The 57,671-nt window shown below is 70.2% G+C and carries 50 protein-coding genes, 3 tRNA genes and 1 riboswitch (1 of these 54 running past the window's edge); of the genes, 21 read left to right on the top strand and 32 right to left on the bottom strand.

Annotated features, from left to right (window positions below; all coding sequences use genetic code 11):
* The 3 genes from ABZ194_RS14565 to ABZ194_RS14555 all read right to left on the bottom strand — a co-directional run.
* Positions 1-104 carry the start of a vitamin B12-dependent ribonucleotide reductase gene (locus ABZ194_RS14565; RefSeq protein ID WP_355596151.1) on the bottom strand. Its footprint begins 2,728 nt before the window's first position, so the window shows 104 of its 2,832 coding nt (coding positions 1-104); the start codon lies at positions 102-104; the stop codon falls past the left edge of the window.
* Positions 105-189: 85 nt separating this feature from the next.
* Positions 190-651 carry a transcriptional regulator NrdR gene (nrdR, locus tag ABZ194_RS14560; RefSeq protein ID WP_355596149.1) on the bottom strand — a complete coding sequence of 154 codons (462 nt, stop codon included), beginning with the start codon at positions 649-651 and terminating at the stop codon, positions 190-192.
* A gap of 320 nt (positions 652-971) precedes the next feature.
* The gene (locus ABZ194_RS14555; protein WP_355596147.1) at positions 972-1,241 is read right to left on the bottom strand and encodes a LysM peptidoglycan-binding domain-containing protein; all 270 of its coding nucleotides are present in this window, start codon (positions 1,239-1,241) and stop codon (positions 972-974) included.
* Positions 1,242-1,574: 333 nt separating this feature from the next.
* On the opposite strand from ABZ194_RS14555, the gene lexA reads away from it, so the two are divergent.
* Complete coding sequence (lexA, locus tag ABZ194_RS14550; RefSeq protein ID WP_355596145.1) at positions 1,575-2,282, top strand: transcriptional repressor LexA; 708 nt, start codon at positions 1,575-1,577, stop codon at positions 2,280-2,282.
* A gap of 92 nt (positions 2,283-2,374) precedes the next feature.
* Here lexA and leuS read toward each other — a convergent pair whose 3' ends face one another.
* Positions 2,375-4,843 carry a leucine--tRNA ligase gene (leuS, locus tag ABZ194_RS14545; RefSeq protein ID WP_355596282.1) on the bottom strand — a complete coding sequence of 823 codons (2,469 nt, stop codon included), beginning with the start codon at positions 4,841-4,843 and terminating at the stop codon, positions 2,375-2,377.
* 558 nt (positions 4,844-5,401) lie between these two features.
* Here leuS and ABZ194_RS14540 point away from each other — a divergent pair.
* Positions 5,402-7,393, top strand: a complete 1,992-nt coding sequence (locus ABZ194_RS14540) for a hypothetical protein (RefSeq protein ID WP_355596143.1) — start codon at positions 5,402-5,404, stop codon at positions 7,391-7,393.
* Between the two features lie 10 nt (positions 7,394-7,403).
* On the opposite strand, the gene ABZ194_RS14535 is transcribed toward ABZ194_RS14540, so the two are convergent.
* Both ABZ194_RS14535 and ABZ194_RS14530 read right to left on the bottom strand, forming a co-directional pair.
* A complete protein-coding gene (locus tag ABZ194_RS14535; protein ID WP_355596141.1) occupies positions 7,404-8,681 on the bottom strand; it encodes a cytochrome P450 in 1,278 nt (425 codons plus the stop codon).
* 328 nt (positions 8,682-9,009) lie between these two features.
* Entirely contained in the window at positions 9,010-10,584 is a 1,575-nt protein-coding gene (locus ABZ194_RS14530; protein WP_355596139.1) for a GMC family oxidoreductase N-terminal domain-containing protein, read from the bottom strand.
* A gap of 174 nt (positions 10,585-10,758) precedes the next feature.
* Between ABZ194_RS14530 and ABZ194_RS14525 the strand changes: the two genes are divergently transcribed.
* Complete coding sequence (locus ABZ194_RS14525) at positions 10,759-12,294, top strand: long-chain fatty acid--CoA ligase (protein ID WP_355596137.1); 1,536 nt, start codon at positions 10,759-10,761, stop codon at positions 12,292-12,294.
* Between the two features lie 136 nt (positions 12,295-12,430).
* Here ABZ194_RS14525 and ABZ194_RS14520 read toward each other — a convergent pair whose 3' ends face one another.
* From ABZ194_RS14520 to ABZ194_RS14510, 3 genes are all read right to left on the bottom strand, one after another.
* Positions 12,431-13,690 carry a cyclopropane-fatty-acyl-phospholipid synthase family protein gene (locus ABZ194_RS14520; protein ID WP_355596135.1) on the bottom strand — a complete coding sequence of 420 codons (1,260 nt, stop codon included), beginning with the start codon at positions 13,688-13,690 and terminating at the stop codon, positions 12,431-12,433.
* A 12-nt stretch (positions 13,691-13,702) separates the two neighbouring features.
* On the bottom strand, positions 13,703-15,061 hold the full coding sequence (locus ABZ194_RS14515) for an FAD-binding oxidoreductase (RefSeq protein ID WP_355596280.1): 1,359 nt from the start codon (positions 15,059-15,061) through the stop codon (positions 13,703-13,705).
* Between the two features lie 275 nt (positions 15,062-15,336).
* On the bottom strand, positions 15,337-16,938 hold the full coding sequence (locus tag ABZ194_RS14510; protein ID WP_355596133.1) for a serine/threonine-protein kinase: 1,602 nt from the start codon (positions 16,936-16,938) through the stop codon (positions 15,337-15,339).
* A 200-nt stretch (positions 16,939-17,138) separates the two neighbouring features.
* Here ABZ194_RS14510 and ABZ194_RS14505 point away from each other — a divergent pair, with 200 nt between their 5' ends.
* Positions 17,139-18,272 carry a CaiB/BaiF CoA-transferase family protein gene (locus ABZ194_RS14505; RefSeq protein WP_355596131.1) on the top strand — a complete coding sequence of 378 codons (1,134 nt, stop codon included), beginning with the start codon at positions 17,139-17,141 and terminating at the stop codon, positions 18,270-18,272.
* A 16-nt stretch (positions 18,273-18,288) separates the two neighbouring features.
* Here the strand turns inward: ABZ194_RS14505 and ABZ194_RS14500 are convergent, their stop codons facing one another.
* Complete coding sequence (locus tag ABZ194_RS14500; RefSeq protein WP_355596129.1) at positions 18,289-18,756, bottom strand: GyrI-like domain-containing protein; 468 nt, start codon at positions 18,754-18,756, stop codon at positions 18,289-18,291.
* A 136-nt stretch (positions 18,757-18,892) separates the two neighbouring features.
* Between ABZ194_RS14500 and ABZ194_RS14495 the strand changes: the two genes are divergently transcribed.
* Positions 18,893-20,332: a GuaB1 family IMP dehydrogenase-related protein gene (locus ABZ194_RS14495; protein WP_355596127.1), complete on the top strand. Its 1,440-nt coding sequence runs from the start codon at positions 18,893-18,895 to the stop codon at positions 20,330-20,332.
* Between the two features lie 227 nt (positions 20,333-20,559).
* Here ABZ194_RS14495 and ABZ194_RS14490 read toward each other — a convergent pair whose 3' ends face one another.
* Positions 20,560-20,703, bottom strand: a complete 144-nt coding sequence (locus tag ABZ194_RS14490) for a hypothetical protein (protein WP_355596125.1) — start codon at positions 20,701-20,703, stop codon at positions 20,560-20,562.
* Between the two features lie 246 nt (positions 20,704-20,949).
* Here ABZ194_RS14490 and ABZ194_RS14485 point away from each other — a divergent pair, with 246 nt between their 5' ends.
* The 4 genes from ABZ194_RS14485 (at position 20,950) to ABZ194_RS14470 (ending at position 24,009) form a co-directional block, all read left to right on the top strand.
* Positions 20,950-21,534, top strand: coding sequence for a general stress protein (locus tag ABZ194_RS14485; protein WP_355596123.1), 585 nt, complete (start codon positions 20,950-20,952; stop codon positions 21,532-21,534).
* Positions 21,535-21,937: 403 nt separating this feature from the next.
* Positions 21,938-22,312, top strand: a complete 375-nt coding sequence (locus ABZ194_RS14480) for an FKBP-type peptidyl-prolyl cis-trans isomerase (protein WP_355596121.1) — start codon at positions 21,938-21,940, stop codon at positions 22,310-22,312.
* Positions 22,313-22,496: 184 nt separating this feature from the next.
* A complete protein-coding gene (locus ABZ194_RS14475) occupies positions 22,497-22,991 on the top strand; it encodes a transposase (protein ID WP_355596119.1) in 495 nt (164 codons plus the stop codon).
* Between the two features lie 283 nt (positions 22,992-23,274).
* Positions 23,275-24,009, top strand: coding sequence for a septal ring lytic transglycosylase RlpA family protein (locus ABZ194_RS14470; protein ID WP_355596117.1), 735 nt, complete (start codon positions 23,275-23,277; stop codon positions 24,007-24,009).
* Between the two features lie 17 nt (positions 24,010-24,026).
* Here the strand turns inward: ABZ194_RS14470 and ABZ194_RS14465 are convergent, their stop codons facing one another.
* Positions 24,027-24,659, bottom strand: coding sequence for a DUF1707 and DUF4870 domain-containing protein (locus tag ABZ194_RS14465; RefSeq protein ID WP_355596115.1), 633 nt, complete (start codon positions 24,657-24,659; stop codon positions 24,027-24,029).
* A gap of 146 nt (positions 24,660-24,805) precedes the next feature.
* On the opposite strand from ABZ194_RS14465, the gene ABZ194_RS14460 reads away from it, so the two are divergent.
* Positions 24,806-25,144: a hypothetical protein gene (locus ABZ194_RS14460; protein WP_355596113.1), complete on the top strand. Its 339-nt coding sequence runs from the start codon at positions 24,806-24,808 to the stop codon at positions 25,142-25,144.
* A 4-nt stretch (positions 25,145-25,148) separates the two neighbouring features.
* Here the strand turns inward: ABZ194_RS14460 and ABZ194_RS14455 are convergent, their stop codons facing one another.
* From ABZ194_RS14455 to ABZ194_RS14430, 6 genes are all read right to left on the bottom strand, one after another.
* Entirely contained in the window at positions 25,149-26,264 is a 1,116-nt protein-coding gene (locus ABZ194_RS14455) for a DUF4192 domain-containing protein (protein ID WP_355596111.1), read from the bottom strand.
* Between the two features lie 265 nt (positions 26,265-26,529).
* The gene (locus ABZ194_RS14450; RefSeq protein WP_355596109.1) at positions 26,530-27,330 is read right to left on the bottom strand and encodes an EI24 domain-containing protein; all 801 of its coding nucleotides are present in this window, start codon (positions 27,328-27,330) and stop codon (positions 26,530-26,532) included.
* A gap of 448 nt (positions 27,331-27,778) precedes the next feature.
* Positions 27,779-28,372, bottom strand: a complete 594-nt coding sequence (locus ABZ194_RS14445; protein WP_355596107.1) for a nucleoside triphosphate pyrophosphatase — start codon at positions 28,370-28,372, stop codon at positions 27,779-27,781.
* A gap of 137 nt (positions 28,373-28,509) precedes the next feature.
* Positions 28,510-30,522, bottom strand: a complete 2,013-nt coding sequence (ftsH, locus tag ABZ194_RS14440; RefSeq protein ID WP_355596105.1) for an ATP-dependent zinc metalloprotease FtsH — start codon at positions 30,520-30,522, stop codon at positions 28,510-28,512.
* A gap of 61 nt (positions 30,523-30,583) precedes the next feature.
* A complete protein-coding gene (locus ABZ194_RS14435) occupies positions 30,584-31,084 on the bottom strand; it encodes a DUF1269 domain-containing protein (protein ID WP_355596103.1) in 501 nt (166 codons plus the stop codon).
* Positions 31,085-31,143: 59 nt separating this feature from the next.
* On the bottom strand, positions 31,144-31,968 hold the full coding sequence (locus ABZ194_RS14430; RefSeq protein WP_355596101.1) for a hypothetical protein: 825 nt from the start codon (positions 31,966-31,968) through the stop codon (positions 31,144-31,146).
* Positions 31,969-32,225: 257 nt separating this feature from the next.
* On the opposite strand from ABZ194_RS14430, the gene ABZ194_RS14425 reads away from it, so the two are divergent.
* Positions 32,226-33,233, top strand: a complete 1,008-nt coding sequence (locus tag ABZ194_RS14425) for a DUF3616 domain-containing protein (RefSeq protein WP_355596099.1) — start codon at positions 32,226-32,228, stop codon at positions 33,231-33,233.
* On the opposite strand, the gene ABZ194_RS14420 is transcribed toward ABZ194_RS14425, so the two are convergent.
* Positions 33,220-33,915 carry a peptidyl-tRNA hydrolase gene (locus ABZ194_RS14420; protein ID WP_355596097.1) on the bottom strand — a complete coding sequence of 232 codons (696 nt, stop codon included), beginning with the start codon at positions 33,913-33,915 and terminating at the stop codon, positions 33,220-33,222. The two genes, ABZ194_RS14425 and ABZ194_RS14420, sit on opposite strands and share 14 nt — an antisense overlap.
* Positions 33,916-34,915: 1,000 nt before the next feature.
* Here ABZ194_RS14420 and ABZ194_RS14415 point away from each other — a divergent pair.
* Complete coding sequence (locus ABZ194_RS14415) at positions 34,916-35,089, top strand: hypothetical protein (protein WP_355596095.1); 174 nt, start codon at positions 34,916-34,918, stop codon at positions 35,087-35,089.
* Between the two features lie 310 nt (positions 35,090-35,399).
* Positions 35,400-37,133, top strand: a complete 1,734-nt coding sequence (locus ABZ194_RS14410) for an ABC transporter family substrate-binding protein (protein ID WP_355596093.1) — start codon at positions 35,400-35,402, stop codon at positions 37,131-37,133.
* 187 nt (positions 37,134-37,320) lie between these two features.
* Here ABZ194_RS14410 and ABZ194_RS14405 read toward each other — a convergent pair.
* A tRNA-Ala gene (locus ABZ194_RS14405) sits at positions 37,321-37,393 on the bottom strand.
* 228 nt (positions 37,394-37,621) lie between these two features.
* Here ABZ194_RS14405 and ABZ194_RS14400 point away from each other — a divergent pair.
* From ABZ194_RS14400 to ABZ194_RS14385, 4 genes are all read left to right on the top strand, one after another.
* Positions 37,622-39,391, top strand: coding sequence for an asparagine synthase-related protein (locus tag ABZ194_RS14400; protein WP_355596091.1), 1,770 nt, complete (start codon positions 37,622-37,624; stop codon positions 39,389-39,391).
* Positions 39,392-39,517: 126 nt separating this feature from the next.
* A riboswitch (cobalamin riboswitch) is annotated at positions 39,518-39,730 on the top strand.
* A gap of 97 nt (positions 39,731-39,827) precedes the next feature.
* Positions 39,828-42,107 carry a 5-methyltetrahydropteroyltriglutamate--homocysteine S-methyltransferase gene (metE, locus tag ABZ194_RS14395; protein ID WP_355596089.1) on the top strand — a complete coding sequence of 760 codons (2,280 nt, stop codon included), beginning with the start codon at positions 39,828-39,830 and terminating at the stop codon, positions 42,105-42,107.
* A gap of 405 nt (positions 42,108-42,512) precedes the next feature.
* Positions 42,513-43,898, top strand: coding sequence for a selenium-binding protein SBP56-related protein (locus ABZ194_RS14390; protein WP_355596086.1), 1,386 nt, complete (start codon positions 42,513-42,515; stop codon positions 43,896-43,898).
* 22 nt (positions 43,899-43,920) lie between these two features.
* Positions 43,921-44,520 (top strand): hypothetical protein, encoded by a 600-nt coding sequence (locus ABZ194_RS14385; RefSeq protein ID WP_355596084.1) that lies wholly within the window; start codon positions 43,921-43,923, stop codon positions 44,518-44,520.
* A gap of 37 nt (positions 44,521-44,557) precedes the next feature.
* On the opposite strand, the gene ABZ194_RS14380 is transcribed toward ABZ194_RS14385, so the two are convergent.
* Complete coding sequence (locus ABZ194_RS14380) at positions 44,558-45,484, bottom strand: diacylglycerol kinase family protein (RefSeq protein ID WP_355596082.1); 927 nt, start codon at positions 45,482-45,484, stop codon at positions 44,558-44,560.
* A gap of 159 nt (positions 45,485-45,643) precedes the next feature.
* A complete protein-coding gene (locus tag ABZ194_RS14375; protein WP_355596080.1) occupies positions 45,644-46,450 on the bottom strand; it encodes a TetR/AcrR family transcriptional regulator C-terminal domain-containing protein in 807 nt (268 codons plus the stop codon).
* A 47-nt stretch (positions 46,451-46,497) separates the two neighbouring features.
* On the opposite strand from ABZ194_RS14375, the gene ABZ194_RS14370 reads away from it, so the two are divergent.
* Positions 46,498-48,126 (top strand): ATP-binding cassette domain-containing protein, encoded by a 1,629-nt coding sequence (locus tag ABZ194_RS14370; RefSeq protein ID WP_355596078.1) that lies wholly within the window; start codon positions 46,498-46,500, stop codon positions 48,124-48,126.
* 137 nt (positions 48,127-48,263) lie between these two features.
* On the opposite strand, the gene ABZ194_RS14365 is transcribed toward ABZ194_RS14370, so the two are convergent.
* The 6 genes from ABZ194_RS14365 to ABZ194_RS14340 form a co-directional block, all read right to left on the bottom strand.
* Positions 48,264-48,336, bottom strand: a tRNA-Ala gene (locus ABZ194_RS14365).
* A gap of 102 nt (positions 48,337-48,438) precedes the next feature.
* The gene (locus ABZ194_RS14360) at positions 48,439-49,281 is read right to left on the bottom strand and encodes a metal-dependent hydrolase (protein WP_355596076.1); all 843 of its coding nucleotides are present in this window, start codon (positions 49,279-49,281) and stop codon (positions 48,439-48,441) included.
* A 103-nt stretch (positions 49,282-49,384) separates the two neighbouring features.
* A complete protein-coding gene (locus ABZ194_RS14355) occupies positions 49,385-50,617 on the bottom strand; it encodes an MFS transporter (protein ID WP_355596074.1) in 1,233 nt (410 codons plus the stop codon).
* A gap of 180 nt (positions 50,618-50,797) precedes the next feature.
* Entirely contained in the window at positions 50,798-51,487 is a 690-nt protein-coding gene (locus tag ABZ194_RS14350) for an SRPBCC family protein (RefSeq protein ID WP_355596072.1), read from the bottom strand.
* Between the two features lie 56 nt (positions 51,488-51,543).
* Positions 51,544-51,939, bottom strand: coding sequence for a hypothetical protein (locus tag ABZ194_RS14345; RefSeq protein WP_355596070.1), 396 nt, complete (start codon positions 51,937-51,939; stop codon positions 51,544-51,546).
* Positions 51,936-52,298 (bottom strand): hypothetical protein, encoded by a 363-nt coding sequence (locus tag ABZ194_RS14340; protein WP_355596068.1) that lies wholly within the window; start codon positions 52,296-52,298, stop codon positions 51,936-51,938. The genes ABZ194_RS14345 and ABZ194_RS14340 overlap by 4 nt, the downstream gene beginning before the upstream one ends.
* 86 nt (positions 52,299-52,384) lie before the next feature.
* Here ABZ194_RS14340 and ABZ194_RS14335 point away from each other — a divergent pair, with 86 nt between their 5' ends.
* The gene (locus tag ABZ194_RS14335) at positions 52,385-52,894 is read left to right on the top strand and encodes a DUF523 domain-containing protein (protein WP_355596066.1); all 510 of its coding nucleotides are present in this window, start codon (positions 52,385-52,387) and stop codon (positions 52,892-52,894) included.
* Here ABZ194_RS14335 and ABZ194_RS14330 read toward each other — a convergent pair.
* A complete protein-coding gene (locus ABZ194_RS14330; protein WP_355596064.1) occupies positions 52,879-53,268 on the bottom strand; it encodes a hypothetical protein in 390 nt (129 codons plus the stop codon). The genes ABZ194_RS14335 and ABZ194_RS14330 overlap by 16 nt on opposite strands.
* A gap of 71 nt (positions 53,269-53,339) precedes the next feature.
* Here ABZ194_RS14330 and ABZ194_RS14325 point away from each other — a divergent pair, with 71 nt between their 5' ends.
* Both ABZ194_RS14325 and ABZ194_RS14320 read left to right on the top strand, forming a co-directional pair.
* Positions 53,340-54,017, top strand: coding sequence for a response regulator transcription factor (locus tag ABZ194_RS14325; protein ID WP_355596062.1), 678 nt, complete (start codon positions 53,340-53,342; stop codon positions 54,015-54,017).
* The gene (locus tag ABZ194_RS14320) at positions 54,014-55,369 is read left to right on the top strand and encodes a HAMP domain-containing sensor histidine kinase (protein WP_355596060.1); all 1,356 of its coding nucleotides are present in this window, start codon (positions 54,014-54,016) and stop codon (positions 55,367-55,369) included. The genes ABZ194_RS14325 and ABZ194_RS14320 overlap by 4 nt, the downstream gene beginning before the upstream one ends.
* 104 nt (positions 55,370-55,473) lie before the next feature.
* Here the strand turns inward: ABZ194_RS14320 and ABZ194_RS14315 are convergent.
* The 3 genes from ABZ194_RS14315 to rsfS all read right to left on the bottom strand — a co-directional run bounded on the left by ABZ194_RS14315 (position 55,474) and on the right by rsfS (position 56,708).
* Positions 55,474-55,546 (bottom strand) — tRNA-Ala (locus ABZ194_RS14315).
* Positions 55,547-55,671: 125 nt separating this feature from the next.
* A complete protein-coding gene (locus ABZ194_RS14310; protein ID WP_355596058.1) occupies positions 55,672-56,304 on the bottom strand; it encodes a histidine phosphatase family protein in 633 nt (210 codons plus the stop codon).
* A complete protein-coding gene (rsfS, locus tag ABZ194_RS14305) occupies positions 56,301-56,708 on the bottom strand; it encodes a ribosome silencing factor (protein ID WP_355596056.1) in 408 nt (135 codons plus the stop codon). The genes ABZ194_RS14310 and rsfS overlap by 4 nt, the downstream gene beginning before the upstream one ends.
* Positions 56,709-57,671 lie beyond the last annotated feature (963 nt).

Here is a 57,671-nt window from a genome sequence, read left to right as displayed (position 1 = left end):
TCGTAAGGATGCACTCCGGGCGTGGTGAAGATGCGCTTCATCTTCAACCCCTTACGCGGCCGCTTGCCCCCACGCGCGGCTGCGCCACTGACCGTCTCCGTCATGACTTCCCCCTTCCGGGGCTCCGTGTGGAGCCCTTGAGTCGGACCACATCAACGCGCCGCTCTCCCCCGGCGCCCGGGGCCTGGCTCAGTCGTGTCCGGCGGACCGCTCCGCGCGCAACTGCTCGATCTCGACCTCGAAGTCGGCCAGGGTCTCGAACCCGCGGTAGACGGAGGCGAATCGCAGATAGGCCACCTCGTCCAGCTCGCGGAGCGGGCCCAGGATCGCCAGCCCGACCTCGTGCGCCGCGATCTCCGCGGCCCCGGTCGCCCGGATGCTCTCCTCGACTCGCTGACCCAGCTGGGCCAGCGAGTCCTCGTCGACCGGCCGCCCCTGGCACGCCCGCCGGACTCCGGCGATCACCTTGTCCCTGAAGAACGGCTCGGTCACCCCGCTGCGTTTGCTCACCATGAGCAACACCGTCTCCTGCGTGGTGAACCTGCGTCCGCACTCCGGGCAGGTGCGTCTGCGGCGGATTGCCCCGCCGTCCTCGGTGGACCGGCTGTCGATGACCCGCGTGTCAGGATGACGACAGAACGGACAGTGCACGCGCGTCGCCTCCTCGACCTGCCTAGCGGCTCACCTTTCTCGTGTTACTCCAGGTGCTCCACAGCCTCCACGCGAAGACGCTCGCGCGCGCCCCTCGAATGGTCGAGATGCGGTAATAGAAACACAATCTATGGTGGAGTAGAGCGATGAAGCCACTAGATGTTGTGGTCCAACCGTAGAAGTGTCGGCCCATGAACGCAAGTTAGGCAGGCCCCGCGAGCCGAAGTCCCTGATCAGCGCATCGCACCGGGGACGGCCGGGCGTGTCGCCCCTCCGGCCACTCCCGCACACCCCTCCCCGCCGGCGGACCCGCCGGCCTCTCAGCGGGCCGAACCGCCGGGCAGATGAAGCCGGGCCCCCGGCTGGATCACCGAGTCGGACAGGTCGTTGACATCCATTATCAGGCGGACCATCGAGGCAGGATCACCCTCCGTGGTGACCGCCTCGGCGATCTTCCACAGCGAGTCGCCCTTGCGCACCACGACCCACGGCAGCCCCTCGCGGCTCCTGCGCTCACCCGCCGAGGCCGCGTCGATGCGGGCGCCGACCCAGAGGGCCCCCAGGGTCAGGACGGTGAGCGCGGACACCACCACGACCCTCCCCCTCCGGGTGAGCCGGAGGGGCGGGGCCTGGCCACGCCCACCCCTCGCCGGCCCGGGCCTTCGGACAGGCGGCCGCCGGGACCCCCACCTTGTTTCGATCGCCTGCACGGTGCGCCCCCCATCCCCTCGACATGGCCGAACACACGTCGAAGAAAGGTCGATGAATCGAACACGATGTCGATTGAACTCCCGTACGATGTTGTACACCACGACGCCGCTGATTTCGAGGACGACTCGAACAATTGTTTGAATATGATCTTCGGCGAGGATACGGTTGCTCTGTGCGACGCAGTCAGCACAGACCGGGAGCGAGGAGATCGCATGAGCGAGCACAATGAGAACGCTTCGGCCGTCAGCGACCTGGCCGTGCGCAGGCGCGACTCCCTTGGCCTCACCCCCAGGCAGCGCAAGATCCTTGAGGTGATCCGCGACTCCGTGCAGCGACGCGGCTACCCGCCGTCCATGCGGGAGATCGGCGAGGCGGTGCAGCTCACCAGCACCTCCAGCGTGTCGCACCAGTTGACGGCGTTGCAGCGCAAGGGTTACCTGCGCCGCGACCCGCACCGCCCCCGCGCCCTCGAAGTGCGCCTGCCCGGCGAGCCGGTGCTCTGGGTGGACCCCACCGGTGACGACGAGACGCCGGTCAACCGCCCGACCGCGGCCTATGTGCCGCTCGTCGGCCGGATCGCCGCCGGCGGCCCGATCCTCGCCGAGGAGAGCGTCGAAGACGTCTTCGCCCTGCCCAAGCAGCTCGTCGGCGAGGGCACGCTCTTCCTGCTCCAGGTGACCGGTGACTCGATGATCGAGGCCGCGATCGCCGACGGTGACTGGGTGGTCGTCCGTCAGCAGCCGGTGGCCGACAACGGCGACGTGGTCGCGGCGATGATCGACGGTGAGGCCACGGTCAAGACCTTCAAGCGCAAGGACGGCCACGTCTGGCTGGTTCCGCACAACCCTAACTACGACCCGATCCCCGGCGACGAGGCCACCGTGCTGGGCAAGGTCGTGGCGGTGCTGCGCAAGCTCTGACCCGATCCGGACGGGAGCGGTCCCCGATCGGGGACCGCTCCCGTCCGGATATCAACGGCAGACGGGCATCTCCGCCGGGGACGGAGGGGACGTCAAGGGACGATGTTGACCAGCTTGGGCGCGCGGACGATGACCTTGCGGGGAGGGCCGGACAGGAAGACCCCGACCTTCTCCGAGGCCAGCGCCAGGGCCTCCAGATCGGCCTCGGAGATCTCCGGGGAGACCTCCAGCCGGTCACGGACCTTGCCGGCGACCTGCACGACGCACGTGACGGAGTCCTGGACCAGCAGGGCGCCCTCGGCCGTCGGCCACCCGGCGGTGGCGACCGAGGCCGAACGCCCCAGACGCTCCCAGCCCTCCTCCGCGGTGTAGGGCGCGACCAGCGACAGCATGATCGCCAGTGTCTCCGCGGCCTCCCGGACCGCAGGGTCGGCGGCGCCGGGCCCGGAGTCGATGGCGCGGCGGGCCGCGCTCGTCAGCTCCATCATGCGGGCCACCGCGACGTTGAAGCGGTGGGAGTCGACCAGTTTCGTGACCTCGTCTATGGTCCGGTGGACGAACTTGCGCAGTTCCAGGTCGCCTGCGGCGAAGTCCACGCCGGGGGCACAGGCGGCACCGGCCTCGGCCATGACGCGGAACGCGCGGGCCAGGAACTTCTGCGACGCGGCCGGGGAGACGTCGGCCCAGTCGATGTCGTCCTCCGGCGGACCGGCGAACACCACGGTCAGCCGGACCGCGTCCACGCCGTAGGCGTCGATCTGCTGACCCAGGTCGACGCCGTTGCCCAGGGACTTGGACATCGCCTTGCCCTGGTTGATGACCTGCCCCTGGTTCAGCAGACGGCTGAAGGGCTCGGTGAAGTCCACCATGCCCATGTCGTGCAGGACCTTGGTGAAGAACCGCGAGTACAGCAGGTGCAGCACCGCGTGCTCCACCCCGCCGACGTACTGGTCGATCGGGCCCCACCCGCGGACCTTCTCCACGTCGAACGGACCGCCGGAGTAGGACGGGTCCACGTAGCGCAGGAAGTACCACGAGGAGTCGACGAAGGTGTCCATCGTGTCGGTGTCGCGCCTGGCGGGCCCCCCGCACTTGGGACAGGAGACGTTGACCCAGTCGGCGGCCGAGGCCAGCGGGGAGACCCCCTTGGGGGCCAGGGCCTCGCCGCGCAGGTCAGGCAGGGTGACGGGCAGCTGGTCGTCCGGGACCGGGACCTCGCCGCAGCCGGCACAGTGAATGATCGGGATCGGGCAGCCCCAGAAGCGCTGGCGGGAGAGCAGCCAGTCGCGCAGGCGGAAGTTGACCGCCGCCCTGCCGGTGCCGCGCTCGGCCAGCAGTTCGACGATCCGGCGGATCGCCTCGGCCTTGGGCAGGCCGTCCAGCGGGCCGGAGTTGACCAGGGAGCCCTCGCCCACGGTGGCGACACCGGTCTCCCCCGGGTCGGCCAGGCCGGTGTGGACCACGACCCGCACCGGCAGGCCGAACCTCCGGGCGAAGTCCAGGTCGCGCTGGTCGTGCGCGGGAACCGCCATGATGGCGCCGTGGCCGTAGTCGGACAGGACGTAGTCGGCGGCCCAGACCGGCATGCGCTCGCCGTTGACCGGGTTGACGGCGTAGCGGCCCAGGAAGACGCCGCTCTTCTCCTTCTCGGTGGAGAGCCGGTCGATGTCGGACAGCTTGGCGACCTCGGCCCGGTACGCCTCGAACGCCTCGCGCCGGTCGTCGGAGACGATCTCCTCGGCCAGCGGGGCGTCGGGGGCGACCACGAAGAAGGTCGCGCCGTACAGGGTGTCGGGACGCGTGGTGTAGACGGTGACCGGCTCGTCGCGGCCCTCGATCATGAAGCGGACGTCGGCGCCCTCGGATCTGCCGATCCAGTTGCGCTGCATGGTCAGCACGCGCTCCGGCCAGCCGCCCTCCAGCTGCGCCATGTCGTCCAGCAGCCGGTCGGCGTACTCAGTGATCTTGAAGTACCACTGGGTCAGCTCCCGGCGGACGACCTCGGCGCCGCAGCGCTCGCACCGGCCGTCCTTGACCTGCTCGTTGGCCAGCACGGTCTGGTCGTTGGGGCACCAGTTGACCAGGCCGCCCCTGCGGTAGGCCAGGCCGCGCTCGAAGAAGCGCAGGAACAGCCACTGTGTCCACCGGTAGTAGCCGGTGTCGCTGGTGTGCAGGCGGCGGGACCAGTCAAAGGAGATCGCGTAGCGTTTGAAGGAGTTGGCCTGGGTCTCGATGTTGGCGTAGGTCCACTCGGCCGGGTGCGCGTCGCGCTTGATCGCGGCGTTCTCGGCCGGCAGGCCGAAGGAGTCCCAGCCGATGGGATGCAGCACGTTGTAGCCGCGCTGGAACCAGTAGCGCGAGACGACGTCGCCGATGGCGAAGACCTCGGCGTGCCCCATGTGCAGGTCGCCGGAGGGGTAGGGGAACATGTCGAGCATGTAGCGTCGCTCACGTGGGTCGGCGGGGTCGTCGGAGGCCCGGAAGGGGTCCAGCTCCTCCCACCGCCGCTGCCACTTGACCTGCAGTGCCTGCGGGTCGTAGTGCTGCTCGTCGCTCTGCATGTCGGCTCGCTCGCTCACGTCAATCTTCCCTCGGTATACGTCCGCGCAGATGATCTGACCCATCCGACCAATAGAAAAACCCTCCGCTCACGCGAAGGGCAGCCGCATCGGCGGGGCGTCTAGCGCCGGGAAGGCCGATGCGGCCCGATAAGCAGCAGGGTCACCGCACGCATATGCCAAGACTATCGCAGTCCGCAAGTCGTATTCGTGGCCTGGGAAAACGAGTTCGATCACGGCAAACGGAGGACACCGGCGTCGGCGGGTCAGCACAATGGGGGGATCCGCGTAGCCAGGAGGGGCCGCGGGCGGATGGGGTGCATCCGTTGTGACCTCACATGTCCTAATCAGTTTACTCTTTTCACCGTGGCACACTCAGTCGAGCCGGGGCAGGGCCCGGATCCCTCGGAGGTCGGCCTGCCGATGCAGGATCCACCCACCGACCCCACAGGACTCCAGTTCAGGGGGGCGTTCTCCAGTTTCCCTGCGAACTCCCCTGTCTCACGTGAGACCATGCCCAATAGTCATAATTCGGGCACCCGTGCGGGAGGTAAGGAAGCCATGGCTTCGGAGCAGTCCAGCCAGTCCCACCTGCCTCCGGCATGGCCGGAGGCGGTGGACCCCCCGCCGGCGTGGGCGAACGACCCCCTCGGCACCGGCCCCAGGCTCCCGCTGCCCCAGAACGAGTCCCAGCCGGGCCGCGGCTCCCGGCAGGCCTCCCCGGGCAACGGCTGGGACCAGGCCGGCGCCGCCCCGGCGGGCAACGGCTGGGACCAGGCGACCACCCCTCCGACAGGTAGCGGCTGGGACCAGGCGGGCGCCGTCTCCCAGGGCGGCGGCTGGGATCAGGCCGGCGCGCCACGGACGGGCAGTGGCTGGGACCAGGCGGGCGCATCTCCGGCCGGTAACGGCTGGGACCAGGCCGCCACCCCCTCGGCGGGCGACGGCTGGGATCAGACGGCCACGCAGCACCTCCCCGGCCTACCGGCGGCGGGCGACTCCTGGCAGACCCCGCCGACGGCGCGGGAGGGCTCGGGCCGCCACGCCCCGGCTCCGGAAACCGGCGGCGCCGGATGGCCGACGGCCACACCGGCGGGCAATGCCGGATGGCCGTCCGTCACCCCGGCGGACAGCGCGGTCTGGCCGCCCACCTCCCCCGCGGAGAACACCACCCGGCCCCCCGCCACCTCGTCGGACAACGCCGTGTGGCCGCCCACCTCCCCCGCGGAACCGCAGAACCCGCTTTTCACCCCCTCCTGGGTGAACGCCCCGCCGCAGCCCCCCGCCCAGACCACGGCCCAGGCTCCGTCCCAGTCGCCGGCCGACCCCTTCGCGGGAGCGTCGGCCGGGAGCGGCGCCGCACCGGGGACCGGGCCGGGCGGCGGAACGGGGTCGGGCAGCTTCGGCGTGCCGAACAACCCGGCGGTGTGGGCGCTGGCGGCGACAACCCCGCCGGAGGCTTCTCCATCGGCGCCCTCCTACGAGTCTCCGTACCCGGGGCAGGACTCACCCACGGCCACGTACTCCATTGACAGCGTGCGCCCGCCCCAGGCCCAGTCCCTCCCGTCCGGACCCTCACACCAGCCCGGCCCGCTCCCACAGGGCCGGCCGCACCAGCCCCCGCAGGGCCGGCCGGAGCAGGCGGGCACGCCCGAGCAGGGCCAGCCCGGCCATCATCTGGGCAGAGACCCGTCCGACCCCTACCGGCCGTTCGTCACCGCCGGCCAGATCAGCGGCCCGAAGACCCCGCCGCCGGAGCGCCAGCAGGAGCTGTGGGACACGGTCTTCGGTGACAACTACCAGGCCATGGGGGACGAGGACGATCTCGACGGGGAGGGCAGGCCGGTCTGGGTCTTCGCGCTCGTGGGCTCCGTGGTGATCGCGGTGGTCGGCGCGCTGCTCTGGGCGTTCATGGCCGGGCCGCTGGCCGCCGCCAAGGAGGAGCCCTCCCCGCAGGTCAGGCCCTCGGCCACCACCAAGAAACCCCCCAAGGCCCAGGTGCCTGGCCGCCTGCCGCGTTTCCCCGGCAAGGGCTCCCCCGTCGACGGCACCCTCTCCGACCAGACCGCGGCGATCACCGTGGCACGGCTCGGCGGCCCCTGGCGGCAGGACCAGCGCAGGACCGTGCCGGCCGTCTACGGCTTCAGCACCCGCCAGTACGTTCCGGCGGGCACCGACTCCGCGGGCAGGGCGCAGTTCGCCCAGCTGATGTCCGGCACGCTCTCACCGCGGTTGAAGAGCAAGTACACCTCGCCCGAGACCCTCGCGCCGGTGATCAACGCGGTGGCCTCCGGCGCGCGCAAGAAGTTCTTCCCCGAGGGCAACAGCGCCCGCAAGACCGCCCAGCAGTCCCTGTCCGTCAACGGCGTGCCGGGACAGCTCGCCGCCTACGAGATCACCTCGGGCGATTCGACGACCCTCATGGTCGTGGGGGTCGTGAGCACCGGCGCCGACCTGCCCGCGGTCGTCTACATGTCGGTGCCGGACACCCTGAAGGAACTGCGGCCGGACATCACCACCGTCTTCAAGACACTCCACACCACCGCCTCGTAGTCCGGCGGGCTCAGAACTCACAGGTCATGCGCTTGATGCCGTTGATGAAGCTGGAGCGCAGGCGGTCGGGCTCGCCGACGGAGCGGATCCGCGGGAGCCGGGTGAACAGCTCGCGTAACATCACACCGATCTCGCGGCGGGCCAGGTGCGCGCCGAGGCAGAAGTGCGGGCCCGGCGCGCCGAAGCCCACGTGGACATTTCTGGGACGCCGGATGTCGAAGCGGCAGGGGTCGACGAAGACCGTCTCGTCCCGGTTGGCCGCCCAGTAGTACAGCAGCACCTTCTCCCCCTTGCGATACAGATGACCGTTCATCTCGTGGTCGCGAGTGAGGGTACGGCGCATCCAGGCGACCGGGGAGGCCAGGCGGACGACCTCCTCGACCGCGCCCGGCAGACGGCCCTCGACGTCGCCCAGGAGCAGCGCGCGCTGGCCGGGGTTCTCGGTGAACAGGTGCAGGCCGTGCGAGATGGCGTTACGGGTGGTCTCGTTGCCCGCCACGACCAGGAGGATGAAGAACGAGCCGAGTTCCTGCATCGTCAGCTTCTCACCGTCGATGTTCGCACTGGTCAGGGCGGTGATGAGGGTGTCACCACCCCTGCCCGCCAGGGAGATGACGAGGTCCTGGAGGCACTGCCCGGCGCCGAGGAGCAGTTCGGCCGCGCGGCTGACGTCCTGGACGAACTCCGGGTCGTCACCGGACAGGATGACGTTGGAGGCGTCGAACACCATCTGGTGATGCTCGGCGCCGATCCCCATCATGTCGCAGATGACCTTGAGGGGGAGTCTGGCGGCCACCTCGGTGACGAAGTCGCAGCCGGGCCCCTTGGCGATCAGGTCGTCCACGATGCGGACCGCCTCGGACCGCAGGTCGTCCTCGAACTGGCCGAGCATCTTGGGGGTGAACGCCCGGGAGACGATCCGGCGGAGCCTGGCGTGCCGGGGGTCGTCCATGTTGATCATGGATCCGAAATACTCGCCGAACTCGGGGCCCAGGTCGTGAATGGCGGTCGCACCACGGCCCGAGGAGAAGATCTCGGGGTGGCGGCTGGCCTCGACGATGTCGGCGTGCTTCACCAGGGCGTAGTAGCCCGGCCCCGGAAGGGCGAAGCCAACCTTGGGCTCGGCGAATCTGAGCGGGGCCGGTTGAGCGCGCAGCAGCGCGAAGGCGGCCTCCCGCTCGGCCATCGGCCGCTCCCAGAAGGCGGTATCCGACAGGTCGATGTCCGACAGCGAAACAGTCACACCAGCCCCCAATGGGATCGCATTCGGTCTACCGGTCCTGCTCATACGGCCTTCACCCCGGCCGGTCCCGGCCGGAGCCGCCGGGCCGGCGCGGACGAACGCGCTCCCCGCGGCGCTCCGGCGGCGGGAGGGCCCGCCGCGCCCACGCCCCCGTACGAGCACGCGCCATCCGTCGCCGGACGGCCGAAGCCGCCGAAGGTCCCGATCCCCATGGGCGGAACCTAACATCCGGCCGACCTTGAGGGACCGGGATTGCCGTCAGGCGGTCCTGGAGATCCGGAACCCTCACGCGCGGGAGAGCGAACGGCGGCCCCGGAGCCGCGGGCGGCGGTTCACCGGCCACGCGTACGTCGACGGGGCCGTCCGGAGCGGTTCACCGGGCGTGGCCGATGAGGTCGGCGGCCTTTTCAGCGATCATGACGGTGGGGGCGTGGGTGTGCCCCCGGTTGATGACCGGCATGATCGAGGCGTCCACCACGCGGAGGGCATCGACGCCGCGCACCCTGAGCGCCGGATCCACCACCGCCCCCTCGTCCTCACCCATCCGGCAGGTGCCGACCGGGTGATAGAGGGTCTCGCTCCGCTCGCGGATCCAGCGGGCGAGCTCCTCGTCGGTCCCCGCGCCCCAGTACGGGTTCATCGGCGCCCCGGCGAACGGCAGGAGCGCGGCGGTGGCGAACAGCTCCCTGGCCTTCCTCAGCCCGGCGACCTGCCGCCTGATGTCCGCCTCCGCCGTCAGGTAGGCGGGGTCGATCACCGTGTCGCGGCCGTTCAGGAGGACACGCCCACGGCTCTCCGGCCGCAGCAGGATCGAGGCGATGGTCAGGCCGTGGCCGGGCGGCGGGGTGAGACCGTGGTCGATGAACGGACCGGGCGCGAAGACCAGCTCGATGTCGGGGGCCGGCTCGTCCGGAGATGTGCGGATGAACGCCACCGCCTCACCGACGTTCGAGGTGAGCATGCCGCGCCCGCCCACCAGGAAGCGCAGCAGGTTCCCGATCGACTCGGCGCCCGCGAGCGTGATCGGCCTGGGGCAGTGCAGGATGATGCCAGAGGCCAGATGGTCCTGGAGGTTCCGGCCGACACCGGGAAGGTCGTGGACCGGCTCGACCCCCTCGGCGAGCAGTTCGTCGGCCGCGCCGACGCCCGACAGCATCAGCAGGTGGGGGGAGCCGACCGCCCCCGCCGCCAGGAGCACCTCCCGGCGTGCCCGCACGACCGTCCCCCCGCCGCCGTCCGCGGCGCCGTCCGTGCCCTCGCCGTACTCCACCCCGGTCGCGCGCCCCTCCTCGATCAGCACCCTGCGCACGTGTGAGGAGGTCAGCACGGTGAGGTTGGGCCTTCTGGCCGCGGGCCTGAGATAGGCGTCGGCGGAGCTGCACCGGCGGCCCCGGCGCTGGGTGACGGGGGTCGGGGAGCAGCCCTCGTTGGAGGGGCCGTTCAGCTCGTCCAGCCGGGTGATCCCGATCTCCTCGCAGGCCCGCAGGAACACCTCGGTCACGGGGTTGGGGCTGCGCAGTTCGGAGATGTGGATCGGGCCGGCCGTGCCGTACACGCCGCCGTGGTTGGAGCCGATGCGGCGCTCGGCCCGCCGGAAGTACGGCAGAACCTCGTCGTAGGACCAGCCTGGCAGGTCCCAGCCGTCGTAGTCGGCCCGGTGTCCGCGCACCCACATCTGGGCGTTCATCGAGGAGGAGCCGCCGAGCATCCGGCCACGCGGCCAGTAGAGCCGCCGCCCCGACATCCCGGTCTGCTCGACGGTGGTGAAGTCCCAGTCGTAGCCGGTCTTGAAGAGCTTGGCGAACCCCGCGGGCATCCGGATCTCAAGCCGGTCGTCGGCTCCCCCCGCCTCGATCAGGGCCACCGTCGTCGCCGGATCCGCGGACAGCCGGTTGGCCAGCACGCAACCCGCCGACCCGGCACCCACGATCACATAGTCGTACTCCACGTGTCTCGGTGCCCTTTCGTCGCCTGTACGGCCGGCCCGCTCCCCCGTAGGCGGGCTCTCATCTGCTTACTCCGCGATGCTTTGCACGTCAATTTGTGACCATGGTTACCTACCAGTAGGTAAAACGGGCTGAAAGTATGAATGGCTCAGAGCTTGCTCAGAGGAGGACGCATCATGCTCAACCTGTCGATAGTGCTGGAGGATAGCGCCCGGCAGCAGCCCGATCGCACCGCACTGGTCTTCGGTGATCTGCGGCTGCCGTACTCCCTGGTCAACACCATCGCGAACCAGGTCGCCAACCTGCTGGTCTCCAGGGGCGTCGGCAAGGGGGACAAGGTCGCGCTGGCCTGCCCGAACCTGCCCTACTTCCCCTTCGTGTACTACGGGATCCTCAAGACGGGTGCCACGGTCGTGCCGCTCAACGTGCTGCTGCGGTCCAGGGAGATCGCCTACCACCTGCGGGACGCCGAGGCCAAGGCCCTGTTCTGCTTCGAGGGCACCCCTGAGCTGCCCCTGGGCGAACGCGGGCGGGCGGGCTTCGACGCGGCCGGGACGGCGGAGCACTTCTTCGTACTCCCGGCCACCGCGTTCGCCACCGAATCCGAGTACGGCGAGACGCTGTGGGCGGCGCTGGACGGCGTACCCGGCGAGTTCGAGACCGTGCAGACCGCCCCCGACGACACCGCGGTGATCCTCTACACCAGCGGCACCACGGGGCAGCCCAAGGGCGCCGAGCTGAGCCATCAGAACATGCTGCTCAACGCCATGGTCTCGGATGAGATGTTCCCGCGCGGCGAGGAGGGCGACGCCTTCCTGGCGGCGCTGCCGCTCTTCCACTCCTTCGGCCAGACCACCGTGATGAACCTCGGATTCCGTCGCGGGGCCACCGTGGTGCTCATGCCGCGCTTCGAGCCCGGCCCGGCCCTGGAGTTGATGCGCACCGAGGGCATCACGCTCTTCGCGGGCGTGCCGACCATGTACTGGGCCATGCTGACGAAGATCCACACCGACGGCGACGAGGTGCCCACCTCGCTCAGGGCCGCGGTCGCCGGCGGCGCCTCCTCCCCTGCCGAGGTGCTCGGGGACTTCGAGACCACCTTCGGGATCGGCATCCTGGAGGGCTACGGCCTGTCGGAGACCTCACCGGTGGCGAGCTTCAACCAGCTCGGCAGGCCCACCAAACCCGGCACGATCGGCACGCCGATCTGGGGGGTGGAGATGAGACTGGTCGACAACGACTGGAAGACGATCGAGGGCGAGGGGCCCGGGGAGATCGCGATCCGCGGCCACAACGTGATGAAGGGCTACTACAACCGGCCGGAGGCGACCGCGGAGGTCATGCGGGACGGCTGGTTCCGGACCGGCGACATCGCCACCCGGGACGCCGACGGCTACTACACGATCATCGACCGGGCCAAGGACATGATCATCCGAGGTGGTTTCAACATCTACCCGCGCGAACTGGAGGAGGTCTTGATGACCCACCCCGGTGTCTCCCTCGCGGCGGTGGTCGGGGTGGTCCACGAGTCGCACGGCGAGGAGGTCAAGGCCTATGTGATCCGCGCCTCCGGGGCGGCCGTCACCGAGGAGGAGATGGTCGCCTGGTGCAGGGAGAACATGGCGGCCTACAAATATCCGCGCATCGTGGAGTTCCGTGACGCCCTGCCGATGACCGCGACCGGCAAGATCCTCAAGCGCGAGCTGAGGTAGGCTCCCCGGCTGCCCGGCGCCCCCGTTTTCGAGAGCGGCCGCCGAGAACCGGGCGGCGCCCCGGTCGGCGCCGGGGGCCGGACGGAGCCGGCGGTACGGCAGGCACCCGCGGACGGGCCGTACCGCCGGATCGGGGTCAGGGCCAGTCGACGGAGGGGCGGAGCGGCACGCGGGCGTCGCCCTCGGAGTCGAGCTTGACGCCGAGGATCTGGTGCAGCTGGATCTTGTTGCGCTCGAAGCCGACCACGCAGCCGGCCATGTAGAGACGCCAGACCCTGGCCGTGCCCTGTCCGACCTCCTCGATCGCCTCGTCCCAGTGATCGTCGAGGTTGGCGCACCAGTAGCGGAGGGTCTGCGCGTAGTGCTCTCGCAGGTTCTCCTCGTGACGGATCTCGAAGCCGAGGTCCTCCATCTGGCGGATGAGGTGGCCGACCGACTCCAGTTCCCCGTCGGGGAAGACGTAGCGGTTGATGAAGCCGCCGGCGTTGATGGTCCTCTCGGTGCCGGTCGGCCTGGTGATGCAGTGGTTGAGGATGCGCCCGCCGGGGACGAGCTTGTCGTACAGGAACCGGAAGTAGAACGAGAGCTGATCCTTGCCGATGTGCTCGGTCAGGCCGATCGAGCTGACCGCGTCGAACCCCGTCTCCTTGACATCGCGGTAGTCCATGTGGCGGACCTCGGCCAGGTCGCCGAGACCGGCCTCGGCGATGGCCTTCTGCGCCCACTCGGCCTGCTGGCGCGAGAGGGTGACCCCCAGCGCCTTCACTCCGTATTCGCGGGCGGCGTGGATGACCATCCCGCCCCAGCCGCAGCCCACGTCCAGCAGCCGCATCCCCGGTTTCAGGCCCAGTTTCCTGGACACCAGGTCGAATTTGACCTGCTGCGCCTCCTCCAGCGTGGACTGCTCGGCGGGGAAGACCGCACAGGTGTAGGCCATGGAGGGGCCCAGCACCCACGAGTAGAACTTGTTGGACACGTCGTAGTGATGGTGGATCGCCTCGGCGTCACGCTGCTTGGCGTGCCTGCCGCCCATCTTGGCCAGCATGCCTCGCCGTACCTCCTGGGGGGGCGGCGGCATCCGCATCAGCAGGGGCTTGACACCGAGCGCGCGAACGGCTGCGACCTTCTGATTCATGGGGATGTCGTTGATGGTGAGCGACCACATCCGCGACAGCAGGGAGTACATGTCCCCGTCGACGTCGAGGTGCCCCGACACGTAGGCCCTGGCGAGCCCGAGCTCACCCGGGGCCTGGGCCAGATAGGCGACCGCCGCCGGAGACCTGACCTCAATGCCGATGCCCGCGCCGTCCGGGCCTGCCCTGCTTCCGTCGTAGGCGCTGAAGCGGATACCCGCCTCGGAACCGACGACCATCTCGAAGATCTCTGCGAGCCTCACAGGTTCAACCTCCTAACGCCCCCGCACACACTTGTCGTAGAGGTCGAGCAACCGGCCGCCCGCATCGTATGCCCGCTTTACCGGCCAGTAGGCGGTTCCGTTATACAACCGCCAGAATTCGTCCTCTGCGTAGAAAGATGTGGAGTACAGCGATTTATGCCCATCCAACCGGTGGACCTCACCCTCGATGAGGCGGTTGTAGTAGCCGTCGAACTGGCCCCTGGGCAAGGGGACCGTCCCCCAGAAACCGAAGTTGACATAGAGACGCCCGGGTTGCAAGGGATATATCGGCCACTCACCGGAGGCCTTCAGCGGGCACATCCACACCGGCGCCATGCCGACCCTGTCGTGGAAGAACTCCAGGAACTCGGCACCGCGCTCGACGGGCACCTCGATGTCCTGGATGACCGACTCCTGCGGAGGCAGGCCCCGCCAGCGGTCCACCCGGGCGAGCACGCCGTACCTGCGGTCCAGGCCGACCAGCCTGCGGTAGACGTCGGAACGCATCCACTTGCGCGGCATCAGCGAGCGCACCAGCGCCCCCTGCACACCGAAGGCCCGCGAGCACCAGAACCAGTCGGTGTCCCAGCGCCAGAGATAGTCGCGGACGGTCAGCCAGTCGCGGGTCCTGGTCTGGATGGACCGATAGTAGATGCGCATACCGGTGTAGTCCGACAGGTAGGGCGCCTTCTCGGCGAAGCGACCGACGGTGAGGTAGAGCTCGCCGGGGCCGAAGAACGTGCCGTCCACGAAGTCGACGGGCTCGCCCTCGTACTCGCCGCGCTCGCAGATCTCCCTCATGGCGATCATGCACTTGTCGGCGTCGCCGAACGGGATGTGGGTCAGCCGGACGTACGACTGGACGGGCTTGAGCTTGATCCGGATCCGGAGCGCGTAGCCGAGCGTGCCGTAGGAGTTGGGGAACGAGCGGAACAGGTCACGGTGCTCGTTGTCGTCACGCGCCACCACGATCCGGCCGTCGCCGGTGAGGATCTCCAGCTCCTCCACCGACTCGTGCGGCAGCCCGTCGCGGAAGCTGGTGGACTCGATGCCCAGCCCGGTCACCGCGCCGCCCAGCGTGATCGTCTTCAGCTGCGGCACGACGTACGGCATGAGCCCGTGCGCGAGGGTGGCGTCCACCAGGTTCTCGTAGGTGGTCATGCCCTGCACCTCGGCGGTCATGGCCACCGGATCGACATCGATGACCCGGTCGAGGTCGCGGGCCGACAGCTTCGCCCCCCGGGCACCGTCCCGGAAACGGAAGAGGTTCGTGGTGGCCTTGGCCAGCCGGGGCACCGAGTTGGCCGGGATCGTCGCGTAGGAGTCCCTGATCTGTTCCACGGCACGCCGATGTGCCGACATCTGTGTCATCTGCGTCACAGGACATCACCCCCAGGGATCCCATAGTAAAGATCGGCCCTAGCACGTTATATCTAGGATGTCTCCAGAGCCAGGTGGGACACGTTAAACACGAGGAAACTATAGGGGCGATCCATCCGGAACCCCTGGCGGCCCGCCACCGCCGCCCCCACGGCCCACCGGCGACGCCACCGCATTCGTTCACCGGCCCCAGCGGGGACGGCCAATCCCACCGGCCCCCGCCCGGGGGAACGCCGATGCCGTCACCGGTCACCGCGCCCGGAAGGTCACTCGCCTCCGCGGGCGTGAAAGCTGCCGAACACCTGGTTCATCAGGCCGGTCTGCCCCTTCCACTCATCGGCGGGGGTGGTCCAGCTCAGCACCACGACCGTGTCGCCGACCGCGACGAAACGGCGTATCTCGTGGTAGGTCACGCCCGGCCTGGCCCACGGCACACCGCCGAGGTCGGTCGCCGCCCAGGTGAACTCCCACTGCAGGCCGGTGCCGTAGGCCAGCGGAATCCGCGCCGTGTCGTCGGAGAGGATCTCGCTCCACTGCGCCGTGCTCTCCCTGACGCTCCGCTGGACCGACTCCAGATCGTCCAGCGGGCCGGGGAGCACCTCCACCGACATATGCGCGCGGCCGTCGCGCCGGAGCCACTGGGTGTAGCCGGTCTCGGCGGCCCAGTCCCCCCGCCAGAGCGCCGGATACCGGACGGACCAGCTCTCCGGCGCCTTGGCCTGCCAGAGTCTCAGTTCCGTGGCGGGCTCGGCGACCCGGGTCCTGGAGGGCCTGGGCTCCGGCGACCCGCTTGGCGGCCCTGCCCCGGGGGTCTCGGAGAGGGCGGTGGGAGACCGCGCGGGCGGATCGGCTCCCTGAGCGGCCGGCGCGGCCGGCTGCGTCATCGCCACCGCCACCGCACCCCCTCCGGCCAGGACCACCGCCGCCGCCACGACCAGCGCGATCCGGCGCCTGTTCCCGCCCCCCTCCCTGCGTCGCCGCCGCCGGGCGGGCATCGCCGAGGTGGGGGCCTGCCGCCCGGCGGGCCTGGACGCGCGGTGGGGCACCGTACCCGACGGGTCGTCGACCGCCCGTGCCAGCAGCAGGTCGGTCTGCTCGGCGCTCAGCCGGTGGGCGGGTTCGCGCTGGAGCAGGCCGGTGAGCACCTCCCTCATCGCCGGGGGCACCCGGCTGAGGTCGGGCTCCTCGGTGAGGAGTGCGCCGAGGGTGGCGATGGCGTCGCGGCGCTCGAAGGGGCCGTGACCGAGCAGCGCCGCGTACAGGGTGGCGCCGAGCGCCCACAGATCGGACCAGGGGCCGGTGTCGCCGCCCGTGGCACGTTCCGGCGGCAGGAAGCTCGGCGAGCCCGTCACCATGCCGGTCTGGGTCAGCGAGGTGTCGCCCTCCACGGTGGCGATGCCGAAGTCGGTGAGCACGGCCCGCCCCTCAGGGGCCAGGAGGATGTTGCTGGGTTTGACGTCGCGGTGCAGAATCCCGGCGTCGTGGGCCGCCCGGAGGGCCGACAGCACCTGGCGGCCGATGCCGGCCACCTGCCCCACCGCCAGCGGTCCGGCCTCGTCCAGCCCCCGGGCCCTGACGAGTTCCATGATGATCCAGGGACGGCCGTCCTGCTCGGCGACGTCGTAGACCGCCACGATGTTGTGGTGGTTGAGCCGGGCCGCGGTCCTGGCCTCGCGGGAGGTGCGGGTCAGCTGGCGCCCGTGCTCGGCCGGGGAGAGGTTCGGCGGAAGCAGCACCTCCTTGACCGCGACCGGGCGGTCAAGGAGCGTGTCGTAGCCCTCCCACACCACACCCATGCCCCCGCGGCCGAGCTCTCTCAACAGTCGATAGCGCCCAGCGACCACCCGTTCACTGTGCGGATACGTCATCGCGCAACCCCTAGATCCCATTCAGCTGAGGCGCAAGCTTCCCATACCACCCAGATGTCGCGTGGCCCCTCTTACGACGTCTTGCCAGATAAAGCCGAATGTTGTTCTATTTAGCCGGAGAAAGGTCGCGGGACATTACCTGGCAGCCGCCCGACGGAACCGTCTCGCGGGCAAGCCCCCGCTGTGGCGAGGAGAGATCGATGGAGCACGTGAACAGGAGCGGTCCGCTGGCCGGAGTCCGCGTGCTGGAGCTGGCCGGTCTGGCCCCCGGGCCGTTCGCGGGGATGATGCTGGCCGATCACGGCGCCGAGGTGCTCCGGGTGGAGCGGGTCGCCGCCGTCGCCGCCGCCGGGGACAGCCCCCGCCAGGAGGTGATGGACCGGGGAAAGCGGACGATCGGCCTGGACCTGAAGTCCCCCGAGGGCGTGTCCGCCTTCAAGGAACTGGCCGCCCACGCCGATGTCGTCATCGAGGTCTACCGGCCGGGAGTGGCCGAACGGCTCGGCATCGGCCCGGCCGACCTGCACGCGGTCAACCCGCGCCTGATCTACGGGCGGATCACCGGCTGGGGTCAGGAGGGGCCTCTGGCGCCGACCGCCGGGCACGACATCGACTACATCGCGGTCTCCGGTGTCCTGTCCATGCTGGGCCGGGCCGGCGAGCGCCCCACCCCGCCGATCAACATCCTCGGCGACTTCGCCGGCGGCGGGCTCATGCTGGCCTACGGCGTACTGCTCGCCCTGGTGGAACGCGCCCGGACCGGCGAGGGCCGGGTGATCGACGCGGCCATGGTGGACGGCGCGGCGACGCTGTTCGCGATGTTCTGTCACGGCGCCCAGAACAACGTCCAGGGCCCGCGTGGCACGAACCTGCTCGACACCGGCGCCCCGATGTACGACACCTACGAGACCTCCGACGGCCGGTTCCTCGCGGTCGGCGCGCTGGAGCCCAGGTTCTGGGCGGAGATGGTGTCACTGATGGGCCTGTCCGACCTGCCCGACCGTGACGACAGGTCCAACTGGCCCGCGCTGCGCGAACGGCTGGCCGAGGCGTTCGGCTCCAGAACCCGCGCCGAGTGGGAGGCGGTGTTCGACGGCTCGGACGCGTGCGTCTCCCCCGTGCTGGAGATGTCCGAGGCCGCCGACCACCCGCACAACAAGGCACGCGGTGTGTTCGTGGAGGTCGGCGGCGTCCGGCAGCCCGCACCGGCACCACGCCTGCTCGGCGTGCCCGAGCAGGACCTCTCCCCCGCGACCCGGCCGGCGGATCTGTCCTCCTGGGGTCTGCCCGGCGAGACCGAGACCAGGCTGCGCGAGGCGGGAGTGCTCGCCTGACACCGGGACCGGTCGTTCAGCGCAGCGAGGGCAGGATCGCGGCGTAGACGTCCACGCCCCCCGGATGGTGGATCTCCACGTCGGTGGTGAAGGCGCGGGGCGGGGCGCCGCCGGACTCGGTGTGCTTCCGCAACCACTGCCACACCTCCTGAAGCGCGCCCGGCATCGGCCCGCGCGCCTCCAGCTTCAGCGCCTGGACCCCGGGCACCCGCACCGCGACCATGCCCTCGGGCAGCGCGGCGGCGCTGCGCACGGCCACCCCGACGATCTGCGTGTAGGAGCCGTGGTGATCACTCTCATAGTCCGTCAGCACCGCGTAGAGGTTCTCGTCCACCCGCCCGGGCACGTGCGCGAAGGCCCCGGGTGCCCCGGCCCGCGCCCACAGCGTACGGAGCCGTCCCCGCCCCTGCTCCATCTCCTCCGCGTTCGAGGTCCGTACGGCATGGCCCACGACGAGCATCTCGGGCCGGTCAACAACGATCACAGCGCCTCCTCATGGCCACCCTGCTGAACTCACGCAAACCGGATCCTAGTGCCCCGTCCACGCCGCGTTCCCTCTTTGAGATCTTCAAAAGCGGGAACGCTTCCCCGTAACCATTCACCCGATAAGGTGGACGAACGTGAAATTTCTCAATGGGATGACACCGGCCTACGACCTGACCTACAGCGACGTGTTCATGGTTCCGTCACGGTCCTCGGTGGGTTCCCGGCTCGCCGTCGACCTGTCGACCCGGGATGGCACCGGAACCACGATCCCCCTCGTGGTCTCCAACATGACAGCCGTGGCCGGACGCCGCATGGCCGAGACCATCGCCCGGCGCGGCGGCATCACCGTTATCCCGCAGGACATCCCGATCGACGTCGTCGCCAACGTGGTCGACTGGGTCAAGAAACGCGACCTGGTGCACGACACACCTCTCACACTCACCCCGCACGACACCGTCGGCCAGGCGCTCAGCCTGCTGCCCAAGCGGTCCCACGGCGCGATCATCATCGTCAACTGGGACAACCGCCCGGTCGGCGTGGTCACCGAGGGCGACTGCGCCGGCGTGGACATGTACACCCAGCTCTCCCAGGTCATGTCCGACCACCTGCTGGCCCTGCCCGCCGGGCTCGACCCACGCGAGGCGTTCGACCGGCTCCACGGAGGACGCCACCGGCTCGCCCCTGTCGTCGACGCCGACGGACGGCTGGTCGGCATCATGACCCGGACCGGCGCGCTGCGGGCCACGCTGTACCGGCCCGCGCTCGACGCCTCCGGCAGGCTGCGCGTCGCCGCGGCCGTCGGCGTCAACGGCGACGTGGCCGCCAAGGCCAAGGAACTGCTTGAGGCCGGGGTGGACTGCCTGGTGGTGGACACCGCCCACGGCCACCAGGAGAAGATGCTCGGCGCCCTGAGGGCGGTGCGCTCGCTCGACCCGGGCGTGGCGGTCGCGGCGGGCAACGTCGTCACCGCCGAAGGCGTGCGCGACCTGGCCGAGGCCGGGGCGGACATCCTCAAGGTGGGCGTCGGGCCGGGCGCCATGTGTACCACCCGGATGATGACCGGTGTGGGCCGCCCGCAGTTCTCCGCGGTGCTGGAGTGCTCCGCCGAGGCCCGCCGCCTCGGACGCCACGTCTGGGCGGACGGCGGGGTACGGCACCCCCGGGACGTGGCGCTGGCCCTGGCCGCCGGAGCCGCCAACGTGATGATCGGCTCCTGGTTCGCCGGTACTTACGAGTCCCCCGGCGACGCCCGCACCGATGCGGACGGCCGTAGGTACAAGGAGAACTTCGGCATGGCCTCGGCCCGCGCGGTGAAACTGCGCACCGCGGAGGACTCCCCCTTCGAGCGGACCCGCAAGGCCCTGTTCGAGGAGGGCATCTCCACCTCCAGGATGTATCTCGACCCGGTCAGGCCCAGCGTCGAGGACCAGATCGACGCCATCGTGGCCGGACTGCGCTCCTCGTGCACCTACGCGGGCGCGTCCGACCTGGAGGAGTTCCACGAGCGCGCGGTGATCGGTGTGCAGAGCGCGTCCGGCTACACCGAGGGCATGCCACTCCACCAGAGCTGGTAGTCCCTGCGGGGAACAGGGCTCATGCTCCCCGTGCGGGGCGGCGCAGGTGCGCGGAGGCCACGGCGCTCGGCGGCGCAGCGCCTCGCCTCCCGCGCGGAGGGCCGGGTCGATCCACCTCGCCGAGCCGGAGGCCTGAGGTGACCTCGTCTCCCGCGTGGAGGGACGGGTTGTCGGCGGCGTGACCGTCGACCGGCTTCTCCCCTGGCCTCGCGCGCGGGGGGGAGGGGTCACCTGTGATAGCGCGACACCACCATCCGCCGGCGGCGGTCGTCCAGATACAGCGGCCTGCCCCGATAACGAGTGAGCCGGCACAGTGCCATCAGCCCCATGAGTGCCAGCAGCACCTCGATCATCATGATGAATGCGATCATTTCAGGTTCCTTCGCAGACCAGCACGGCGATCCCTGTCCACCCATCGTCAGTGCTATAGCACATGAACTTAACAGCACATCGCACCGTTTGTCGCCCAATGTCCGCTTTCATTAGGAAAGCTTTCACCCGGAAGCTTTCCCGGGTCACCCGATAGGACAAGGTGCCGGGCGGACACGCATTCTCCCTCCCTCGCGGGGTAGTCACCAGGCCGGATCCCCCTTCTAAGCACGGGAAGGCGAACGGACATGCCAGAACTATCCACCATCCCGGACACCCAGGTCGTCGTCGACCGGAGAGTGCTGGTCGGCTACGACAACTACCTCGCCGCCCAGCGGGCCGTGGACGGCCTCTCGGACGCGGGCTTCCCCGTCGAGCACGTGGCGATCGTCGGCAGCGACCTGAGGCTGGAGGAGACCGTCACCGGCAGGATGACCAACAGCCGGGCCGCGCTCGCCGGGGCGGGGAGCGGCGTGCTCTTCGGCGCCGTCGCGGGAATGTTCCTCGGGCTCTTCACCTCGACCACGATGTCGTTCATCGTGCTCGTGCTCTGGGCCGCGCTCTGGGGCACGGTGATGGGAGCGGCGTTCGGGTTCATCAACCACTTCTTCACCGGCGGCAAACGGGACTTCGCCTCACGCAGCGCGCTCGTCGCCGGCCGCTACGACGTGCTGGTGGCGGCCTCCCATCTCGACCACGCCCGAGCCGTCCTGGAGAGCGGCTCGCGTCCCGCCGACACCGTGGTCGTCGAGCCTCCCCCGTCGGCCGGGCCGTACGCCCCCGCCACGGAAAGACCGACCGCACCGCAGGCCCCCGTCCGAAAGGACGGCTGAAGGACCCCCGTACCACCTCTGAAAGAGGGGGAAGGACACGTCCAGGGCTCTCGCCCCACCGAACCGGTGGGGCGAGAGCCCGCGAGGGCGACCGGGCGACGGACACGACAGACACAGAGGCATTCAGCGGACACAGGGGGACACAGGGGGACGTGGGGACATCGAGGGCATTCGGCGGGGCCGCCCTCGGAGAGTCCGAGCAGCAGCCGGACCATGGCCCGCGGCCTGTTACGGGCGGGGCCGCGGGCAGTCGTCAGCGGCGGGCCGGTGCGGCGGGCGATCCTATCCGGGGAGACGGCGTCAGGGCCGTCACGTCCCCCGGCGCTCATGGGCGCGCCGGACACCGTAGAGTCGTCCGGCCGACCGGAAGGCGGTCGGCACGCACCCAACCAAGGAGAACCACGTGGCACTGGAGAAGCCTGAGATCGACTTCCCGGAGGGCGAGGCGCCCTCGGAACTGCAGATCGTCGACATCGTCGAAGGAGACGGTCCCGAGGCCAAGCCGGGTCACCAGGTCAGCGTGCACTACGTCGGCGTCGCCTTCTCCACCGGCGAAGAGTTCGACGCCTCCTGGAACCGCGGCGAGACCTTCCAGTTCCCGCTGGGGGGCGGCCGGGTCATCGCGGGCTGGGACCAGGGCGTCGCGGGCATGAAGGTCGGCGGCCGTCGTCGCCTCACCATCCCGCCCCACCTCGGATACGGCAACCGCGGCGCGGGCGCCCGCATCAAACCGGGCGAAACGCTGATCTTCGTCGTGGACCTGCTCGGCGTCAGCTGACGCCCCCGGCGGCCTCGGACAGACGGTCACCGGTTCACGGGGCACGCGGTGGCCGCCACCGCGTGCCCCGTGAACCCCCCTGTACCCCGCACCCCGGACATGACCACTGAGACATCTCAACCGACGCGTCCGCGACTTTGAGATCACGATCAGGGAACTCGCCACCCCGCTGGCACCCAGACTGTTGGAGATCGCCGGGATCAGCCACATCTCCGCAGTAGTTCTGATCGCGGAGATCGGTGACATCACCCGCTTTGCCGGCTCGGCCAAGCACGCCCGCCACACCGGCCGCGCTCCGATCCCGGTCTACTCCTCGGACAAAGAACGCCATCGCCGCCACCGAGGCGGCAACCGCCGCCTCAACAGCGTGTTTTACACCCCGGCCATCGTGCGGAAACGCTTCTACCCCGCCGCACAACGACTCCTGGCCCGTCACGAACCCACCAAAGGCGCCCGCGGGGCCCGCCGGATCCTTCAGCGTCGCCTCCTCGACGTCATCCACCGATCCACCCCGCGCTCCGTGGATTCGCCGTTTTTCTGTGACGCCGCATTGATCGTGGCCCGCACGACGCTCTCCGGGGACCGCCACCCCGGAGGGCCGTTCCGATGTGATCTATTTCGACACACAACATCACCCATAGGTGATCAACAGCTAATTGATCACCATCTCTCAACCTAAGTGATATAAGTCACTTTATATCCCATTAACATGGTTTTACTATTCCTTTGTCGCATATGGTCGGCCCACCTTAGGCGGGAAGCACCCCTGTGACCCGCCAATGGGACCGGTCGGCGCGCATCCCCCGTCTCCCCCGCCCCGTACGGCCCTCCCATGTCCTGTCCCCGACCTTGGACCGTGGTTTCCCTTGGGCCTGCACTCTCGCACTCCGTCTCCCCGCACCCCCCGAACATCCCCTCCGAAAAAGCCGAGGCCGGGAAGGCCAGGCAGGCGGCGTCTGGCCGTGCTGGCCGCAGGCGCCGCCGTGGCGGTCTCGGCAGGCGTCTGGGCGCTCTCCACCTCCGGCAACGCCCCGTGGACGGCGGCCGGCCTCAGCGGAGCCCGGAACCCGGTCGGCACCGCCGTGCCTTCCGACGGCCCGGCGAGCACCGTCGGGAACTCCCCGGCCACCGGCGGGAGAGCCTCGGTCTCACCCGTCCGGCCCGAGGGCACAACGGATCAGGCCACCACCCCCGAGGCTGCGACCGCCTCGGTCACCACCGTCCCGGCCACAACGACGGGACCGGGAGCAGCCAAGGGGACGACGGGGCCGTCCAGCGCGCCCCGGGCCACAATCAGGCCCTCCGCCACGGCCACACCGACCGACGCCGCCACCCCCGCGGTGAAGAGCACGTCGAAGATCGGCAAGACCGGCGAGGCCAAGGTCGCCCCAGAGCCAAAGACCCACGTGATCTCAACCGGGACCTGTGGCGCCTCCTTCTACGGGGAACCGCAGATGACGGCCAGCGGCGAGCAGTTCAACCCGAACGCGATGACCGCCGCGCACAAGAGCCTGCCCCTCGGCAGCAAGGTCCGGGTGACCAATCCCGCGAACGGCGAGTCGGTCACGGTCAGGATCAACGACCGCGGCCCGTACGTGGGCGGGCGCTGTCTCGACCTGTCCAGAGCCGCCTTCTCCGCCATCGGCGACACCGCCGCCGGAGTGATGCGGGTCAAGTACGAGGTTCTCGGCAACTGACCGGCGATCGCTCCGGTCTACCTCACCAGGCGGAGCGTGAGCGGGTAGCGGAAGTTACCCTCGCCGAGCGCGGCCAGGCCGCCGATCACCGACAGCACCGCGCCTCCGATCCAGAGCAGGGGCGTCAGCACCAGGCCCACGAAGGTGATCGTCAGCACCAGGGTGGCGCCGAGCAGTGTGAGCTGGAAGTTGAGCGCCTCCACCGCGTGCCTGCGAATGTGGGGCGAGGTCTTCCCGGCGGCCAGCAACATGATCAGCGGACCGAGCGCGAGCAGGCCGGCCAGCGGGAGCAGGTGGGCCGCCGCCGCGCCCAAGCGCTCTCCCCCGGTGTCCGCTCGCGCGTCGTGACCCGCGGGCACCACCCCGCCCGGCACTGGAGGGTACGGCGCGGGCGCGATCGGGCGCGAGCCGTACAGCTCGTGCATGATCGGCATGAGATCACCGTGGAAGCGAGCCGTCATCGCCCGCTCCAGCCTGTCATCAAAGTCGGTTCTGTCGAACCGCCCCTCCGCGTAGGCGGCCTTGACGTGCTCGACCACTTGCTCCCGATCATGGTCGCTCACCCGGAGCCCGGCGTGGCCGAGCCCCGGGCCGGGGGACGGCGCACTCTCGCCCCATGAGTGCGCCGTCGGTGTCGCTGTGCCTGCCATGGGATCGGCATCCCTTTCGTCGCCGCTTTTACGTCAATCCTGAGCAACAACTTGTGAGCGGTCTATCCGGATGAACCCTTGGATGTCCCTTAGAGTCACCCCTGGACTTGCACCAAGACACGACCAGGAGATGTATACAGGGAGACATGAGATGGCGTGATCGCTATGGGTTGAGGCGTCTACGCGGGCCGAAGATCGCCAAGTTCGACCGTGAGGCGACCGATTCCGACGTCGAGGCACTCATCGACTTCGCGAAGTCGCGTCGTGGCGTGGAGTTCTATGTGGAACCGGAGACCTTCGCGACCGACACCACCGCGATGGCCATCGCGGACGACGGCGAGTGGACCCGTCGCCGGGTCGGCTCGCCTGCGGTGATCCGCAAAGTGGCCCGTGACCTGGCACTTCCGGTCTACGATGTGCAGCTGACCGGCTATCCCGCCCGGATGCGAGCCTACAACGAGCGCCGTAAGCGCGCCGAGAGCTGATCGGTCATCCCGCTGGGACCTCCGGTTCCTCCAGCAGGGCGACCATGGGCAGTAACCAGGCCATCCGGGGGCTGCCCATCTCCCTGCCGAGCTCCTCGGAGCTCGGCATCCTGCTGTTGAGCACCTCAGGCGGGAGCAGGTGACGCAGCGCGTGCGTGAGCAGGTTCGCCATGGAGTAGTCGGGATCGATGTCACGTGCACGGGTCAGCGCGATGCCGGCCAGGGCGGCGTCGCCCCCGCACCAGGCCACCACCCCGAGCAGGGAGGCGGCGGGGGCCACGAACCTCGGCTCCAGCCGCCGGGTGAGGTCCCGCCACAGCCCGAGGTGAACGCTGCGGGTGCCCCCGACGGCCAGTGCCCACGCCTCGTCACGGATCCGGATCACCGCGAGGTCCAGACCCAGTCTGGCCGCCGCCTCGTCGTCGAGCCGTCCACCGGAGGCGTAGAGATCGATCGCCGAGTGGACTCGCGCCATTCCCGCCGCGACGAACTCCGCCACGAACTCCCCCTCTCCGCGTCCGGCGAGAGCGTCCCTCATCTCCCGCGTGACACGGGCGGTGGCCCGGCGCATGGCCAGCCTGGCGGACCCGCCGACAGAGTCGAGTGACCGCTCAAGGGTTTCGCGGTCCGGCAGGGCGACCAGCCCCTGCACGGCCGCCTGAGCGGCGACGGCACCGGCCTTCCTTTCGTACGGCGTGCCGTCGATGGAGCAGCAGTCGGCCCGGGAGCACAGGTAGGACCAGTAGCGGCCCCCCTCCACCCGGAGTGCCTCGACGAGTGTGATGTCACCTCGCCGAAACAGGGCGACGGCGAGATCCACGGCCGGGGTCACCAGCGGCCCCGGACCGTATCCGACGACGACGACCTGGGTGATCCCCTCCTGGGCGAGCAGCGGGACGACCCGGCCGAGGCCCGGATCAGCCAGCGGCAGATCCCAGCGGACGGTCAGGTGCAACCGGCTCCTGGGCGGATTTCCTCTCAGCCCGATGACGACCAGGCTGTCGGCAGGGTGAAATCCCACGAGGTACGGCACGGCGCCGAGGATGTCCTCCGTGGAGCTGAGCAGAAGGCTGGGCTGCGGCCGGAGCGAGACGGGAGAGGACGGGGTGTCGGTTGTCATGGGCGGAAGCCTCACCTGAGTCCCGGCCCCGTTTCAGCACCGAACCGCATTCTGTGGATAGTTTCCGGCTTTCCACAGCCTTCGCTTCGAAGCCCTGTGGACGGTCTCCGGTTATCCACCGTTTCCGGCCAGGAGCGGCCGGTGCGGGGCGCGGTGGCGCATGATCGGGGTCTGGCCGATCCCACGGATCACCGACCTTCCTGGGACGGGAACGGGGAAGGGAGGAAGGGAGGAAGGCGACACCGTGTCATCCACCCGTGAGCGGTCACGCTCTTCGGTGAATGCCCGGATCCACACCCGAAACGCCGGGGAGCGGGCCGGCCACCACCAATCGCGTCCGGACCATGATCGCCGCACCCGCCACGGCGGCGGGCATCGCGACCACCGCGGCCAGCGGGATAAGAAAGATCAGGAAGATCAGCACCCCGAATCCGAGGGCGGAGGCCTTGTTCTCGCGGAGCACCGCGAAACGGCTCCCGCGAGCCAGCCCCCTGCGTTCCATGGCCAGCGCGGTGAGCTCGACCGTGAGGAAGAAGCCCGAGACCAGGGCTCCCAGCACCGGCACCACCGTCTGCCCGATCACCGGCGTGAAGCCGAGGAAGAACAGAGGAACAGTGAACAGCAACACGTATCCGAGGGTGACCAGACTGTCCTTGATGGAGCGGGGAATCGACTTCCAGAGCGGGACCTCATGTCCGCTCGGCAACTCTCCGTAGGTCAGCTCGACCTTCTCCGAGAGCTTCTCGTAGAACGGCTCGCCGAGGATCAGCGTCACGGCGGTGAAGGTCACCACGGACAGGATCACACCGGCGCCGAAGACGGCCAGCCCGACCAGTGCGCGCAGGGCCGTTCTGGCCCCCTCGGACCACCCGTCGGCGAACGGCGTCGCCCATCCGGCGAAGGCGGTGGCGTTGGTGCCGAGAAAGTAGAGGCCGACCGCGTAGAACACGAAAACGATCAGAGCGGGGATCAGCCCGAACAGCCACCAGCGAGGGTTGCGGGCGACCCAGCCCAGTCCCTGGAAAAAGAACCCGATGCCGTTCGCAAAGGAGCGGAAATGACCCATGCCCGGAAGGTTAGCCGGATCGGTGGATCACCGCTTGACGGCGCCGGGGACCTCCCGTCCCACGCTCCGCCGTCCATCCGCACCCACAGGGATGGGCACCCGGCTCTCTGTCCCCGCAGATGCAGGAGGAGAAGGCATCCGCCCCCACAGGGGTGGGCACCCGCCGCGAGGGCTCAGGAGCATCCAGGCACCGGGATCTCCGAGTGCGGCAGCGGGATCGTGGACCCTGGACGGAGGGGTGCGAGGTGGAAGGTCCCACGCTGGAGGAGCGACCCGGAAGCGCCACCGGCCGGAAGGTCCCATCCGGACGATCTGAAGAGACGACGGGACAGGACTTCGGAGCGGAGAGCGGGACGGGAGGTCTCATCGGGCAAGACGTGTAAGACGTCTCGCCGTGGAGGAGGCGGAAGGCGGGAGGCACGGTGAGGGAACGGCGGTACGGAAGCCCTTAGGCGCGCTGCCAGAGAGTGGGCACCGAGACACCGAGGGCGGTGAGAAGCCTGCGCAGAAGAGGCAGGGAGATGCCCAGGACGTTGCCGTGGTCACCGTCGATGCCGTCGACGAACCAGCCTCCGGGGCCGTCCAGGGTGAAGGCCCCGGCGACCCGGAGGGGTTCCCCGGTGGCGACGTACGCGGCGATCTCAGCGTCGCTGGGGGTGCCGAAGCGCACGACCGTGGCGCCCACCTCCGACACCTCTCTGCCGTCGGCGGCGTCGATCACGCAGTGACCGGTGAGCAGGCGGCCCTCGCGACCGCGCATGAGCCGCCAGCGGGCGACGGCGTCCTCGGGCGACAGCGGCTTGCCGTAGGCCTGCCCGTCGAGTTCCAGGACAGAGTCGCAGCCGATGACCAGACCGGATGCGAGGTCCCGTGCCACCGTCACCGCCTTCGCCCGAGCCAGGGCGAGGCAGAGTTCACCGGGGCTGTCGGCGGTGACGACCTCCTCGTCCACTCCACTGACGATCACCTTGGGGTCGAGTCCGGCGCTGCGGAGCAGAGCGAGCCGGGCGGGCGAGGCTGAGGCGAGAACGATCTGGGTCACGCCGATCGAGCCTAGCGCGATTCCACCGGCCGCTCCTCCTCACAGGTTCCTGATCATCGGTACCACGGGAAGTCCCATGGCGGCTTGGCCCTCGACCTCCCTCGGAGGGCGAGGCACAGCAGGACAGGCCGGGTCCGTCAGGTGGGGCTGTGGAGTTCGGAGGACGAATCCGATGGGGGTGGCGGAGGCGCGGCGCCGCGGGAGAGTCCCGCGGCGGCGTAGACCTCGACCTCCCCCAGGGTTTCGTGTTCCAGCAGGGCGGTGACGACGGCGTCCAGGCGGTCGCGGTTCTCCTTCAGAACGTCCTGGGCGATCTCGTAGCACTCGTCCACGATGCGCCGGGTCTCCTCGTCCACCGCCGCGAGAGTGGCCGGAGCGGCGACGGGGTGGCCGTCACCGGAGTTCGGGAGAATGGTCAATGGGCCGATCTTGGGGGACATGCCCCAGCGGCCGACCATTCCCCGGGCGATCGCGGTGACCTGTTCCAGGTCGTTCTCCGCGCCGGTGGTGACCATCCCGTAGACGACCTGCTCGGCGGCCATGCCGCCGAGGGCTCCGATGATCCGGCCCCGCAGATATCTCTCGTCATAGGCGTAGCGGTCGGTGTCGGGTGTGGAGAGTGTGACGCCGAGCGCCCGGCCGCGCGGGATGATCGAGATCTTCCTGACCGGGTCGGCGCCGGGCTGGAGCATGCCCAGCAGCGCGTGACCGGCCTCGTGGTAGGCGGTGCGCCTGCGTTCCTCCTCCGGGATCACGATCGCGCGGGCCGTACCGAGCTGGATCTTCTCCAGGGCGTCGGCGAGGTCACGGGTGTGCACCTTCTGGTTGGATCGCTTGGCCGCGAGGAGCGCGGCCTCGTTGACGAGGTTGGCCAGGTCGGCGCCGGTCATCCCGGGGCTGTTCTTGGCGAGCCGCTCCAGGCTCACGTCGTCGGCGAGCGGCACCCCCCGGGTGTGTACCTTGAGGATCGCCACCCGGCCTTCGGCGTCCGGTGCGGACACCGCGACGGTCCGGTCGAACCGGCCTGGTCGCAGCAGTGCCGGGTCGAGGATCTCCGAGCGGTTGGTGGCGGCGATCACGATCACGCCTTCGGAGCCGCTGAAACCGTCCATCTCGGTCAGGATCTGGTTGAGGGTCTGCTCGCGCTCATCGTGGCCACCGACGCTGCTGCCGCCGCGGGTGCGGCCGATCGCGTCGATCTCGTCGATGAAGATGATCGATGGGGCGACCTTGCGCGCCTCGTCGAACAGCTCTCGCACCCGCGAGGCGCCCACCCCCACGATCATCTCGATGAACTCCGAGGCGCTCGCCGAGAAGAACGGCACGTCCGCCTCACCCGCGACGGCCCGCGCGAGCAGGGTCTTGCCGGTGCCCGGCGGGCCCGTGAGCAGCACACCCTTGGGCAACCTGGCTCCCAGTCTGCGGTACTTGCCGGGCTCCTTGAGGTAGTCGACGATCTCGGCGAGCTCGTTCTCCACCTCGTCGATGCCCGCGACGTCGTCGAAGTCGACCCTTACCTTGTCCGCGTCCACCGGGGTGACCGACTTCGACCTGCCCATGCCCCCCAGCCCGCCGAAGCCGCCCGGGCCCCGGCCACCCGGCATGCCGGCCGCCGAGCGCCGGATGAACCAGATCCACAGACCGGCCAGCAGCAGAACGGGCAGCAACGACAGCAGCAGGTTCACGAGGAAGCCGCGATCGCCGGCGACCGGGTCGGCCTTGATCGCCACACCCGCCGCGGTGAGCTGCTGATACAGCTGGCGCTGGTCGGCGAAGACCGGCATCTCGGTGGAGAACCGGGTGTAGGTGCGGTTTTCGCTGTCGGGGTCGCGGGCGGCGTTCTTCAGCTCGCCCTGAATGGAGAACCCCTTGGCGTAGATGTCCTTGACGTTCTTCGCCTGCACCTGCTGGGTGAACTGGGTGTATGAGATCGTCTCGACCGTGCCGCCGTCGAGAAACGACGAGATGAGGAAGAAACCGGCGTAGACCAGCAGCATGGTGAGCGCGAAGCGCCACCAGTTGATCCTGGGGCGCTGCGGGGCCGGCGGCTTGGCGGGCAGCCCTTCGGACCGCCATGGCCTGGGCTCGTCGTCCCTGCCCGGCTCCTCGCCGCTGGGCCCCTTACGATCCTGAGACGCCGGTCGCTCCACGACTTCCCCCTCCACGACCACGGGGGTCCCCGACCGTGGGGACCCCCGGAGACGGGCACCCTCAGGCGTGCGTCCAGCCGGCCGCCTTCATAGCGTTCTGCAACTGCTCCTCCTGCTCGACGCTGAGCGAGGTCTTGACGAGCTGCCCGCCGTACGGTGCGAGCTCGGCGATCACCTTGTCCCTGGTGCCCTCGACCACGAGCGCGAAGACGGCCGCGGCACCGGGCTGCAGGCCTTCGCCGAGCTCCTTCATGAAGCCGTCGTCCACTCCCACGTCGGTCATCGCGCCCGCCGCGGCGCCGGCGGCGGCGCCCACGGCCATGCCGAGCAGCGGCATGAGGAAGATCAGTCCGATCAGTCCGCCCCAGAGCGCCCCGCCGGCGGCGCCCGTACCGGTGGTGCTGTGCGCCTGGTGGAGCTTGATCTTGCCGTCCTCCCTGCGTTCGGCGACGACCACGTCCGCGAGCCGGATCAGCCGCTCCCGCTGGAGTCCGAGCAGCTTCTCCCTGACCTTCTCGGCGGTTCCGAGGTCGTCGTAGGCGACGACGAAGAGGTTGGCCATGAAATTCCCCCGAGTTTCACTAAGCCATGCGAATAACGCGATTCCTGCCCAGAGGGTGACTACTTCAACCTGATCGAGGAGATCGCGGTGTTGATGTCACGCCACCGCTTGTGCTGGGCGTCGGGGATGGTCACGAAGATCATGGCGGGCCGGGTGCCGGGGACCTCGGTCACCGCGACGGCGGCCATGGAGAGCCGGGACTTGCCCTTGACCCGATACTTCACCCGGTAGGCCAGGAGCCAGCCATCCTTGATCGATTGGGAGGCGGTCCAGGCGATCTTGGAACCCTTGGGGTGGTGGTTGAGCGTCCAGCGGGCGGCCAGCAACGCGGTGTCCTTCAGGCTCTTCTGCGCCTGGATCGGCACCGGGCAGGTCACGAGCATCGCCCGGACACCGGCGCCCTTCGCCTTTGGCAGGACCTGCTTGGTGGAGAACGGCGAGGCCCCGAAGATCTTCCACGGCCTGCCGAACCGGATCAGCGACACACCCGACTTCGCGTCCCGCAGGCGGCGCTTGGTCTTGTACTTCTTGCCGGGCAACGGGCCGAGCCGCCGATCGCGGGGCAGCTTGGGAATGCGGGGGTCGGCCAGGGCCGCCAGTACGACCTTCCGGTCGTGAACGGCGGCCGGTGAGGGCGACACGGTGGGCGTGGGGGACGCCGAGGCCGTGGGGGACGCCGCCGGCGGGGAGCCGAGACCGGGCGAGGGCGCCACGGCAGATGGCGCGGCGACCTGCCGCGCGGGCATCTCGCCCAGCTGACCGGAGGAGCCGGCGTAGACGAGACCGACCACGATCCCGACGACGGCCAGAACCGCAGCGGTGAACCCGGCAAGCAGCCGGTAGATGACGCGCATGGGCAGGTCACCGATACGGGAACGTTTCACCGACGATTTCGGTGGCCGCGAAACGACAATTTTCGGCAAGTCGGACGTATCCGCCTCAGCAGTCACATACGTCGGCACAGAACCCGTCCCCCGGGTCCCCTGAGTCCCACCCAACCCATCGAGCACGATCGGGAGCGTACGACAAATCCGGTTTTCTCGTGCGCGATCCCCATCACACTTAGGGAACGAGTGCCCTCCCGACACCCGTCCTGTCGCCCGATCCGTGCGGCTTGGCGATTACCTGCCATGATTCGACGGTGCTTGCAGAACGCCAGGTAGAGCTCCGCTTCCACGTCGCCTCCCGTGACGCGAGAACCCACACGAACCTGTCCGCCGTCCGTGCCGACGGTGCCGGACTCTGGCTGGCCGGTGACGAGACCGCCACCGTCGAGCACCTGACGCTCCGCGAGGGCCGCTACGACGATCAGCGCAGTTTCGCCTTGGCCGACTTCGTGGACCTGCCCGCCGGGCCGGAGGACGAGGCCGACATCGAGGGCCTGGCCCGGACCGACGGGTGGCTGTGGGCGATCGGCTCGCACAGCCTCAAGCGCAGACGCGCCAGGAGGGACCACCCGGCCGACAAGGCCCGCCGCCGCCTCGGCACCGTGATCCGTGAGGAGAACCGCTACATCCTGGTACGGCTACCGCTCATCGGCTCGACCCCGGTCAAGGCGGACGGCCGCCGGACGGCCGCGATCCTGTCCGGTCCCGGCCGGAACCTGGCCGACCTGATGGCCGACGACCCTCGCCTGGCCCCCTTCGTGAAGATCCCCGGCAAGGACAACGGCCTGGATGTCGAGGGCATCGCGGTCCTCGGCGACCGCGTGTTCGTCGGCCTGCGCGGCCCCGTGCTCCGCGGCTGGGCGGTGCTCCTGGAGCTCCGGCCGGAGAGCGATCCCCGCCGTCCCGACCGGCTCCGGCTCGCCCCGATCGACGGCGGGCCGTACCGGACACATCTTCTCAACCTCGGCGGTCTCGGCATCCGCGACCTGTGCCCGCACCGGGACGGGCTGCTGATCCTGGCCGGGCCGACCATGGATCTCGACGGCCCGGTCCAGGTGCTGCGCTGGCGGCCCGGGGACGGCCCCTCCGTTGAGCACGCCCCCGAGCCGGTGATGAACATGCCCTACGGAGCCGGGTGCGACCACGCGGAGGGGCTGACCGTCCTCGACGACGAGCACCTGCTGGTGGTCTACGACAGCCCGTCCAGCGCACGGCTCACCCCTGAGGGCGGCGTCCTCGCCGACATCGTCAGGCTGACCTGAGCGGCCCGGGACCCACCGGACGGAAACCTCCCCCACGCAGCCACGGGGCGTCCGCGACGACCGTGCGCGATCCCGGCGCGATCTCGGTGAATCCGGCGTCCCTGACCGTCGGCAGGCCCGTGTCCACCAACCCCGCCCATCCGGCGGGGTCGGCGGTCCGTACGGCGGACACCAGCCCCCGCTCCCGCCATGCCCGCCGGGCGTGCTCGTCACCGCCCCACCAGCCGAGCTGGGCCGCGTGCCCGGCCTGGGCCATCGCCTTGCCCGCGGACATCTCCAGCGCCGGGTTGATCCAGAGCACCACATCCCCCGACGGCGGCGCCGGTTCGGCCTGATCGGTCAGATCGAGGCCGGAGACCTGGAGCCTGGCCAGATCCCTGGGCCAGGCGTCCAGCGGGATCGGCGGGTGGACACGGACCTCGGCGGTGCCGGAGGCGACGGTGACGCCGGGCAGGTCAAGCGCCCGGCGCCACTCGGCCCCGCGTGCCCGCCGTACGACCTTCCTGATCCCGATGCGCTCCCAGGCGCGAACCTGCTCGGCCCACTCTCCGTCGCCGGTGGCGCGGGGGTCGTCAAGCAGCGTCAGTACGGCGAGCGCGGCGGCCTCCAGGGCGTCGGTGCGCTCCGGGGGAGCCGCCCGCTCCACCCGCACCACCAGCGGAAGCACCTTCTGACCGGTCACGCGACCTCCTCCGTCCGGCCCGCGGCCGATCCGGCTGTGGGGCCGGCCACGGGCCCGCCGGGCGGCCCGTTCCGCCCGTTCGCCCCTCCAAGGATGCCCGCCGCGTCACGCCCCGGTCACCACCGCCGGATGAACACCGGCACCCCCGCGATTAACCCGACAATCACCACATAAAGCCCAAAAGCTCAATAAAACACACAGAACCATCTGATTGTCGACCATTAACCGCTATCTCGATAATTAATGATGAAAGCGCGACTCGACATATAAAGCGAGATTCTTCGGTGGGCAACGCAGACATTTTTCCGTTACCAAGAAACCCCTTTAACCGGCGTTCATCAAATCGAAGGGTCATCGCATTCCCTGTCGGGTAACCCCTGCTTGCCGCCCATCGCGGTGATGTGAGTCGATTCCCCGGAATCACAAAACGACATGGAGCAAGATGACTTCCAGTGGTTACAGACGGCTTTCGAGCATTACCCCCGGCAGGCGCGCACGAGCCTGGGCCGTCGCGACGGCGGCGCTCGGCGTTCTCATGACGCCGATGCTTCAGACGCCGGCCGGCGCCGCTACCGGAAAAGTGGAAACCGTCCTTTCTCATCCGGCCGTCAACGGCGGCCTCACGACTCCGGCCCTCGATCTCGCCTCCCGTGCCACAGGATCGGCTCTCCGTCTCGGAGGTTGCTTCAGGGGGCACTGCCGGCGTTGCGGATGCGTGGTACGGCACCACTGCATATGCCGGCGCGGCCATCGGGGGTTCCGCGGTCCGCAGGGTTCGCAGGGAGCGCGCGGCACACAGGGGCCACGCGGTCCGCAGGGGTCACGCGGCTCCCAGGGATCGCGCGGCCTGACCGGCTCGACATCGAGTGTCGACACGGAGTTCCAGGGCGCCAACAAGTTCGTCGCGTCGACCTCGGATGACGGGACGACGTCCGTCCGGGACCCGCGGACGCTTCCCCGGTGGCACGACCTCTCCCCGCTGAGAGGCTATCCGCTCAACGTGACCGGCGTGTCCCTGGCGGTGATGGGCAACGACCTTCACGTCACGGTCCGGAGCCTGAGCGGTGAGATCGCCCAGACGACGTGTGTCGTGGCCCCCGAGCCTGGAACCGGCGGGAACCCGGCCTGGCCGAACAACTGCGGCGCCTTCGTCAACCTGACGCCGCCGAACTGAGATCCGCCGGAGCCCGGCCGATCGGCCGCGGAAACCGTGGCGGTTGTGCGGGCCGGGGGGTCGGTGAGTACGTGATACATCGGCGGGCGCCGTGCCGGGGTGACACCCCGGCACGGCGCCCGCCGTATCAATATCCGCAAAAACCAGACCAAAGGCGGCGCCATACCGGAGCAGGGGTACTCAGGCGGCACCCATCTCAGATGCACAACACCCGGCTTGTCCTACTTGTCAAGGAAAGAATAATGATGCTCAGCTTTGCTGTACTGAGGCCGATAGGTGATCATATGTCGGATGACTAAGGAGTTCTAGCGTGTTCCATGCGCGGACGTCTGGCAGGTTCCCGGCCGCACTGGTGGCGGGCGTGTGCGTACTGAGCGCCTGCGGCGGCGCCGGCGCGGCGGACGGCCCCACGACCTCGAACACGGTCTCCGCCGGGGCCAGGAGCATCACCTACGCCTACGAGCAGGAATTCCACTCCTACAACAACAACACCGCCGCCGAGAACGCCATGCGCAACACCGGCCCCCTGCAGCGGGTGCTGACGGGTTTCTGGTTCTACGGCGAGAGGGGCGCGATCACGCCCGACACGGACTTCGGCACCTACCGGAAGACCTCCGACGACCCCCTGACCGTCGAGTACACGATCAGCGACAGGGCGGTCTGGTCGGACGGTACGCCGATCGACTGCGACGACGTGCTGCTCTGGTGGGGTTTCAAGTCCGGAAAGATCAAGGGCTTCTCCACCTCCGGCACCGTCGGAGTCGAGGACACCAGGTTGCCCGCCTGCGACAAGGGGGACAAGAGGTTCTCTCTCGTCTACGACAGGCCCTTCGCGGACTGGGCGGCCGGCGGTCCCGGCGCGACCGAACTGCTCCCCGCCCACGTGGTGGAGAGGCAGGGCGACCTGTCGGAGGAGGAGTTCATCGCGGCGATCAAGGCGACCGACGCCCGGAAGCTCGAAAAGGCCGTCAAGTTCTTCAACAACGGCTGGGTCTCCGAGATCGCGCTGCCCCCCGCCGAACTGATCCCCTCCTCCGGCCCGTACAAGCTCTCCAAGATGGACGCCGGCCAGTCGTTGACCCTCGTCGCCAACGACCGGTGGTGGGGCACCCCCGCGGCCACCCCGACGATCATCGAGCGCTTCATCACCCTGGACGAGCAGGCCCAGGCGCTGCACAATCGCGAGGTCCAGATCATCGAGCCACAGCCGGGCCCGGACGTGCTCAATCAACTCAAGGCGCTGGAGGGCGTGCGGGTCAACATAACCGACCAGTACACCTACGAGCACCTGGACTTCAACGTCAACTCCAGTCCCTTCAAGGACAGGAGGTTGCGCGCCGCCTTCGCCAAGTGCGTGCCCCGGCAGCTCATCGTCGACAACCTGATCAAACCCGTCGTACCGGACGCCAGACCTCTGGAGATCCGCAACGTCGCCCCGTTCCAGGACAACGCCGCGGCGGTCATCGCCGCCGCCGGCGGCGCCGGTGTCCACGGGCGGCAGGACATCAAGGGCGCCAGGGCGCTCGTGGCGAAGGCCGGCAAGACCGGAGTCCAGGTCAAGATCGGCTACCAGACCCCCAACCCGCGCCGCACCGTCGAGGTGCAGCTCATCATCGACGCCTGCGACAAGGCGGGCTTCCAGGTCGTCGACAAGGGCTCAGAGGACTTCTTCGGTACCGTGATGCCCGCCAACGGCTACGACGTGGCCCTGTTCGCCTGGTCCGCCTCCTCACTGATCAGCGGCTGGGCCTCCACCTACACCACGCCGACGAAGTGCGACGGCGAGAACAAGGGCAACAACAACGGCTGCTACTCCAGCGGGAAGGTCGACAGGCTCATCGGGAAACTGAACGCGACGGTGGACCCGGCCGCGCAGAACCCGATCATCGGGGAGATCGAGAAGGAACTCTGGGCCGATGTGGCGACCATCCCGCTCTTCCAGCACCCCGGACTGAGCGCGTGGGACGAGGCGATCCGCAACGTCGTCCCGAACCCCGCCCAGTCGACCATCACCTGGAACATGGACCGGTGGAGCCTGTCGTGACCCGCCGGGTGGAGGCCGTACCCGGCGGCGGATGACAGACGCGCCCCGCCCCTCCCTCGGTCGCCTTGTCGCCGAAAGCGGCCGTCGGCGGCCACGTCGCCGTAGAAAAGACGAGATCCCGTCCGGTCGAGGTGACCGGGCGGGATCTCGTCAACGCCCTTCGAGCCGTCTTGAGAACGGCCCGGAGTGGAGCTATGGGGATTCGAACCCCAGACCTCCTCCATGCCATGGAGGCGCGCTACCAGCTGCGCCATAGCCCCTCAAGGTGATGCGATGCCACCAGGCTCTCGCTCCGGCGGCGCCACGCCAGTGTATAGGACATCGCGCCCTACCCCGTAACCGCCGAAGAGGCGATCTCGCTGTCCCGGACCCGGCGAAGCCGGACATCGCACTGATGGGAGCAGGTGACGGCATCCACCTCATTCCGCCCATGATTTCCCGATGAATACCGCTTCGTCGCGAAAAAACACAACATAAGATCCCTGACCATGCGTGTGTATCTCGGACTGGCGGCCAAACGCCCGGAAGCCGGAATCCCGGACGCGATGCTGCACACCGTCAGGGGCGCGATCGACAGCGCGTTCCCGGCTCCCCCCGAGGTCGTCAGATCCCGTGAGTGGCACCGGCCCGGTATCTCCCTGTTCGCCTGGACCAACGAGCCGGACGACTCCCGGCTGCCTCCCCTGCTGTCCACCGGGCACGACCGGGTGACCGGGGTGAACGGCTACCTGGCCGCGCCGGGCGACGTGGACCGGCTGGCGAGCACGCCGGAGCTGAGTACCGAGAGCGTCGGCGGCTGCTTCTCGGCGTTCCGCGCGACCCGTACGGAACTGTCGGCCGCCACCGCCATCCACCGGGCCTGCCCGGTCTACCACGCCGAGAACCCCGACCTGCACGTGATCGGCAGCCGGGCGCTGCTGGTCAGCCTCGCCGCGTTCGGCGAGCGGATCGAGTGGGACGTGCTCGCGCTGCAGGCGATGATCCGTCAGGGCTACTTCCTGTCCGACGAGACGCCCTACCGCGGGGTCACCGCGCTCCCGCCGTCCTCGGCCGTCACCGTCCGGGGCGGCAGCCGTACGATCACCGAGACCCCTCTCCCGGCCGCCGCACCCGCCCCCACCTCCCGGGGAGGGAGAAAGAAGCTCGTCGAGGGGCTGGCCGACACGCTGCTGGCCACCGTGGAGCCGCTGCGCGCGGCGGGCGAGCCGGTCAACCTGGCCCTGACCGGCGGCCGGGACAGCCGTCTGGCCGCGGCGGTGCTGCACGCGGCGGGGATCCCGCTCCGCGCGACCACCAACGGTCTGGACGGCCACCCCGATGTGATCATCGCCGGGCGGATCGCGCGGGCACTCGGCATCGAGCACACCGTCATTCCCCCGGCCCGCGCCGAGCGGAAGGACGCGGTGCTGGTCGAGCACCCGCTCGCGCGGACCTACGAGACGCTGCGGACCTGCGAGGGCATGACGTCGGCCTACGAGTCGATCGTCGGCTATCTCCCCTACAACGCCAGGCCCACCATGTCCGGGCAGAGCGGGGAGGTCCTGCGGGCCGGGAGCTTCCTGCTGCTGCAGAGCGACCTGAGCGCCAAGGCGCTGCGCCGCCGGGTGGACGCCACGTTCCTGCGGGATCCGGCGCTGTTCACCGAGGCCGCCAACGAGCACGCGCGTGAGCTGGCCCGGCCCTGGCAGGAACGCGGGGGGCTGGAGGCGCTCGACCACATGTACGTCTCCTACCGGATCGGCCGCTGGCAGGCCGGGGCCCGGGCCGGATCACTGCGCCGGGGCGACCCGATCTGGCCGTTCCTCGACAACCGGGTGGTGCGGGCGGCACTGGGCCTGGACCAGACCTGGCGGCTGTCCGAGGAGGTCATCCACCGGCTCACCGCCGGCCTCGCCCCCTCGCTCAGGAACGTTCCGATCGAGGGAAAGCCGTGGCGGTTCACCGTGGGCAGGCGCTACTACCCCTGGCAGCGCAGGCCCGGCTTCCTGACGGCGCCGAAGACCGGCGGAGGCTGGAGCTGGCGGACCGGCCCCGACGAGACGCTGACGGCGGTGCTCCGCGACCACGTCCTCGGTCATCTCGACCTGCTGGCCCCCATCGTCGCCCCCGACGAGGTCCGCAGACTGTTCGCCGACCCGGTGCTCAAGAGGCCCGCCCAGGGCTGGCACCTCTACACCGTGGCCACGATGCTGTCCGGCGTCTATCCGGGCAGGGCCCCCGAAGGGCTCACCCCGATCCGGGTCCCCATCCCCTCGTGAGCCGGCGCCACGGAGCCGGGCTCTCCGGCCGTCGTGAACGTGAACGGCACCGCGAACCGGCACTGTGAACCGCCCTCTGTGACATCCGCCGGGGTCCGTCGGGGAAAAAATCGGAGCGGGCCGGGTTATGCTGCCGGTGCGGCTGGTTCGCCGCTCCCCGACCGGAGCGGCGAGGCAACAGGGAACCCGGTGCGACTCCGGGACTGCCCCGCAGCGGTGAGTGGGAACGACCGCCGTCACACAAGCACTGGGTGGGACAACCACCTGGGAAGCGACGGCCAGTAGGAACGAGTGCGACGCCCACGAGTCCGAATACCTGCCACCGCCCGCGTGCCGGTCGGCACGCGGCCGTCCATGGCCCCGCGGGAGGGCCGAGGGGATCGCCTTTCCCTCGGCATGCCCGCGCACGGCCGGGTTCCACGAGGGAAAAGGACCCATGAGAGACCAGCGCACCACCGTTCTCGGCTACCCCAGGATCGGCCCCGACCGGGAGTTGAAGAAGGCCGTCGAGGCCTACTGGGCCGGCACGATCGACGCCTCCCGGCTCCGTGCCGTCGGCCGCGACCTGCGCGAGCGCACCTGGACGGATCTCCGCGACGCGGGGCTGACCGACATCCCGTCCAACACCTTCTCCTTCTACGATCACGTCCTCGACACCACCGTCATGCTCGGCGCGGTCCCCGTCCGCTTCGCCGGGCTCGACGGCCTCGACCGCTACTTCGCGATGGCGCGCGGCACCCAGGGCATCGCGCCCCTGGAGATGACCAAGTGGTTCGACACGAACTACCACTACCTGGCGCCCGAGCTCGGCCCCGACACCCGGTTCCGGCTCGACTGGAAGAAGCCGCTGACCGAGTACGGCGAGGCCAGGGAGCTGGGCATCGAGACCAGGCCGGTGCTGGTCGGCCCGCTCAGCTACCTGCTGCTGGCCAAGTCAACCGCCGAGACCACGGCCGAGACCATGGCCGGGCCCGCCACCGGATCCCCCGCGGAGACCGGCGAGAGCGGCGGGGAGGCCGGCTTCTCACCGCTGCTGCTCCTGGACGACCTGCTGGACGTCTACGCCGAACTGCTGGAGCGGCTGGCCTCCGCCGGAGTCGCCGAGGTGCAGCTCGACGAGCCCGCGCTGGCCGGAGACAGGTCCGTTGAGGAGTTGAAGGCCCTCGCCCGCGCCTACGACCACCTCGGCGGGCTCAGCCACCGTCCCCGCCTGCTGGTGGCCACCTACTTCGGCGAGATCGGCGAGGCGCTGCCGGTGCTCGCGGCGTCCCGGGTCGAGGCCATCGGGCTGGACTTCGTGGCCGGTCCCGGCAACCTCGCCGGGGCCGCGGGGCTGGCGGGCAAGACCGTGGTGGCCGGGGTGGTGGACGGCCGCAACGTGTGGCGGACCAGGCTGCCCGCCGCGCTGTCCACCTGCGCCGCGCTGCTCGGACTGGCCGGGGAGGTGGTGGTCTCCACCTCGTGCTCGCTGATGCACGTCCCGCTCGACCTGGATCGGGAGGAGGGGCTGCCCGAGGGGCTGGCGTTCGCCCGGCAGAAGGTGGCGGAGGTCGTGGCGATCGGCCGCGCGCTGCGGGAGGGGCCGGAGGCGGTCGTGCCCGCCGCGGCGGCGCGCCCCCCGGTGAACGCGCGGGTGCGGGCACGGCTGGAGACCCTGGGAGAGGGGACGGCACGGGCCGGCCACACCGCACGGGCCGCGCTCCAGCGGGCGGCGCTGGGACTGCCGCTGCTGCCCACGACCACCATAGGCTCGTTCCCGCAGACGGACGCGGTACGGCGGGCCCGCGCCGACCTGCGGGCGGGCCGGATCGACCAGGCCGGATATGAGGCGGCGATGCGCGCCGAGATCGACTCGGTGATCGCTCTGCAGGAGGACATCGGGCTGGACGTGCTGGTCCACGGCGAACCCGAGCGCAACGACATGGTGCAGTACTTCGCCGAGCAGCTCGACGGTTACGCCGCCACGCAGCACGGCTGGGTCCAGTCGTACGGCACGCGGTGCGTGCGGCCGCCGATCCTGTTCGGGGACGTGGCCAGGCCCGAGCCGATGACGGTGCGCTGGGCGGTCTACGCCCAGTCGCGGACCGACAGGCCGGTCAAGGGCATGCTGACCGGGCCGGTGACCATGCTGGCCTGGTCGTTCGTCCGGGAGGACCAGCCGCTGGCCGACACCGCGCGGCAGGTGGCGCTGGCGCTCCGGGACGAGATCCGCGACCTGGAGGCGGCGGGAATCCGGATCATCCAGGTCGACGAGCCCGCGCTGCGGGAGCTGCTGCCGCTCCGCGCCGCCGACCAGGCCGGATACCTGGCCTGGGCGGTCGGCGCGTTCCGGCTCGCCACCTCCGGGGTGTCCGACTCCACGCAGATCCACACCCACATGTGCTACTCGGAGTTCGGGGAGATCATCGGTGCCATCGGTGACCTGGACGCGGACGTGACCAGCGTCGAGGCGGCCAGGTCCCGGATGGAGCTCCTGGACGATCTGGGCGCCGCCGGATACGCGCGCGGGATCGGCCCGGGGGTCTACGACATCCACTCTCCGCGCGTACCGGAGACCGGCGAGATCGAGCAGGCGCTCCGGCTGGCGATCCGGGCGGTGGAACCGGAGCGGCTCTGGGTCAATCCCGACTGCGGGCTGAAGACCCGCGGCTACGCCGAGACCGAGGCGAGCCTGCGCAACATGGTGGCCGCGGCCAGGAAGGTCCGCGCGTCATAACCGGCCGCGCACCATAACCGATCACACGTCGTAACCGGTCACACGCCGGGCGCGCCCGGGACACCGAGTCCCCCGCGCCCGGCCCCGGCCCCGGTGCTGCCCCCGGCACTGACCCGGGCGCCGATGACGGCGTGACACGCCGTACGGGACCGGTGCACATCCCCGGCGCGGCGCGGTCACCGGCGTGGCCGTCCTCCGCGGCGGTGACGACGGCTTCGAGTCCGGCCCGCATCGTATGCTGGACGGTATCGAGACCCGCGTCTCGTCCGCCCGGGATCGCCCGGTGCCTCCGGCGGAGGACTCCGGCCGTTCCCCCGCTGATTCGGTTACCTAAAATCACGTCTGGACAGCGGAGAGTTTTCCTCCAGAATAAGTGGGGTATTGATCTCGGCCTAGGAGTCCACCATGGCACTCATCCAGCCCGATCCCACCTTCTATCCGTCCGCGCGGGAGGCCATGCTCGCCCCGCGCGAGGAGCTTGCCTATGTCGCCCTGCTCGACGCCGCCGGGCAGGGGCGTCCCGACGGACTCGCCACGATCGACCTGTCCGACGGGTCGATCGTCGACATTCACGACATGCCCGTCGCGGGCGACGAACTTCACCACTTCGGGTGGAACGTCTGCAGCGCCGCCCTGTGCCCCTACGCTCCGCATCCGCATGTGGAGCGGCGCTATCTGATCCTGCCCGGCCTGCGCTCCAGCAGGATCTACGTGTTCGACGTCAAGGACGACCCCCGGCATCCCCGGCTCGTCAAGACGATCGAGCCGGAGACGCTTTTCCGGAAAACCGGCTACAGCCGCCCGCACACCGTGCACTGCGGCACCGACGCGATCTACATCAGCGCGCTCGGCAACGTGGACGGCGACGCGCCGGGCGGGGTGTTCACCCTCGACCACGACACCTTGGAGCCGAAGGGCCGCTGGGAGGTGGATCGGGGCTCGCAGCGAATGCACTACGACTTCTGGTGGCATCTCGGCCACGACACGATGATCAGCAGCGAGTGGGGCACCCCCAACCAGATCGAGGCGGGCCCCTCACTGGACCTGCTGGCCGGCCGGGAGTACGGCCACCGGCTGCACGTCTGGGACCTGCCCAAGCGCAGGCACCTGCAGGAGATCGACCTGGGCGACCAGCACCAGATGGCCCTGGAGTTGCGCCCCGCCCACGACCCGACCAAGACCTACGGGTTCGTCAACACGGTCATCAACGTCGAGGACCTGTCGGCGAACATCTTCACCTGGTATCAGGAGAAGGGGGTCTGGAAGGCTCGCAAGATCATCACCATTCCCGCAGAACCGGCCCCGGTCGATCTGCTGCCGGAGCCGCTCAAACAGTTCGGAGCGGTGCCGCCGCTGGTCACCGACATCTCGCTGACCCTCGACGACCGCGTCCTGCTGATCTCCTGCTGGGGCACGGGTGAGCTCAAGAGCTATGACGTCTCCGACCCGTTCGCCCCTCGCGAGGCGGGCTCGGTGCGGATCGGCGGCATCGCCCGGCGCGACCCGCATCCGGCCGCTCCCGACCGGGCGCTGAACGGCGGTCCGCAGATGGTGGAGACCAGCAGGGACGGGCGCCGGGTCTACTTCACCAACTCGCTCTACCGATCCTGGGACGACGTCTTCTACCCCGACGGCATCTCCAGCTGGATGGCCAAGGTCGACATCGGCGGAGACGGCTCGCTCTCCCTCGATCCGGCCTTCTCCGTCGACTTCGCCACCGACGGGCGCCGCGCCCACCAGATCCGCCTCCAGGGAGGAGACTCCTCCTCCGACTCCTTCTGCTTCCCTTGACGGTTCCGGCGGGAAGTGCCCGATGGATCTGACGTCCGTACTGATCCTGGCCGGACTCGGCGCCTTCCACGGCCTGAACCCGGCCATGGGCTGGCTTTTCGCGGTCGCCCTCGGCCTGCAGGAACGCTCCCGTGCCGCGGTGCTGCGCGCGCTGCCTCCCATCGTGCTCGGGCACGCCGGTTCAGTGCTGATCACGCTCGGTCTGGTCTCCGCGGCCCGCGTGGCCACCCCGCCCAAGCTCGTCTCCTACGGCGTGGCGATCCTGGTGTGCGGGTTCGGGGTATGGCGGATCGTCCGGCGACGCCATCCCCGCTGGGTGGGCATGAAGGTGACCTGGTGGCAGCTGGCCGGTTGGTCGTTCCTGATGGCCACCGCGCACGGCGCCGGTCTGATGGTGCTGCCGATCACCCTGCGCGGCGGGCACGGCGCGGCCGTACTGGCCTCGCAGAGCCTGCTGGCGACCGCGATCCACACCCTGGCCATGCTCTCGACGATCACGATCCTGGCCATGGTCGTCTACGAGCGGCTGGGCGTCGCGGTGCTCCGCAAGGCGTGGTTCAACCTCGACCTCGCCTGGGCGGTCGCCCTCATCGGCGCCGGAGCCTTCGCCGCCCTCAGCTGAACCGCCCACCGGACACGTGACCCGGCCCGGTGGGCGGTCACTCGGCCGGTTCTTCGCCGGGCTCGGCCGACGCGGGGACGCGGACGGTGATGCCGCCGGGCACGACCTTCGCCTTGAGCCTGGTGACGCTCTCCTTGGCGCCGCCGTCCAGCTCGTAGGTCATCGGGGCGCCCAGCCTGACGTGGACCTTGCGCGCCCGGGTCATCCTGACGAACGGGGACTCCTCCGACCGCCCCGAGCTCATCCGGCCGAGCATCCGTGCCCACTGGATGGGCCCCTTCGCCGTGGTCACCCCGATCTCCAGCCACCCGTCGTCGGGACGCGCGTCGTCGAACGCCTCGATGCCGCCGGTGATGGTGCCGACGTTGCCCAGCAGCAGGCAGCTCGCCTCCCCCTCGAACCAGGTCACCCCGTCGAGCTTGACCTCCATCCGCACCAGCTCCCCGCGGACGTGCCGCAGGCCGGTCCAGACGTAGGCGATCCGGCCGAGCCTGTCCTTCAGCCCCCGGTCGGCATCCTTGATCATCTCGGCGTCGAAACCGACCCCGGCCATGACGGCGAAGTGTTCACCGTTGACCTTGCCCAGGTCCAGCTTCCTGCTCTCCCCGTGGAAGGCGATCCGCACGGCCTCGGGAAGATCCTCCGGGATGCCGAGGTTGCCCGCGAAAAGGTTGGCCGTACCGGCCGGGATGATGCCCACGGTCACGCCGGAGCCGACGAGCGCGTCCACGCAGCGCTGCACCATGCCGTCCCCGCCCCAGACCAGGACCAGTTCGGCCCCCTCCTTGAGCGCCTTGCGCGCCTGCTTCGGGGCCTTCTTGCTCTTGGGGACCTCGTACCAGAGCAGCCTGTCCACCTCTTGGTCCGCGAGGAGCCTGCGCAGCTCGTCCAGCCCGCCGCCGAGTGACTTCCTCCGGTGGGCGATCACCGCCACCGTGCCGACCGCCTGCCTGTGACGCAGCATGGGGAACCCTTCCGTTGGCGCCGTCTTGGGTGCTCGCCCACGGCTGCCCCGCGGCACCGGCCGCAAACGCCGGACCGCCCCGTACCCCGGAGCCGTCAGGCGCCGCTCCGCCCCGAGAAGGACCGGCTCTCCTGCGTCCGGCCCTGGCGGGCTGAGTGGCTACCGCCGGTCTCGGATCGAGTCCCGGCCAGGGGCGTCCTCAGTGGCGATACCTGTCTCAATACCGTCGAGAAGCCAGGTGAGGCCGAGGGCGAAGCCGGTTTCCCAGTCGTCGTCCGCGACAGCGGGACCGTGGGCCGCGAGGGTGGGGTAGCGCTCCCGGGTGGCGTGCAGATGCTCCCGGGCGGCCTGCCGTACCGCCTGCTCCGCGCTGGTCAGCCAGGTGGTCTGCATCAGCGCGGAACCGATGACGTAGTTGGACAGCCCGTACGCCGCGGCGGTGAGGCGGGACTCGGTGACCCCGGCGTCCAGGAGGGTGGCGTACAGGAACTCGCTGCGGGCCAGCACGTTGGGGCCCAGCATCGGACGGCCCAGCAGCGCCGCCGACCATGAATGTCTCAGGAGGACGGCGCGCCATCCGTTGATCAACGTGGTGATGTCGGTACGCCACCCCTGACCGCTCTCTCGCGGGATCTCGACCTCTGCGAAGATCGTGTCGAGGGCGAGGTCAAGGACGTCGTCCTTGGTCTTCACGTGCCAGTACAACGTGGTGGAGCCGGTACCGAGCCTTTCGGCGAGCCGCCGCATGGTCAGCCGGTCGGCGCCCTCCTCGTCCAAGAGTGCCACCGCCTCCTCGACGATTCGGTCCCGGCTGAGCGGCGGCGCGTCACGCCCAGCCCGCGCGGATGGCCGCAGCCACACGCCTCCCGCCGCTCCTGGGCGTCCTGCTCCCGATCCTGCCTTGCTCGTGTCCACGGGGATGAGTCTAGTATGGTGATCGAGCACCGGATCATTGATCCAGTGCATAGAACATCGATCCGGAGACTGGATCCGAGCAGAGTCGAGGAGCGGCGGTGGCGGGGCATGTCGAGGTGGACCGGCTGACCTACGTGCTGCCGGACGGGCGGCTACTCCTTCACGAGGTGTCGTTCCGCGTCGGCGACGGGGTCAAAGCCGCCCTGGTGGGGCCAAACGGCGCGGGCAAGACCACCCTGCTGCGGCTGATCGCCGGAGATTCACAGCCGGACGACGGTCGCGTGGCCTCCTCCGGAGGGCTGGGAGTGATGCGGCAGTTCATCGGCAGCGTTCGTGACGGCCGGACTCTGCACGATCTGCTGCTGTCGGTGGCGCCGGACCGGATCCGCGCCGCCGCCGCGACCCTGGCGCGGGCGGAGACGGCGATGAACGCTCACGACGACGAGACGACGCAGCTGGCCTACGCGCAGGCGATCGCCGACTACGCCGACGCCGGCGGTTACGACATGGAGGTCGTCTGGGACACCTGCACCACCGCCGCCCTGGACCTGCCCTGCGACACGGTCCGCGACCGTCCGGTGACCACCCTGTCGGGAGGCGAGCAGAAACGACTTGTCCTGGAGGCCCTGCTACGCGGCCCGGACGAGGTCCTGCTGCTGGACGAGCCCGACAACTACCTGGACGTGCCCGGCAAGCAGTGGCTGGAGACCCGGCTACAGGCCACGACCAAGACCGTGCTGCTGGTCTCTCACGACCGGCGGCTGCTGGCAGGCGCCGCCGACCGCATCGTGACGGTGGAGTCGCGTGGCGTCTGGGTCCACGGCGGAGGCTTCGCCACTTACGCCCAGGGCCGCCAGGACCGCGTCGCCCGGCTGGAGGAACGCCGCCGTCGATGGAACGAGGAACACGCCAGGCTCAAGCGGCTGGTGCGCACCCTGCGGCAGACCGCCGCCGGCAACGACGCGGTGGCGTCGGCCTACCGGGCCGCACGCACCAGGCTGAGCCGCTTCGAGGAGGCCGGCCCACCCGAACGCCCGCCCAAGGAGCAGAACGTGCGGATCCGGCTGCGCGGCGGCCGCACCGGCAAGCGCGCCGTCGTCTGCGAGAACCTGGAGCTCACCGGTCTGATGCGGCCGTTCGACACCGAGATCTGGTACGGCGAGCGCATCGGGGTGCTCGGTTCGAACGGCTCGGGCAAGTCCCACTTCCTTCAACTGCTGGAGCAGGCCGCGGACGGCGCGGTACCCGCGGTGCCGCACAGCGGCTCGGTGCGGCTGGGTGCGCGGGTCGTGCCCGGTCGCTTCGTGCAGACCCACGCCCGGCCGGACCTGCACGGCCGCACTCCGGCAGACCTGATCACGACCGGTCACGCGCTCACTCTGAACGAGGCGATGGCCGCTCTGGCCCGCTACGAGCTCGCCCCCGCCGCGAACCAGCGGTTCGAGACCCTGTCCGGCGGCCAGCAGGCCCGGCTGCAGATCCTGCTGCTGGAGCTGTCCGGCGCGACCCTGCTGCTGCTCGACGAGCCCACCGACAACCTGGACCTGGCCGGCGCCGAGGCCCTGCAACAGGGCCTGGCCGCCTTCTCGGGCACCGTGCTGGCCGTCACCCACGACCGCTGGTTCACCACCGACCTCGACCGCTTTCTGATCTTCGGTGCCGACGGGACCGTCTACGAGAGCGCCGAGGCGGTCTGGCACGAGGGCCGGGTCGAGCGCGCGCGCTGAAGCCGCAGGCCGCTTCTTCAGGGCCGCCTCCCACACGGGGAGAGTGCCGTCGACGGAAAACGACGAGATCCCGCCGATCGAGGCGATCGGCGGGATCTCGTCAACTTCCCTCAGGCCGTCTTGAGAACGGCCCCGAGTGGAGCTATGGGGATTCGAACCCCAGACCTCCTCCATGCCATGGAGGCGCGCTACCAGCTGCGCCATAGCCCCTTGCGACGCAGATGAAATCTTAGCCGACTCCGGACACCCCGCGCGCCATCACCGTGGAGACGGGGGGCGGCGGCGGGCGGGGCCGGCGGTGGCCGGAGCCCGCTATCCGACGACGGTGTGCATGATCAGCTCGGTGCCGTCGGCGGACAGCTCCAGGGTCGCGGCGACCGAGCCGAGTTGGCCGGTGCGCGACAGGTGCGTGCCGCCGCACGGGATGGCGACCTCACCGCCCGGCAGGCCGCAGTGCCAGGTACGGCGGGCGGTCAGCTCGGGGCCGGGACTGTCGATCCGGACCGGGGCGTCGGCCGCGATCCACTCCTTGAGCCGGCCGTCGACCCCCCGAGTGATCTCCGGCAGGTCCTCGGCCAGCCCCTCGACGGTGAACCCCCTGCGGCGCAGGGACTTGCCCAGGCGGTAGACGTCCCGGCTGCCGTCGGGCAGGATCCGCGAGGAGGTGATGGCCGTCTGGTCGAAGTCGGGGTGGCCCAGCCCGTCGACGGGGACCTCCTTGCGCCACCGGCCGGCCAGTGCCGCGTTGAGCGCGAGCGCGGTGAGGTGGCAGGCGGTGTGCCCGGCCGACAGCGCGCGGCGCCGCCGTTCGTCCACCACCAGCTCGACCTCCCCCGCCGGCACCGGCTCGTCGGTGACGTGGACGACCAGCCAGCTCCAGCCGGGGGTGCCCCGGCGCACCGGGATGTCCTCGCCGAGGCGCACGGTCGGCCCGCCGTCCGCCACGGCCCCGGTCACGCAGTCGACCACGGCGATCCCGCCGATCGTGCCCAGGTCCGCGGGCTGGTCCGGCCAGGTGTGGTCGAGCGGGTGGAACGGGGTCTCGGCCACGATCGTCCCGTACCGGTCCCCCACCGGCACGGTCCCCACGACCGCCGAACGTCCCCGCATCTCACCCGCCGGATAGCCGACCAATGTCGATCCACCGATTCGCATCCCCTCATCATGCCAGTACCGGCCTGCGCCGCCCCCGAGGAGGCGCAGGCCGGTACCGGTGCGGGGGCCTCAGATGAGTGCCGGGCGGGTGTCGGGCGGAATGTCAGGCGGTGAGGATCCGCTCGTCCTCCAGATAGCGGGAGCGCCCGGCGTACCAGCCGGTCGCCAGCTGCACCGCGACCACGGCGAACAGCAGCAGGAACGGCAGCGTCCAGCCGCCGGTCGTCTCGTGCATCACGCCGACGACCAGGGGTCCGGCACCCGCGATGAGATATCCGGTGCTCTGCCCGAAGGCGGACAGCGCCGCGGTGGCCTCCGGGGTGCGGGTGCGCAGGGCGAGCATGGTCAGCGCGAGCGGGAAGGAGCCCATCGCGACGCCGACCAGGGCGGCGAACAGCCATGCCGGGCCCGCGGGGGCGAGCCAGAGCCCGAGGAAGCCGACCGTGTAGAAGAGCACGAACGTCACCACCACGGGCCGCTGGTCGGAGAACTTCGACGAGAGCCAGGGCACGATCATCGAGACCGGGATGCCGATCGCGGTGAAGACGCCCAGCACCAGTCCGGCCTGCCCCGCGGTGTAACCGCCGTCGATGAGGATCTTGGGCAGGAAGCCGAACATGATGTAGGCGACCATGCTCTGCGTGCCGAAGTAGGCGGCGACCGCCCAGGCGAGCCTGCTCCGGACCAGGACCCGGGGCCCGAGGCCGTTGACGCCCATGTCCCGCTCCGGCTCGCTGCGCGACAGCGCGAGCCACGGAATGGCGGCGACGGCGGCCAGCGCCGCCCACACCCCGAGTGCGACGTGCCAGTTTCCCTCGGTGGCCCGCTGGATCGGCACGGTCGCGGCGGCGGCGAGCATTGTGCCGACCGCGAGGGCCGTGGTGTAGACGGTGGTCATGGTCCCGGCCCGGCCCGGGAAGTGACGCTTGATCAGGGTGGGGATGAGCACGTTGCCCACCGCGCCGCCGGACAGCGCCAGGGCGCTGCTGAACAGGAACACCTCGGCCGAGCCGACCATCGCGCGGATGAGCAGGCCGGTGCCGAGGGTGAGCAGGGCGAGCAGCAGCAGCCGGTGCTCGCCCACCTTCCTGGCCAGAGCGGGCGTCACCGCGCCGACCGACGCGAAGATGAGCACGGGCAGTGTGGTGAGCAGCCCGACCCCGACCCCGGACATGCCGAGGCCGGAGGAGATCTGGTCGAGGACCGGCCCCACGCTGGTGACGGCGGTGCGCAGGTTCATTGCGGCGAGGATGATTCCCAGCACGAGCAACCAGGCCAGAGATCCGGTCGTTCCACCGGCGCGGCCCCGTGTCGTTCCCTGGGTTAGCACGCTCATGCGGGGGTCAGTCCTCCTCAGTTGATTCGCCCAATCATAGGATGATTGGCAGACCCAACTGTAACAGAACCAAAACGTCGCTTTGTTCCTTACCTAGAAGGCCTGGCAACGCGGAAACCGGGCCACGCCCCTCCCGCAGGGCGTGACCCGGATCTTTCCGCCTCTACCCGGTCGCGAGCGTCAGACGCGCGGCCCAGGGAACGTCGGCGGCTCCTCGCCGGGCCGCCGGCCGGCCGGCGGCAGCGGACCGCTGCCGGGAGGGGCCAGCGGGGACTCCGGCGGATAGTCCTGACCCGCGGTGCGCGGGGGAGCCGGCTCACCGTAGCCGTAGCCCGCGCCACCGAGGGACCGGTCATCCGGAATAACGTCCTCCACGCCACCCGCGCCCGGCCCGGCAACGCCCGCCCCCCTGTCCTGGGGGGCCGGCACCTCCCCGCGCCAGCCGCCGGTCTCGCCGCCCCGCGCCTCGATGAAGGTCTTGAAACGCTCCAGGTCGCCACGGATCCGCAGGCGGACGATCTGCAACCAGTCACCGACGGTCTCCACGAAACCCTCCGGGTCGTACTCCATCTGGAGAGTGACCCGGGCGGAGTCCGAGGTGAGGCGGTGGAAGGTCACCACACCGGCCTGGTGCGGCCGGTTCACGGACTTCCAGGCCACCCGCTCGTCGGGGTGCTGCTCGGTGATCTCGGCTTCGAACTCACGGTGAACCCCCGCGATCTCGACCACCCACGCCGTACGGGTGTCGCTCAGCTGCTTGACCGACTCGACGCCTTCCATGAACTCGGGAAAGCTCTCGAACTGGGTCCACTGGTTGTACGCGGTCCGAATCGGAACGTTCACCTCGACGGACTGTTCGATCGTGCTCACAACTCTGCCTCCCTTTTGTGGGTTCGAGAGGCAGACCTGCCCGAGAGCGGCGGGCCCTAACTGCCGCCGCGCTGTTTTCGCGACAGAAGCCAGTACAGGCCGAGAATCGGCAGGACGAGCGGGATGAACACGTAGCCGCTGCCGTAACCCGACCAGACGGTGGCTCTGGGGAACGCCTCGGGATCCAGCATGCTCAGCGTGCCGACGACGAGGACACCAGCCAGCTCGATGCCGCAGGCGGCCAGCGCCGGCCGCCGGCTCCCTCGGGCCAGCGCCACGGTCAGCACGATGTAGACCGCCGAGGCGAACGCCGACAGCAGGTAGGCCAGCGGGGCCTGGTCGAAGCGCGTCGCGATCTGCACGGCCGCGCGCGCCCCCGCGGCCAGCGCGAACACCCCGTAGACCGCGACCAGCGCGCGGCCGGGCCCGGTACCGATCGCCGGTTCGCTCACGCCGTCCCCTGCCAGAGCTGCAGCAGCCGCCCGATCATCACGCAGACCGCGAACCCCGCCACCACGATCACCGCGGGTCCCCAGCGCGAGCGCTCGCCGAGCCCCCAGAACGCCGCGGCCGGCGGAATCACCGCGGTGCCCGCGAGATAGCCGATGACGGTGGCCGTCTCGCCGGGCCCCTCGCCCCGGATCACCCCGGCGATCGCGAACCCCGCCTGGACCAGCAGTCCGACCTCCAGCACCCCGAGCAGGGCGAGCAGGACGGTCCCCATGGGCCGGTCGCGCACGGTGGTCACGATGCCGGACACCACGACCACCAGCGACAGCACGATCAGGCCGGTCGCGAGCGGGCCGATCATCGCGACATCACAGCGGCGGGAACCATGACCAGTAGGGTACTGCCCGGCCCCCTCCCCCCCGTCCCCGCGGCGCATACCCTGGACGGATGGAGAGAATCCTGGTCAGCGCCTGCCTGATGGGGCGGAAGGTCCGTTACGACGGAGCCGCCAAGACCAGCGGCGACGCGTTGCTGGCCGCCTGGCGGCGGGAGGGACGACTGGTGCCGCACTGCCCCGAGGTCGAGGGCGGACTGCCCGTGCCACGCCCGGCCGCCGAGATCGAGGGGGGCGCCGGGGGCGCGGCGGTGCTCGCGGGGGCCGCCCGGGTGCTCACGGCCGAGGGAGCCGACGTCACCGGGGCATTCCTCGCCGGGGCCCGATCGGCGCTCGCCGCCGCCCGGTCCGCGGGCATCAGGGTGGCGGTCCTGAAGGAGGGCAGCCCCTCCTGCGGCGTCCTGACCGTCTACGACGGCACCTTCCAAGGTCACCGCGTACCCGGTGGCGGCGTCACCACCGCCCTGCTCGAACTGCACGGCGTCTCGGTGTTCACCGAGCACCAGATCCCCGCGGCCGCCGTACGGCTGCGCGAGCTCACCCGGGCTCACGGGGATCCCTGAGCCGACCGGGGAACGACGGTGCCGAACGGCTGGGGGTCCGGAGTGGTGAAGACCTTCGGCCGTGCCGGTTCCCCGGCGCTCCACGACGGGGAGCCGATGACCCGCGGCCGGCGCCCGTCGCGGGCGGGCGCGGGCGAGACGGTGGAGGCCCTGGGGGTGCGCCCGCGGGGCGCAGGTGAGACACTGGGCCGCGCGGGGACGACGCTGGGACCGCTCGGCACTTCCGAGGGGTGCGGCGTGGCCGTCGCCCGGGTGAGCGCGACGCCAAGGGGCTCGATCCTCGCGTCGTCGAAGACCTGACTCCGGAGCACGTCACGGACACCGAACCAGGTGATCGAGCTCGCCAGAACCGTGGCTCCACACCACACTGCCATTAACCCAAGCGTTTGCCGCATGGGGTGAATTATTACCTCATGTGCCCCTTTGTTCACTACGGTTATGTCACATGGCGACGGTTCTCGTGGTGGAAGACGACGAGTACGTGCGCTCCGCGATCATCCAGGAACTGAGCAGGCGCCGACACGCCGTGCGCAGCGCGGGGCGGGCCCTCGACGCGTTACGGGAGATCACCCAGAATCCCCCCGACGCGGTGATCCTCGATCTCGGCCTGCCCGACCTGGACGGGTCCGAGGCGCTGAAGATGGTCCGCAGCGTCTCCAGCGTCCCCGTCATCGTGGCCACGGCCAGGGACGACGAGGCGGAGATCGTCCGCCTGCTGGAGGCGGGCGCGGACGACTACCTGGTCAAGCCCTTCTCCGGCGACCACCTGAACGCCAGGCTGGACGCCGTACTGCGCCGCGCCCGGACCACGGCCCGGCCCTCGACGCTGCGCGTCGGCGCGCTCGCGGTGGACCTCAACCGGCGCGAGGCCGTCCTGAACGGCACACCGCTCACCCTGACCAGGCGGGAGTTCGACCTGCTGGCCTATCTCGCCGCCCGCGCCGACCGGGTCGTCTCCCGCAGGGAGCTGCTCACCGAGGTGTGGCAGCAGTCCTACGGTGACGACCAGACCATCGACGTCCATCTGTCGTGGCTGCGGCGCAAGCTCGGCGAGAGCGCGTCCGCCCCCCGCTACCTGCACACCGTGCGCGGCGTCGGCGTCATGCTGATCACACCGTCGTGAGACGGACACTGGCGCTGCTCGCCCTCGCCGGCGCCTCGATGATCGCCCTGGCCTTTCTGATCCCGCTCGGGCTCATCGTCCGGGAGATCGCGCACGGCCGGGCGCTGTCCGAGGCCGAACGGCAGGCGTCGGCGCTGGTCCCCGTGCTGGCCATCACCGTGAATCCGGCCAGGCTGACCCAGGCGGTGGCCAGCACCGGCGCGCGGGACCGGATCGCGATCCACCTGCCGGGCGGCGGCTCGGTGGGCACACTCCGGGCACCGGCGGCGACCGTGTCCGCCGCCTCCCGGCTGACCCGGGCGGTGACCACCGAGACCGGCGGCGGCTACCTGCTGTTGCGCCCGGTCGCCCTGGAGGGCGGCCGGACCGCGACCATCGAGATCCTGGTGCCCTCCGGCGACCTCACCCGGGACGTCGCCACATCGTGGGCGGTGCTGGCCGGAGTCGCGGTGGTGCTGGTCGCCGGCTCGGTGCTGGTCGCCGACCGGCTGGGGGTGCGGGTGGTGCGCTCGGCCCGCCACCTGGGCCGGGCGGCCGTCTCCCTGGGCGCCGGTGACTTCAGCGTCCGGGTCGAACCCGAGGGGCCGCCGGAGCTGGCCGCTGCCGGGGACGCGTTCAACGCCATGGCCGACCGGATGGTCAAACTGCTCGCCGCCGAGCGGGAGATGGCCGCCGACCTGTCACACCGGCTGCGCACACCGCTCACCGCGCTCCGGCTCAGCCTGGACCACCTGGGGCCGGGGGCCGAGCAGAGCCGCCGGGCCCTGAGCCGCCTGGAGTCGGAGGTGGACCAGATCATCGCGGCGGCCCGGCAGCCGTCCCGCGCGCCGGAGGCGGTCCACTGCGACGCCGCCCACCTGCTGCGCGAGCGGCTGACCTTCTGGTCGGCCCTGGCCGACGACCAGCGGCGCCGGTGGGAGCTGATCGGCGCGTCGGAACCGGCCGGAGTCCCGGTCACGGCCACCGAACTGGGAGCCGTGGTGGACGCGCTGCTCGGCAACGTCTTCCGGCACACCCCCGAGGGCACGGCGTTCGCGGTGACCCTGCACCGGGGCTCCGGCACGGTCGGCGTACTGATCGCCGACGCGGGGCCCGGCATCGCCGACCCCGAGGCGGCGCTGCGGCGCGGGGCCAGCGGGTCGGGGTCCACCGGGCTCGGCCTGGACATCGCCCGCCGGCTCGCCGAGACCTCCGGAGGCACACTGCGGATCGGCGTCTCCGCCCTCGGCGGCGCCGGGGTGCAACTGTGGTTGCGGACCGACCGGCGCGACCGCACCCCGCGCGCGGCCCGGCGCCTGACCGGCGCCCGCTGGTTCCGCCGGAGACGGCCGGGCCACGACGGACAGCGGTGATCCAAAAAAACCCGGAGAGCGACGGAGGGCGGCCGGACCGGAGATGTCACCGGATCCGGCCGCCCTCCGGCGACCTGTTCCACACGGTGGGAGCGGAACGACGGTGGAGCTATGGGGATTCGAACCCCAGACCTCCTCCATGCCATGGAGGCGCGCTACCAGCTGCGCCATAGCCCCTGGTCACCGCTTCGAGTCCTCTCGTCGCGGCGCTTCGGAAGCATATAAGGACAGCCGCGCGATCACCTAATCGACGGCCGTACGGCTCACACCCCATCATTCCGGGCGCAAGCCGTGTCCCGCGGTCACGGCTGGGTGGCCTCGGGACTGTCGTCGCTCTGGATCGGCTCGGGCAGTGTCCCGGCGTTGTGCTCAAGCAGGCGCCACCCCCTGCGCCCCTCCTCCAGCACCGACCACGAGCAGTTTCCCAGGCCGCCGAGGGCCGACCAGAGCTCCTCGGGCAGGCCCAGGAGCCTGGCGACGCCGAGCCGGATCGCCGCCCCGTGTGAGGCGACCACCAGCAGGCCGTCGGGGTCGAGTTCGGCGGCCCACCGCCGGATCGACGACGACACCCTTTCGGCGACGTCAAAGACGTGCTCGCCGCCTGGGGCGTCCCAGGCGGCGTACTCCAGGGGCCAGCCCGCGGAGATCTCCTGGCGGGTGAGGCCCTCCCACTCGCCGCCGCCGCGCTCACGCAGGTCCTTGTCCACCGCCACGTCGAGACCGGCGAGGCGGCCCAGGGCCGAGGCGGTGTCGAAGGCCCTCCGGAGATCAGAGGAGACGATCATGCTGGGGCGGAGGGAGGCGAGCAGCGAGGCGGCGCGGGCCGCCTGCGCGATGCCGGTCTCGTCCAGCGAGATGTCGCTGTGGCCCTGGAAGCGGTGCTCGGCGTTCCACAGTGTCTGACCATGTCTCAGGCAGACGACACGACGACTCACTCAGTTACCGCCTGGCGGGCGCGCTGGGAGGTGACCTGTGTGACGCTGTCGGGCAGGGCGATGGAGGGGCAGTCCTTCCACAGGCGCTCCAGGGCGTAGAAGGTGCGGTCCTCCTCGTGCTGCACGTGCACGACGATGTCGATGTAGTCCAGCAGGACCCAACGGCCCTCACGCTCGCCCTCCCGGCGGACGGGCTTGGCGTGGGCCTCGATCCGCAGCCTCTCCTCGATCTCGTCGACGATGGCGCGGACCTGACGGTCGTTGGTGGCGGAGCAGAGCACGAAGGCGTCGGTGATGACGAGCTGGTCGCTCACGTCATAGGCGAGGATGTCATCGGCCAGCTTGTCCGCCGCGGCCTCGGCTGCGAGTCTGACGAGCTGAACGGATCTGTCGGTTGCGGTCACGGTGTGAGTCAGTCCTCCGGTAATCGGCGCTGTCACCTACCAGGGTGCCCGATCGGATGCCCGTTGAAGAGCATCGCGGGTACGCCATAGGTACAACACCTATCGTGTGCCACCCGATTCCGAGCCGCAAACGGATCGGCGGTCCGGTGAGGGGCGCACGTGGCGGTAGAGGCCGCGCTTGTTGATGTAGCGCGCATGGTAGCGCCTCAACCAGGACGTATGCGTTCCATAGCTGGTCAGGGCGCACTTCCATCTTTCATCGTCTTTCGTTGATCCCGGCGGTTTTTCATGGTCATGTGCCCTCGGTGTGCCCGGCTACCGTGCCCTCGGCGGTGTGCGGTCCCGCACGGTTTGCCCCTGCACTGATCTTCCCGTCTGCCGTCGACCCACCCCGGAGGGGCAGCGGGCCGGGGACGGAGGAGCAAGCCCGGCCTCGCGTGTACCTCAGCCGGTCGCCGTTCCAGGGTCATTGGACGCCATCGGTCACGGCCGGGCTTGATCCGGAGGAGTCGGTCTGCTGGGCTTGCCTGGGTCGATGGCGGGCGGGACGATCAGGGCCTCCCACCTCAGCCCCTTGCGGCCCGCACCGGACCCCTGGACGATCATCCCGGAGCCGGAGTGCCCCCGCCGGAGGCGTAAAAGAACCCCCGCCCCGTGCGGTCCCGCGCACCCCCCGCTCTCCCCGCCCCTGTTTCCCGTCTTCTTCCCTGGAGTGCGCGTCGCCCATGGTCTCCAGGCCGTGCCCGGTCTCGGGGGCATCTGCCCGGAGCCTGCATGCCCCCTTCTCTCACCCTCGGGGAGGAGGCTTTCATCGGCATTGAGCGGTTGCCGCTTCGTTGCCGCCGCGCCGCTTGTCGGCGCGGTGCGCGCCCGCTGGCCGGCGGGACCGGCCCGAAGAGGCCCCCCCCCCCCCCGGCCGGGGGCCCGGCCGGGCCCCGGAAAGGGCGTGAAAGCCGCGCGCGG

The organism is Streptosporangium sp. NPDC006007 (assembly GCF_040614315.1).
Classification (GTDB): Bacteria; Actinomycetota; Actinomycetes; order Streptosporangiales; family Streptosporangiaceae; genus Streptosporangium.
The sequence above is the reverse complement of the archived record's forward strand: the minus strand, read 5'-3'. Positions and strand labels throughout refer to the sequence as shown.

Excerpts from the sequence above, each read along its gene's own strand:
- lexA (WP_355596145.1), top strand. The coding sequence starts at position 1,575 with ATGAGCGAGCACAATGAGAACGCTTCGGCCGTCAGCGACCTGGCCGTG.
- leuS (WP_355596282.1), bottom strand. The coding sequence starts at position 4,843 with ATGCAGAGCGACGAGCAGCACTACGACCCGCAGGCACTGCAGGTCAAG.
- ABZ194_RS14540 (WP_355596143.1), top strand. The coding sequence starts at position 5,402 with ATGGCTTCGGAGCAGTCCAGCCAGTCCCACCTGCCTCCGGCATGGCCG.
- ABZ194_RS14535 (WP_355596141.1), bottom strand. The coding sequence starts at position 8,681 with ATGAGCAGGACCGGTAGACCGAATGCGATCCCATTGGGGGCTGGTGTG.
- ABZ194_RS14525 (WP_355596137.1), top strand. The coding sequence starts at position 10,759 with ATGCTCAACCTGTCGATAGTGCTGGAGGATAGCGCCCGGCAGCAGCCC.
- ABZ194_RS14515 (WP_355596280.1), bottom strand. The coding sequence starts at position 15,061 with ATGACACAGATGTCGGCACATCGGCGTGCCGTGGAACAGATCAGGGAC.
- ABZ194_RS14510 (WP_355596133.1), bottom strand. The coding sequence starts at position 16,938 with ATGACGTATCCGCACAGTGAACGGGTGGTCGCTGGGCGCTATCGACTG.
- ABZ194_RS14505 (WP_355596131.1), top strand. The coding sequence starts at position 17,139 with ATGGAGCACGTGAACAGGAGCGGTCCGCTGGCCGGAGTCCGCGTGCTG.
- ABZ194_RS14490 (WP_355596125.1), bottom strand. The coding sequence starts at position 20,703 with ATGATCGCATTCATCATGATGATCGAGGTGCTGCTGGCACTCATGGGG.
- ABZ194_RS14485 (WP_355596123.1), top strand. The coding sequence starts at position 20,950 with ATGCCAGAACTATCCACCATCCCGGACACCCAGGTCGTCGTCGACCGG.
- ABZ194_RS14465 (WP_355596115.1), bottom strand. The coding sequence starts at position 24,659 with ATGGCAGGCACAGCGACACCGACGGCGCACTCATGGGGCGAGAGTGCG.
- ABZ194_RS14460 (WP_355596113.1), top strand. The coding sequence starts at position 24,806 with ATGAGATGGCGTGATCGCTATGGGTTGAGGCGTCTACGCGGGCCGAAG.
- ABZ194_RS14455 (WP_355596111.1), bottom strand. The coding sequence starts at position 26,264 with ATGACAACCGACACCCCGTCCTCTCCCGTCTCGCTCCGGCCGCAGCCC.
- ABZ194_RS14450 (WP_355596109.1), bottom strand. The coding sequence starts at position 27,330 with ATGGGTCATTTCCGCTCCTTTGCGAACGGCATCGGGTTCTTTTTCCAG.
- ABZ194_RS14435 (WP_355596103.1), bottom strand. The coding sequence starts at position 31,084 with ATGGCCAACCTCTTCGTCGTCGCCTACGACGACCTCGGAACCGCCGAG.
- ABZ194_RS14400 (WP_355596091.1), top strand. The coding sequence starts at position 37,622 with ATGCGTGTGTATCTCGGACTGGCGGCCAAACGCCCGGAAGCCGGAATC.
- metE (WP_355596089.1), top strand. The coding sequence starts at position 39,828 with ATGAGAGACCAGCGCACCACCGTTCTCGGCTACCCCAGGATCGGCCCC.
- ABZ194_RS14390 (WP_355596086.1), top strand. The coding sequence starts at position 42,513 with ATGGCACTCATCCAGCCCGATCCCACCTTCTATCCGTCCGCGCGGGAG.
- ABZ194_RS14385 (WP_355596084.1), top strand. The coding sequence starts at position 43,921 with ATGGATCTGACGTCCGTACTGATCCTGGCCGGACTCGGCGCCTTCCAC.
- ABZ194_RS14380 (WP_355596082.1), bottom strand. The coding sequence starts at position 45,484 with ATGCTGCGTCACAGGCAGGCGGTCGGCACGGTGGCGGTGATCGCCCAC.
- ABZ194_RS14375 (WP_355596080.1), bottom strand. The coding sequence starts at position 46,450 with ATGCACTGGATCAATGATCCGGTGCTCGATCACCATACTAGACTCATC.
- ABZ194_RS14360 (WP_355596076.1), bottom strand. The coding sequence starts at position 49,281 with ATGCGAATCGGTGGATCGACATTGGTCGGCTATCCGGCGGGTGAGATG.
- ABZ194_RS14355 (WP_355596074.1), bottom strand. The coding sequence starts at position 50,617 with ATGAGCGTGCTAACCCAGGGAACGACACGGGGCCGCGCCGGTGGAACG.
- ABZ194_RS14340 (WP_355596068.1), bottom strand. The coding sequence starts at position 52,298 with ATGATCGGCCCGCTCGCGACCGGCCTGATCGTGCTGTCGCTGGTGGTC.
- ABZ194_RS14335 (WP_355596066.1), top strand. The coding sequence starts at position 52,385 with ATGGAGAGAATCCTGGTCAGCGCCTGCCTGATGGGGCGGAAGGTCCGT.
- ABZ194_RS14330 (WP_355596064.1), bottom strand. The coding sequence starts at position 53,268 with ATGGCAGTGTGGTGTGGAGCCACGGTTCTGGCGAGCTCGATCACCTGG.
- ABZ194_RS14325 (WP_355596062.1), top strand. The coding sequence starts at position 53,340 with ATGGCGACGGTTCTCGTGGTGGAAGACGACGAGTACGTGCGCTCCGCG.